General features: G+C 33.6%; 43 protein-coding genes. 25 read left to right on the top strand and 18 right to left on the bottom strand.

Annotated features, from left to right (window positions below; genetic code table 11):
* Positions 1-44: 44 nt before the first annotated feature.
* From CN514_RS05055 to CN514_RS05110, 12 genes are all read left to right on the top strand, one after another.
* Positions 45-1742 (top strand): long-chain fatty acid--CoA ligase, encoded by a 1698-nt coding sequence (locus CN514_RS05055; RefSeq protein WP_098231664.1) that lies wholly within the window; start codon positions 45-47, stop codon positions 1740-1742.
* Positions 1743-2054: 312 nt separating this feature from the next.
* Entirely contained in the window at positions 2055-3731 is a 1677-nt protein-coding gene (locus CN514_RS05060; RefSeq protein ID WP_098231701.1) for a sensor histidine kinase, read from the top strand.
* A gap of 1 nt (position 3732) precedes the next feature.
* Entirely contained in the window at positions 3733-4527 is a 795-nt protein-coding gene (locus tag CN514_RS05065; protein ID WP_098231665.1) for a response regulator transcription factor, read from the top strand.
* 94 nt (positions 4528-4621) lie between these two features.
* Positions 4622-5929, top strand: a complete 1308-nt coding sequence (locus CN514_RS05070) for an extracellular solute-binding protein (RefSeq protein ID WP_098231666.1) — start codon at positions 4622-4624, stop codon at positions 5927-5929.
* A gap of 85 nt (positions 5930-6014) precedes the next feature.
* Positions 6015-6890 (top strand): carbohydrate ABC transporter permease, encoded by an 876-nt coding sequence (locus CN514_RS05075; RefSeq protein ID WP_098231667.1) that lies wholly within the window; start codon positions 6015-6017, stop codon positions 6888-6890.
* A gap of 90 nt (positions 6891-6980) precedes the next feature.
* The gene (locus CN514_RS05080) at positions 6981-7808 is read left to right on the top strand and encodes a carbohydrate ABC transporter permease (RefSeq protein ID WP_286141575.1); all 828 of its coding nucleotides are present in this window, start codon (positions 6981-6983) and stop codon (positions 7806-7808) included.
* Between the two features lie 46 nt (positions 7809-7854).
* Positions 7855-8490, top strand: a complete 636-nt coding sequence (locus tag CN514_RS05085) for a YesL family protein (protein WP_098231668.1) — start codon at positions 7855-7857, stop codon at positions 8488-8490.
* A gap of 32 nt (positions 8491-8522) precedes the next feature.
* Positions 8523-9494, top strand: coding sequence for an aldose 1-epimerase (locus CN514_RS05090; protein ID WP_098231669.1), 972 nt, complete (start codon positions 8523-8525; stop codon positions 9492-9494).
* A gap of 33 nt (positions 9495-9527) precedes the next feature.
* Positions 9528-10862 carry a xylose isomerase gene (gene xylA, locus CN514_RS05095; RefSeq protein WP_098231670.1) on the top strand — a complete coding sequence of 445 codons (1335 nt, stop codon included), beginning with the start codon at positions 9528-9530 and terminating at the stop codon, positions 10860-10862.
* Between the two features lie 95 nt (positions 10863-10957).
* Entirely contained in the window at positions 10958-12457 is a 1500-nt protein-coding gene (gene xylB / locus CN514_RS05100) for a xylulokinase (protein WP_098231671.1), read from the top strand.
* A 39-nt stretch (positions 12458-12496) separates the two neighbouring features.
* Positions 12497-13480 (top strand): aldo/keto reductase, encoded by a 984-nt coding sequence (locus CN514_RS05105; protein WP_098231672.1) that lies wholly within the window; start codon positions 12497-12499, stop codon positions 13478-13480.
* Positions 13481-13526: 46 nt separating this feature from the next.
* Positions 13527-15131, top strand: a complete 1605-nt coding sequence (locus CN514_RS05110; protein ID WP_098231673.1) for a glycoside hydrolase family 43 protein — start codon at positions 13527-13529, stop codon at positions 15129-15131.
* A gap of 55 nt (positions 15132-15186) precedes the next feature.
* Here the strand turns inward: CN514_RS05110 and CN514_RS05115 are convergent, their stop codons facing one another.
* On the bottom strand, positions 15187-16722 hold the full coding sequence (locus CN514_RS05115; protein WP_098231674.1) for a DHA2 family efflux MFS transporter permease subunit: 1536 nt from the start codon (positions 16720-16722) through the stop codon (positions 15187-15189).
* A 211-nt stretch (positions 16723-16933) separates the two neighbouring features.
* Between CN514_RS05115 and CN514_RS05120 the strand changes: the two genes are divergently transcribed.
* From CN514_RS05120 to CN514_RS05130, 3 genes are all read left to right on the top strand, one after another.
* Complete coding sequence (locus CN514_RS05120) at positions 16934-17824, top strand: TetR/AcrR family transcriptional regulator (protein WP_098231675.1); 891 nt, start codon at positions 16934-16936, stop codon at positions 17822-17824.
* Between the two features lie 303 nt (positions 17825-18127).
* Complete coding sequence (locus tag CN514_RS05125) at positions 18128-20188, top strand: carbon starvation CstA family protein (RefSeq protein WP_286141576.1); 2061 nt, start codon at positions 18128-18130, stop codon at positions 20186-20188.
* A gap of 1 nt (position 20189) precedes the next feature.
* Positions 20190-20381 (top strand): YbdD/YjiX family protein, encoded by a 192-nt coding sequence (locus tag CN514_RS05130; protein WP_483295000.1) that lies wholly within the window; start codon positions 20190-20192, stop codon positions 20379-20381.
* 67 nt (positions 20382-20448) lie between these two features.
* On the opposite strand, the gene CN514_RS05135 is transcribed toward CN514_RS05130, so the two are convergent.
* From CN514_RS05135 to queC, 9 genes are all read right to left on the bottom strand, one after another.
* Positions 20449-21114: a YdeI/OmpD-associated family protein gene (locus CN514_RS05135; protein ID WP_098231678.1), complete on the bottom strand. Its 666-nt coding sequence runs from the start codon at positions 21112-21114 to the stop codon at positions 20449-20451.
* 112 nt (positions 21115-21226) lie between these two features.
* A complete protein-coding gene (locus tag CN514_RS05140) occupies positions 21227-23170 on the bottom strand; it encodes an FtsX-like permease family protein (protein WP_098231679.1) in 1944 nt (647 codons plus the stop codon).
* A complete protein-coding gene (locus CN514_RS05145; protein ID WP_098231680.1) occupies positions 23160-23921 on the bottom strand; it encodes an ABC transporter ATP-binding protein in 762 nt (253 codons plus the stop codon). The genes CN514_RS05140 and CN514_RS05145 overlap by 11 nt, the downstream gene beginning before the upstream one ends.
* A gap of 104 nt (positions 23922-24025) precedes the next feature.
* Positions 24026-25030, bottom strand: a complete 1005-nt coding sequence (locus tag CN514_RS05150) for a sensor histidine kinase (protein ID WP_098231681.1) — start codon at positions 25028-25030, stop codon at positions 24026-24028.
* The gene (locus CN514_RS05155; protein ID WP_098231682.1) at positions 25027-25716 is read right to left on the bottom strand and encodes a response regulator transcription factor; all 690 of its coding nucleotides are present in this window, start codon (positions 25714-25716) and stop codon (positions 25027-25029) included. The genes CN514_RS05150 and CN514_RS05155 overlap by 4 nt, the downstream gene beginning before the upstream one ends.
* 131 nt (positions 25717-25847) lie before the next feature.
* Complete coding sequence (gene queF / locus CN514_RS05160; protein WP_088012612.1) at positions 25848-26345, bottom strand: preQ(1) synthase; 498 nt, start codon at positions 26343-26345, stop codon at positions 25848-25850.
* A 5-nt stretch (positions 26346-26350) separates the two neighbouring features.
* Positions 26351-27067 (bottom strand): 7-carboxy-7-deazaguanine synthase QueE, encoded by a 717-nt coding sequence (gene queE, locus CN514_RS05165; protein ID WP_098231683.1) that lies wholly within the window; start codon positions 27065-27067, stop codon positions 26351-26353.
* Positions 27060-27536 carry a 6-carboxytetrahydropterin synthase QueD gene (gene queD / locus CN514_RS05170; protein ID WP_098231684.1) on the bottom strand — a complete coding sequence of 159 codons (477 nt, stop codon included), beginning with the start codon at positions 27534-27536 and terminating at the stop codon, positions 27060-27062. The genes queE and queD overlap by 8 nt, the downstream gene beginning before the upstream one ends.
* Positions 27529-28266 (bottom strand): 7-cyano-7-deazaguanine synthase QueC, encoded by a 738-nt coding sequence (queC, locus tag CN514_RS05175; RefSeq protein ID WP_435817627.1) that lies wholly within the window; start codon positions 28264-28266, stop codon positions 27529-27531. The genes queD and queC overlap by 8 nt, the downstream gene beginning before the upstream one ends.
* A 289-nt stretch (positions 28267-28555) precedes the next feature.
* On the opposite strand from queC, the gene pgaC reads away from it, so the two are divergent.
* The 4 genes from pgaC to CN514_RS05195 all read left to right on the top strand — a co-directional run bounded on the left by pgaC (position 28556) and on the right by CN514_RS05195 (position 32508).
* Complete coding sequence (gene pgaC, locus CN514_RS05180) at positions 28556-29791, top strand: poly-beta-1,6-N-acetyl-D-glucosamine synthase (RefSeq protein ID WP_098231686.1); 1236 nt, start codon at positions 28556-28558, stop codon at positions 29789-29791.
* Positions 29752-30213, top strand: a complete 462-nt coding sequence (locus CN514_RS05185) for a hypothetical protein (protein WP_098231687.1) — start codon at positions 29752-29754, stop codon at positions 30211-30213. The genes pgaC and CN514_RS05185 overlap by 40 nt, the downstream gene beginning before the upstream one ends.
* A 483-nt stretch (positions 30214-30696) precedes the next feature.
* On the top strand, positions 30697-31896 hold the full coding sequence (locus CN514_RS05190; protein WP_098231688.1) for a ParM/StbA family protein: 1200 nt from the start codon (positions 30697-30699) through the stop codon (positions 31894-31896).
* A gap of 9 nt (positions 31897-31905) precedes the next feature.
* Positions 31906-32508 carry a hypothetical protein gene (locus CN514_RS05195; RefSeq protein WP_098231689.1) on the top strand — a complete coding sequence of 201 codons (603 nt, stop codon included), beginning with the start codon at positions 31906-31908 and terminating at the stop codon, positions 32506-32508.
* A gap of 50 nt (positions 32509-32558) precedes the next feature.
* On the opposite strand, the gene CN514_RS05200 is transcribed toward CN514_RS05195, so the two are convergent.
* The 3 genes from CN514_RS05200 to CN514_RS05210 form a co-directional block, all read right to left on the bottom strand.
* Entirely contained in the window at positions 32559-32972 is a 414-nt protein-coding gene (locus CN514_RS05200) for a CBS domain-containing protein (RefSeq protein WP_286141574.1), read from the bottom strand.
* A 204-nt stretch (positions 32973-33176) separates the two neighbouring features.
* A complete protein-coding gene (locus tag CN514_RS05205; protein WP_098231690.1) occupies positions 33177-34085 on the bottom strand; it encodes an EamA family transporter in 909 nt (302 codons plus the stop codon).
* 334 nt (positions 34086-34419) lie between these two features.
* Entirely contained in the window at positions 34420-35238 is an 819-nt protein-coding gene (locus tag CN514_RS05210) for a purine-nucleoside phosphorylase (protein ID WP_098231691.1), read from the bottom strand.
* 243 nt (positions 35239-35481) lie between these two features.
* Here CN514_RS05210 and CN514_RS05215 point away from each other — a divergent pair, with 243 nt between their 5' ends.
* The 4 genes from CN514_RS05215 (at position 35482) to treR (ending at position 41162) form a co-directional block, all read left to right on the top strand.
* Positions 35482-36693 (top strand): ROK family transcriptional regulator, encoded by a 1212-nt coding sequence (locus CN514_RS05215; protein WP_098231692.1) that lies wholly within the window; start codon positions 35482-35484, stop codon positions 36691-36693.
* Between the two features lie 555 nt (positions 36694-37248).
* The gene (gene treP / locus CN514_RS05220) at positions 37249-38667 is read left to right on the top strand and encodes a PTS system trehalose-specific EIIBC component (RefSeq protein ID WP_098231693.1); all 1419 of its coding nucleotides are present in this window, start codon (positions 37249-37251) and stop codon (positions 38665-38667) included.
* A 69-nt stretch (positions 38668-38736) separates the two neighbouring features.
* A complete protein-coding gene (gene treC / locus CN514_RS05225) occupies positions 38737-40413 on the top strand; it encodes an alpha,alpha-phosphotrehalase (RefSeq protein ID WP_098231694.1) in 1677 nt (558 codons plus the stop codon).
* Positions 40414-40436: 23 nt separating this feature from the next.
* Positions 40437-41162, top strand: coding sequence for a trehalose operon repressor (gene treR, locus CN514_RS05230; RefSeq protein ID WP_098231695.1), 726 nt, complete (start codon positions 40437-40439; stop codon positions 41160-41162).
* Positions 41163-41444: 282 nt separating this feature from the next.
* Here treR and CN514_RS05235 read toward each other — a convergent pair whose 3' ends face one another.
* The gene (locus CN514_RS05235) at positions 41445-42329 is read right to left on the bottom strand and encodes an acyltransferase (RefSeq protein ID WP_098231696.1); all 885 of its coding nucleotides are present in this window, start codon (positions 42327-42329) and stop codon (positions 41445-41447) included.
* A gap of 402 nt (positions 42330-42731) precedes the next feature.
* Here CN514_RS05235 and CN514_RS05240 point away from each other — a divergent pair, with 402 nt between their 5' ends.
* Positions 42732-43928 carry a class I SAM-dependent rRNA methyltransferase gene (locus CN514_RS05240; protein WP_098231704.1) on the top strand — a complete coding sequence of 399 codons (1197 nt, stop codon included), beginning with the start codon at positions 42732-42734 and terminating at the stop codon, positions 43926-43928.
* Positions 43929-43965: 37 nt separating this feature from the next.
* Here CN514_RS05240 and pepT read toward each other — a convergent pair whose 3' ends face one another.
* The 3 genes from pepT to CN514_RS25540 form a co-directional block, all read right to left on the bottom strand.
* Positions 43966-45207 carry a peptidase T gene (gene pepT / locus CN514_RS05245; RefSeq protein WP_098231697.1) on the bottom strand — a complete coding sequence of 414 codons (1242 nt, stop codon included), beginning with the start codon at positions 45205-45207 and terminating at the stop codon, positions 43966-43968.
* 117 nt (positions 45208-45324) lie between these two features.
* Positions 45325-45960, bottom strand: a complete 636-nt coding sequence (locus CN514_RS05250) for a lysoplasmalogenase (protein WP_098231698.1) — start codon at positions 45958-45960, stop codon at positions 45325-45327.
* Between the two features lie 132 nt (positions 45961-46092).
* Positions 46093-47676, bottom strand: a complete 1584-nt coding sequence (locus CN514_RS25540) for a L,D-transpeptidase (RefSeq protein WP_176525802.1) — start codon at positions 47674-47676, stop codon at positions 46093-46095.
* Positions 47677-48022: 346 nt separating this feature from the next.
* On the opposite strand from CN514_RS25540, the gene CN514_RS05260 reads away from it, so the two are divergent.
* Positions 48023-50203, top strand: a complete 2181-nt coding sequence (locus tag CN514_RS05260; RefSeq protein ID WP_098231699.1) for a DNA topoisomerase III — start codon at positions 48023-48025, stop codon at positions 50201-50203.
* A gap of 37 nt (positions 50204-50240) precedes the next feature.
* On the opposite strand, the gene CN514_RS05265 is transcribed toward CN514_RS05260, so the two are convergent.
* Positions 50241-50738, bottom strand: coding sequence for a precorrin-2 dehydrogenase/sirohydrochlorin ferrochelatase family protein (locus CN514_RS05265; protein ID WP_098231700.1), 498 nt, complete (start codon positions 50736-50738; stop codon positions 50241-50243).
* Between the last annotated feature and the right edge of the window lie 259 nt (positions 50739-50997).

The following is a 50997-nucleotide window of genomic DNA, read 5'->3' on the forward strand; positions in this document are numbered from 1 at the left end:
TTAAAACTTAATATAAAAAAGGTTCATAAGCGGAGGGTAAAATTATGAGTACTTCACATTTTGCGTATTGGCCAAAAAGGGTTTCTAAATCTTTAACTATACCTGAGACAACACTTTATGATAATTTAGTCGTTTCGGCAAAAAGGTATCCAAATAAAACTGCAATAGAGTATTATGGTGCTTCAAAAACGTACAAGCAGCTTCTTGAAGAGGTTGATCATTTAGCAGGTTATCTTGAGCATAGATTAGAAATATCCCCTGGTGAACGTGTAATGCTTTATATGCAAAACTCACCCCAATATGTCATCGCCTTTTATGCAATATTAAGAGTAAGAGGAATTGTCGTACCAATTAACCCGATGAACACCACAGATGAACTTGAATTTTACATAAATGATTGTGAAATTAAAACTGCAATCATTGGCCAAGAACTATCCCCTCATATTGAACCTTTACAAGCTACAACTGGATTAGAGAATTTAGTAGTTGCAGTTTACTCTGAATACTTACCGACCATTCCTTTAGTATCCGATTTAACGGCTGAAATAACTGAATCAAAGAAAATCTATCAAAACGAAAATTTATTTTATTGGGAGGATGCAATACAAACACAGCTTACCCCGTCACTATATGAAGGTAATTCAGAAGATGTTGCAGTCCTTCCATATACTTCAGGAACAACCGGTTTACCAAAAGGCTGTATACACACACATAAAACGGTACAAGCAAATGTAGTAGGATCTGCCGTTTGGATGAATATTTCTGCAAATGCCGTTAGCTTTTCAACTTTACCTCTATTCCATGTAACAGGAATGGTTCATGGCATGCATACACCGATTCTTACCGGTTCAAGTATGGTATTGCTAACAAGATGGAATCGAAACCATGCATGCAAACTGATTGAAAACTATCAATGTACCCATTGGGTAAATATTAGTACAATGCTGATCGACTTTTTAGCAAATCCAAATTTAAATACAGATGACATCAAGTCTCTTGTAAATATTGCAGGTGGTGGAGCTCCTCTTCCAGAAGCAGTAGGAGAGCAGCTATTCCAATTAACAGGCTTAAAGTTCGTAGAAGGGTATGGATTATCAGAAACAATTGCTCAGACACATTTTAATCCGCCAGATCGACCAAAACTTCAATGTCTTGGAATTCCATCATTTGACGTAGACGCCAGAATTATCGAGCCGGTAACAATGAAACAGTTAGGTGTTGGTGAGGTTGGTGAGATAGTTGTTAGTGGACCACAAGTATTTAAAGGCTACTTTAACCGACGAGAAGAAACAAATGATGCCTTTATTGAAATAGACGGAAACCTATTTTTTCGTACAGGAGATATCGGTCGGTTTGATGATGAAGGGTACTATTTTATCGTTGATCGTGTTAAAAGGATGATCAACGCGTCAGGCTTTAAAGTGTGGCCAACTGAAGTGGAAAACCTACTTTATAAACATCCGGCCATTCAACAAGCTTGTGTTGTTAGTAAACCTGATGAAAAAAGGGGCGAAACAGTAAAGGCATATGTGATCCTAAATCCTATTTATTCAGGCAAAGTAAGTGAGGATGACATTATCGATTGGTCAAAAGAGCATATGGCTAACTATAAATATCCGAGATACGTCGAATTTATTGATAAATTACCAACTACTGCAAGTGGGAAAATTTTATGGAGGACTCTTCAGGAAGCGGAATGGAGTAAAGTTGAACAAGTTATGAGTGAGAAAAGTGAAAAATAAGGGGAAGGGATAAATAGTAAATAAATGAAAAGAGGAGTCTCAACATCATATGTTTAGGTTCCTCTTTTTCGTGTTGATTTTTATTTAAACTAATTACAATTATCCTGATATTGCCCTCAAGCTACCTGGTAGTTATTACTAGATAGGTGTTTTTAATATTCAGACTAATAATAAATATAGTATGATAATTCTTAAAGAAAGCCCTTACACTAACTTACTACTGAAAAGGTGATTACAATCGTCAAATTTAGATTACGGTTAAGAAAATTAAACACTTTACGAAATCAAATATTGGGTGTCTTCTTGATTGTTATGGTGATTGTTTTATCCATTGTATCCATTATGGTATATAACCAAGTTGGAACTTTAATGAAAGATACAACAGAGAAACAAATCAAACAAACGGCTGTTGAAGCAAATGGAAGAATGGAAACCTTGTATAAGCAAATTGACACTTTATCAAACCAATTAATGACCAATGAGACGGTTCAACAAATATTACTCGGATTGAAAAACGGAGAAAGTGTTGATTTTGCAAAAAGACAATCACTAATTAGAGTCATAAATAACTTTTTAGCTTACTCTAATGGAATCTCTTCTTTTGAGCTATATTCTTCGGAGGGTAATCGTATTTTTCCATTCGGTGAAAAAAATTTATCTAGTGTAATCGATGAAAAATGGGTAAAGGAAGCAGAAGCCGAGAAAGGAAGGTTAGTGTGGGTAGGGAAAGATCCTAAAAATAGTAACTATTCTTATGCAATAAGAAGGGTTAGTTTAATGGATCGATGGTTTTCAAATGGAGGATATTTAGTCGTAAGAATTCTTAATAGTTATTTTCAGGTTGAAGAAAGTAATTTATCTCCTAGAGAAAAGGATTATATGATGCTGCTTGATAGGGATTTAACGCCAATAACGGATAATTACGGCATTGATATTCAAAAGTTTTTATTAGAAGGATACGAATCGATAAAAGTAAATAATAAACAATATATGATTATTACGCAACCATCTACAAAAACGGGCTGGACACTTGTTATTTTAAAACCTACAAGCTTTTTAAATGAGGGGGTAACACCGGTAAGAAAAGCGACCCTTTTATCTGGTGCAATTGGATTTATCATTTTTGTCATATCATCAATTATTCTAGCAACAATGATCACAAGACCGATAAAGAAACTTACAAATACAATGAAGAATGCGAAAATGGACGAGTTGAAAATTAACAAGGAAAGCGCAGCCTCATTAGAAATTATTGAATTAAATAGAACATATAACCAAATGGTAGAAAATACTAATCACTTAATACAGGTCGTTTATGAAAAAGAATTGCTTCGTAGTCAAACTGAGTTGAAGGCACTACAAGCCCAAATTGATCCGCACTTCCTTTATAATACGCTAAATGCACTTTACTGGTCTTTAGATGATAGAGGTGAGGAGGATTTAGCAGAAATAGTGATTGCAATGTCGGGATTATTTCGCTATACAATTGGCAATGCAAACAGTAGTGAATGGGTAACTATACAGGCTGCTCTCGACCAAATTGAACGTTATTTACAGATTATGAAAATGAGATTAGGAGAACGGTTGTTATGGGAGGTATCTGTTGAGCCAAATCTATTAGCTATTAAAATACCTAAACTGCTAATCCAACCTTTAGTTGAGAACGCCATAATGCATGGTATTGAAAGTAGTCGAGAACAAGGGATTGTTTTAGTGAAGATTAAACGGATTAATGACTCATCTAATTTATTAGTGACTGTTAAGGACAATGGACCGGGGATTAATAGAGAAGCTCTTAATACCCTTAATCTAGCAATTAAAAATGATAATGTATCATCCTTTAAAGGGATGGGGATGGCTCTTACGAATGTAAATAAAAGAATCAAATTATATTACGAAGGATATGACTTAGGTGGCCTTCGTTTAGAAAGTGAGATCGGTAAAGGTACAACTGTATTATTCGAAATTCCGGACAAAGGTGGAGAATAATTTGGATACAAAAACGATTCTAATTGTTGATGATGAACAAGCGACTAGACAAGGATTAAAAAAAACATTAGAGAAATGGTCAAATGGCAAATTTGAAATTCTCAGTGCGGTAAATGGTCAAGAAACATTTGAACAAATGAGCAGAACAAAAATTCATCTATTAGTAACTGATATTTGTATGCCTGAAATGAGTGGTTTAGAGCTTTTAAAGAACCTAAAGGATAAAGGACATAAGTTTGTTTCAATTATTATTTCTGGACACCCTGACTTTGAATATGCCCAGGAGGCTATTCGTCTAGGAGTTGTAAACTACTTATTAAAACCGGTAAGTAAACAGAAATTAATTGAGGCTATTGAGCAAGCACTTGAAAAGGAAGCAAATATTGAACGGATTGAATATATGGAAAAAGTGACTGATCAGAAATTATTAAAATTAGATCAAGTTAATAACCGCTCTAATTCAATTAACAGAGCAAAGACCTTTATTAATGAAAATATAAGCAATCAAATTTCATTAAAGGAGGTAGCAGAAGCAGTACATCTAAATGCGAGCTATTTTAGTGTGTTATTTAAAGAGCAAGTGGGACTAACATTTAGTGAGTATTTGACTAGAAAGAGATTACAAATTGCAAAAAATCGTCTACTGACAACAGACTTGCAAATTGAAGAAATTGCCCTAGAAGTAGGCTATCAGACAGCTAAATATTTCATTAAGATCTTTAAGGATTACGAGGGTATTACACCTAGTAAATTTAGAAAAGTGTCGGAACTTGATGATTCACTAATCCAAAAATAGTGGAATTTTATCCAATCGTGGTTACCTTACCGCGTTTTTTTTTTAGTGCTAGAATTTACTTGTGACGAAAAATTCAAAAAAATGGGGGTTAGACATGTTTAAGAAAGCGTCTTCATTAATGTTAGCACTAGTTCTTATTCTAATGGTTGCTTTAACTGGCTGTGGTAAATCTAATAACGCGTCAACTGAAAGCGGTTCCAAAAAAGTGGTCAAGTTTATGCATCTTTGGCCAGCTGGAAGTTCTAAGCAACAAAACTTAATTGTATCAGACATTATTAAACAATATGAGGCTGAACATAAGGATGTAAAAATCGAAGTAGAAGTTCTTGAAAATGAGCAGTACAAGAATAAGATTAAAGTTCTTTCTTCTTCTAATGAACTTCCTGATGTTGGGTTTACATGGGCAGCAGGATATATGAAACCATTTGTAAAAGGTGGCCTTTTTGCTGATTTAGATGATGTGTTAAATAACGGATTAAAAGATTCTTTTGTAAGCGGAACAACAGAAGCATATGCAATTGATGGAAAAACATATGGGTTACCTCTAGAACTAAACATCGCTCCAATTTATTACAATAAAGCAATTTTTGAAAAATATAACCTTCAAGTACCACAAACTTATAGCGAATTCCAAAACGTTGTTAAAACACTTGCTAAAAATGGGGTTGCTCCAATCGCTTTAGGAAATAAAGATCGTTGGACAGGTTCACTTTGGTATATGTATTTGGCAGACAGAATTGGTGGTGCTGATGTACTAAATAAAGCAATTAACCGTACAGGAACATTCGAAGATCCTGCACTAGTTTCAGCGGCATCAGAGGTTCAAAACCTAGTTAAAGAAAATGCATTTAATAAAGGTTTTAATGGATTATCGAATGATGAGGGTAAATCTGAATTCTTAAATGGAAATGCAGCTATGTACTTAATGGGAACATGGGAGCTTCCAAACTTTACGACAAATGAAGAAATTCCAAAAGATTTCCGTGACAATGTAGGTTTCTTTAAATTCCCTACTTATGAAGGCGGAAAAGGAAATATTAACAGCTGGGTTGGTGGCCCTGGAGTAGGTTTATTCGTAGCAGAGCATTCAAAAGTTAAAGCTGAAGCGAAAGACTTTGTTAAATTCTTTGTAGAGAAGTGGGGAGAGCAATCTGTTGAAAAAGCTGGTGTAATTCCAGCGACTAAGGTTGATACTTCAAAAGTAAATTTACCACCGTTATATATTGATGTGTTAAATGAATTAAATAAAGCTAGCAATTTAACACTATTTGCTGACGTTCAAATGAGTGCTTCTGTAGCAGAAACTCACTTAAACTTAATCCAATCTTTATTTGGAAATGAAGTAAAACCAAAAGACTTTGCTAAACAACATGAAGAAGCTTTAAAGGCAGAAGACAAATAAATTCTAATGTACTAAAGAAAAGGGCATATAGATTCATTGTAATATGCCCTTGATTTTTAAATATAAGGGAAGGAGTAGAATCGAAGTGAATAAAGCTATGTCAAATAAAAAAATAATCGCCCTGTATATTACACCAGCTCTTTTTCTGATCCTTGCTTTGATTTACGTTCCAATCGTACAAACTGGATACTTTGGCTTAATGAAATGGAATGGAATTGGGGAAAAGGAGTTTATAGGTTTAAAGAATTACTCCCACTTATTACATGATCCTCTATTTTGGAAAAGTGCTTTCCACTCCTTTTTATTAGCAGTATTTTCGGCAGTTAGTTTAATTGGTTACTTGTTCATCTCATTTATACTTGCCGGAAAAATTAAAGGTGCAGACCTTCTTAGAAAGATATATCTTATTCCGATGCTGCTTGCTTCTGTTGCAATAGCTCAGCTTTGGCTTAAAATTTATCATCCTACTAACGGTATTCTAAATAGCTTACTTGTTTCTCTAGGAGTTCATAATCCACCAGCCTGGTTAGCAGAAACAAACTTAGCATTATATGCGATTATTATTCCAATTATTTGGCAGTACGCCGGTTTTTATATTCTGATTTACTATGCAGCTCTTAAAAATATTCCAGACTCTCTAATCGAGGCTGCAAGAATTGACGGGGCAACACCAATTCAAATTGCATTAAAAATAAAACTACCATTAATCATGAATGTTGTGAAAGTAACGATTGTTCTTGCCGTCGTTGGATCACTTAAATATTTTGACTTAATTTATGTTATGACAGGTGGGGGGCCTAATGGATCAAGTGAAGTAATGGCTTCCTATATGTATCAAAAAGCATTCAAAGGTTTTGACTTTGGATATGCAAGTGCAATTGGATTTTTCTTATTAGTTATTTGTTTAGTAGTTACATGGATTATTCGTAAGTTTACTGAAGCAAATAATGACATTTACTAAAAGAAAGGGGGATTTTAAGTGGATACGGTAAGAGCTACAGGATCTCAAGCCATTGTAACTGAAAAGAAAACTGACCGTAGCAAAAATAGTATTTTTAGTAAAATTGCTTACGGATTTATGTATCTTTTCCTTATAATCGTAGCGATTTTTCAACTATTTCCGATCATATGGTTATTTCTTTTTTCATTAAAAAATAACCAAGAAGTTTTCAATATGTCACCTTTTTCTTTACCTGAAAGCCCAAAGTGGGAGAATTATACGAAAGTTTGGACTGAGGGAAACATTAGTCAGTATTTCTTTAACAGTGTAACTTATACAATCGCTGCCGTTATTTTAACGGTTGTATTAGCAAGTATGGTAACCTTCGCAATTACAAGAATGAATTGGAAAGCAAGTAAATGGGTATTGGGATTATTTATGGTAGGTTTAATGATTCCAGTCCATTCTACATTGATTCCTTTATTTAATACTTTTACAAAAATTAATTTAATTGATAATCCACTCTCGGTAATCCTTACTTATACAGCTTTTAACTTGCCAATTACGATTATGATTTTAATTGGTTTTTACGAAGCTCTCCCTAGAGAGGTAGAAGAAGCAGCGATTATGGACGGGGCATCAATTAACCATATCTTTTTTAAAATTACTTTACCGATGACATCACCAGTAATTGCTACAGCTGCAATTATTAATATGATTTACAACTGGAATGAGTTTGTCTTCGTTAATACATTTATTAGTTCAGATCAATTTAAAACACTCACAGTTGGTATTCAAAACTTTATTGGGCAGTATACGACTGATTGGGGAGCAATTGGAGCTACGTTAGTTATTAGTATTCTACCAATCCTAATTGCCTTCCTTATATTAAGTAATCGAATTGTAGAAGGAATTGCTTCTGGGTCAGTAAAAGGTTAACTACATTAGATAAGCTTTAGATGAATTTGTAAAGGAGGGTGATTAAATGATACTCAGAAAAACGATGGGTAAATTGTTTACGCTATGTGAGTGGGTTATGAAATTCGCATATGTCAATCTACTATGGTTCCTCTTTACAATTGTAGGACTATTCATATTTGGTTGTTTCCCAGCTACAGTAGCCCTTTTTACAATCGTTCGTAAATGGATAGGAAAAGAAACGGATCTTCCGATTTGGAGAACATTTCTAACTGTTTTCCTGAAGGAATTTAAACGCTCCAATAAACTTGGTTTGGTATTCATTTGTAGTGGAATCTTCCTAGCGTTTGATGCATTTTACATTCGAACGATTGAAGGGATGCTCCAATTTATTTTAATCATTCCTTTATTAATCATTGCGGCAGTTTATTTAATGGTTTTCCTTTATATTTTCCCACTATATGTACATTACGAGTTTAAACTAAAAGACTATTTTAAAAATGCATTCTTTTTAAGTGTTTTTCATTTTCACATTACTTTACTAATGCTGATTAGTCTAATCGCTATACTATTTCTGTTGCTGTATCAGCCAGGGCTAATTCCATTCTTTAGTGTCGTGTCAATTGCTTGGATTTTCATGTTCTGTGGTATGTATAGCTTTAATCGAATAGACCAAAGACAGGGTAAGATTAGTAAAGTCTAAGTGTAGAAATTATGACAGAACGGGGAATCTAGATGAATACTTATGCTGAGGAAATCTCTTTTTTAAACGAACCAGCGATTAAAGCAGGTAATAGCGAATTGGAGATTATCATTATACCCGGATGGGGATCAAACTTGATTTCCATGGTTCATAAAAAATCAAATACTGAGCTTTTAAGAGTCCCTAACTCAACCGAGGAGTATTTGAATAACCCAGTTCTTTACGGTACTCCAATCCTATTCCCTCCAAATCGAATCGATCAAGGTAAGTTTCGATTTGGCAAAAGAACGTATCAATTTGAAATTAATGAATTGGACAAGCAGAACCACATTCATGGTTTTGTTCACACAAGGGAGTGGAATATATCGAGTGTAGAAGTTAATGAGCAAACGGTGAAAATTATTACTGAGTTTGATTCAAGTAAGCATGAAGATGTAATTGCTCAATTCCCGCATCACTTTGTAATAAGGATGAGCTTTATTCTGAATGATAATTTATTCGCTAAAAAAGCAGAAATTATTAATAAAAGTCATGAAGTTTTACCGTTTGGCTTTGGATATCATACTAGTTTTGTATTCCCAGAAGAAACTTCAATCTTCAAGCTTCCAGTCGATAGGCGTTGGAAACTAAATGATAGATTTTTACCAACAGGGGAATTAGAAGAGATTCAATACAAATATGAGTTGAGTGAAGGAATGAGCTTATACGGGCTAGAATTAGATGACGTTTTTCTATCTAATCCTAATAACAGTGGCCTACAGACGGCACAAATAATGAACAAATCAACAGGAATTGAGATTAATTATACCGTTGACCAAAGTTTTAAGCATTGGGTTGTTTATAACAAAGATGGGAGAAGTGGCTTTTTATGCCCTGAGCCCTATACATGGGTAACTAACGCTCCTAATCTTCAAGTAAATGGAGAATTAACTGGCTTACAAGGAATTGAGCCAGATGATATGAAAGTATTGCGCACTTGGATTGTTATTTCACACAAGTCATAAAATACAAAACTACTATTTTAGGAGGAATTAAACATGAGTTACTTTACTAATATTAACAAAATTAAATTCGAAGGTCCTAAATCAAAAAATCAATTTTCATTTAAATATTATGATCCTCAAAGAATAATTAATGGCCAAAAAATGGAGGATTTACTTCGTTTTTCAGTTGCTTACTGGCATACATTTACTGCAGATGGTTCGGATCCATTTGGAGCAGGTACAATGCAACGTCCTTGGAACCACTTAACGGGAATGGATCTTGCTAAAGCACGTGTAGAAGCATCATTTGAGTTTTATGAAAAGTTGGATGTTCCTTTCTTCTGTTTCCATGATTCAGATGTTGCCCCTGAAGGAAATACATTAGGTGAAACGTATAAAAACTTGGATGTCATTGTAGAAATGATAAAAGAATATATGAAAACAAGTAAAACAAAATTGCTTTGGAATACGGCAAATATGTTTACTCATCCTCGCTATGTAAATGGAGCTGCTACTTCTAATAACGCGGACGTATTTGCATATTCAGCTGCAAAAGTGAAAAAAGGATTAGAAATTGCAAAAGAGCTTGGTGCAATTAACTATGTATTCTGGGGTGGGCGTGAAGGGTATGACACGCTTATGAATACAGATATGAAGCTTGAACAAGACAATCTTGCGCGTTTCTTCCATATGGCTGTGGATTACGCAAAAGAAATCGGATTCGATGGTCAGTTCTTAATCGAACCAAAACCAAAAGAACCAACGAAGCATCAATATGACTTTGACGTGGCAACTGGACTAGCTTTCTTACAAGCTAATGGTTTAGAGAAACAGTTTAAATTCAATATTGAAGCAAATCATGCAACACTTGCTGGCCATACATTTGAGCATGAATTACGCGTTGCAAGAATTAATGGAATGCTTGGTTCAGTTGATGCAAATCAAGGTGATAAGTTAATTGGATGGGATACAGATGAGTTCCCTACAGATCTTTACTCTACTACATTAGCAATGTATGAAATATTAAAAAATGGTGGCTTAGGAAAAGGCGGCCTAAACTTTGATGCAAAAGTAAGAAGAGGATCATTTGATGTAGAAGATTTATTCCATGCACATATAGCTGGAATGGATAGCTTTGCAATTGGCACATTAGTAGCTAATAAACTAATTGAAGATAAAGTATTTGAAAGCTTTATTGAAGATCGTTATAGCAGCTTCACTTATGGTATTGGTAAAGAAATCGTAGAGAATAAAGCAAGTTTCCATACACTTGAAGCATATGCATTAAATTTAGGTGATATCCAAAATAAATCTGGTCGTGAAGAACGTCTTAAATCAGTGCTAAACCAATATTTATTAGAAGCGATTGCTGAATTCGCAACAGTTTAAAAATCTTTTGACCATAAAATGTGCTGGAAAATTCATTATTTCCAGCACATTTTTCTCATACAATACGCTCAAAAAACAATAAAAGGATGATTGTTATGAAATATGTAGTAGGAATTGACCTTGGTACAAGTGCCGTAAAAATTTTGTTAGTTAATCAGTCCGGAGAGGTATGCCAAGAAGTATCTCGTGCCTACCAATTAATACAAGAGAAATCCGGATATAGTGAACAAAATCCAGAAGAATGGGTTGAAAAAACAATCGAAGGTCTCGCCGAACTAGTTAGAGACTTTAATGGTCATCCGAATGATATACAAGGAATTAGCTTCTCAGGTCAAATGCATGGTCTAGTGCTATTGAATAAAGAAAATGAAAGCCTTCGTAATGCAATTTTATGGAATGACACAAGAACGACTAAGCAATGTGAAAAGATCATTGAAATAGTAGGCAAAGAACGTTTACTTGAAATAACGAAAAATCCAGCACTTGAAGGATTTACTTTACCAAAGATTTTATGGGTAAAGGAATTTGAACCGGAGATCTTTAATCAGGCAGCAGTATTTTTATTGCCTAAAGACTATCTTCGTTATCGTTTGACTGGAGAAATTCATACTGAATACTCGGATGCTGCTGGAACATTACTTTTAAACGTAAAAGATAAGCAGTGGAGTGAAGAATTATGTACGAAATTCGATATTCCTTTACATCTTTGCCCACCAATTGTCGAGTCTCATGATTATGTTGGAACTATTACAAAAGAGGTTTCTAATTTGACAGGACTTAGTCGTGAAGTGAAAGTATTTGCAGGTGGAGCGGATAATGCATGTGGCGCAATTGGCTCAGGTATTTTAAAAGAAGGCAATACGCTATGTAGTATTGGTACTTCAGGAGTTGTTCTTTCTTATGAAGAGCATGGAGAGCACGACTTCAAAGGTAAAGTTCATTATTTTAATCATAGTAAAGAAGATGCTTTCTATTCAATGGGTGTAACGCTTGCCGCAGGATTTTCATTAAGCTGGTTTAAAGATACATTTGCTGAGGGTGTGAATTTCGAACAACTATTAGATGATGTTGATCGCGTTTCAATTGGATCAAATGGTTTAATGTTTACTCCGTATTTGGTTGGTGAAAGAACACCACATGCGGATTCAGTTATTAGAGGATGTTTTATCGGCATGGATGCAGCACATAAGAGAAGTGATTTTGCGAGGGCTGTCATGGAAGGCATTACTTTTTCATTGAATGAGTCAATTGAAATTTTCCGAAATAACGGTAAAAAGATTGATTCAATTATTTCAATTGGTGGCGGTGCTAAAAACCCTATTTGGCTTCAAATGCAAGCAGATATTTTTAATGCGACAATTATTAAGCTTTCAAGTGAGCAAGGTCCTGGGATGGGTGCGGCGATGCTTGCTGCCTATGGATGTAATTGGTTTGAATCATTAGAGGCTTGTGCAGAAGAGTTCATAAAGCCGATCATGTCATTTAAACCAGTTAGTGAAAATGGTAAACAATATGAGAAGCTTTATTCTATTTATAAGCAAGTTTATTCCAATACGAAGGAACTAAATAGAATGTTATCTGAATTTAGAAAGTAGTATAAGACGCTAAAAATAGCACTAGAGGGGGAGTTTTACTTGAATTATCGAGAACTTGGTAATACAGGTTTAATGATTAGTGAGGTAAGTTTTGGAACTTGGGCAATTGGTGGAGCATGGGGAAAAACAAATGATACTGAAGCTTTAAAATCATTACAACACGCAATCGACCAAGGTGTAAATTTTTTTGATACTGCAGATGTTTATGGTGATGGTCATAGCGAAGAACTATTGGCTAAAGCCACAAAAGGACTTGAAGATAAAATTTATATAGGAACAAAATTTTGCCGAAAAGGTGATATCTTTTCACCAGAAAACTACTCATATGAAGCGGTTAAGTCTTATTGCGAGGATAGTCTAAAACGCTTAAATCGAGATGTGATTGATTTATATCAAGTACATTGCCCAGCAACTGAAATTTTAAAGGATGGACAAGTATTTGATGTACTTGACCGTTTAAAAAGTGAAGGGAAAATCCGCCATTACGGGGTTAGCGTTGAAACGGTTGAAGAAGGAATGATTTGTCTAGAAAACCCAAATGTGAAAAGCTTACAGATTATCTTTAATATTTTTAGACAAAAGCCATTAGCAGAATTACTTCCCGAGGCTTATAAGCGTGGGGTTGGAGTTCTTGTAAGATTACCGTTAGCTAGTGGGCTCTTATCTGGAAAATATAAGGCTGATCATACTTTTGAGGAAGATGATCACCGAAACTTTAATGAAAATGGAGCGGCCTTTAATATCGGGGAAACATTTGCAGGCTTGGGCTTTAAAAAAGGAGTAGAATTAGCAAATCGAATTAACTGGATTGCTGAAGGAAGGTCATCGATGGCAAGTGCAGCACTTAGATGGATTTTAGATCAAAAGGAAATTACATGTGTAATTCCTGGATTTAGAAACCAAAGCCAAGTGGATGACAACTTAGAAGCAATGAATATACAATCTTTTTCGAAAGCGGAATTAGATCAATTAGAGCTTTTCTATCAAAAAAATGTTTCTGACTTTATCAAAGGTGCTTACTAAAAAAGTAATGGATTGAACTATATAGATGCTTATGGAGGAGAATAAAATGGTTAAAATCAGTAATCCAATTTTACCGGGATTTAATCCGGATCCAAGTATTTGCCGAGTTGGGGAAGATTATTACATTGCAGTTTCAACTTTTGAATGGTTTCCAGGAGTAGGAATCTATCATTCAAAGGATTTAAAGAACTGGCGCTTAGCATCAAGACCTTTGAAACGTTTAAGTCAATTAAACATGACAGGTAATCCAGATTCGGGCGGAATATGGGCTCCCACATTATCTTATCGTGACGGACAGTTTTGGTTAATTTACACTGATGTAAAGGTAGTTGAAGGTCAATGGAAAGATTGTCACAACTATCTCGCAACATGTGAAACGATTGACGGAGAATGGTCAGACCCAGTTTATTTAAATAGTACTGGATTTGATCCGTCGCTATTCCATGATGAGGATGGAAAAAAATATTTAGTGAATATGGTTTGGGATCATCGCGTAGGAAATCATCATTTTTATGGCATTTCATTACAAGAATACAGTGTAGAAGAACAGAAACTGATCGGAAAAGCAGAGGTTATCTTTAAAGGAACCGATATTAAACTGACGGAAGCACCACATTTATATAAAATAAATGAATACTATTACTTATTAACGGCAGAAGGTGGTACGAAATATGATCACCAAGCTACTATTGCTAGGTCAAAACAGTTAAAGGGTCCATATGAAGTACACCCAGAAAACCCGTTAATTTCGTCATTCCATGCACCAAGAATTCCCCTTCAAAAAGCAGGACATGCATCAATTGTTCAAACGCACACAGATGAATGGTTCCTTGTGCATTTAACAGGAAGACCATTACCAAGAGAAGGTCAACCGTTGTTAGACCCAAGAGGTTTCTGTCCATTAGGAAGAGAAACTGCTATTCAAAGGCTTGAGTGGAAAAATGGTTGGCCGTATGTCGTAGGAGGGAATAGTCCATCACTTGAAATAGAGGGTCCAAAAATAGATGAAGTAAAATGGGAAAGTGACTACCCTGAGATGGATGACTTTAACTCAGAAATCCTAAATCCTCACTTTCAAAACTTGAGAATTCCATTAGGAGAGAATATCGTATCATTAAAAGACAATCCAGGACATCTACGTCTTTACGGAAGAGAATCCCTAACATCTAAATTTACTCAGTCATTTATAGCAAGACGCTGGCAACAGTTTAACTTTACTGCAGAAACAAAAATAGCATTTAATCCAAAGACATTCCATCAATCAGCTGGTTTAGTAAATTATTACAACACTCAAAACTGGACTTCATGTCAAATTACTTGGAATGAAGAAAAGGGCAGAATTCTTGAATTAGTAACATGTGATAATTTTAAGTTCGATCAACCCCTTCAAGGGAACGAAATTATCATTCCAGAACATGTTGAATATGTGTATCTTCGAGTAGATGTGAAAACGAATATTTATGAATACTCTTATTCATTTGATGGAGAGAGTTGGATTGCAATACCTGTGACACTTTATTCATATAAACTGTCTGATGATTATATTCAAGGTGGTGGATTCTTTACAGGTGCATTCGTTGGAATGCAATGTCAGGATACGACTGGTCAAGGGCTACATGCGGATTTTGATTATTTTATTTATAAGAGATAATAAAAAAAGTTCAACCATTGATTGGTTGAACTTTTTAGTCTGAGGCTTATTTTTATTAATTCTCTGCTAACTTTTTCTTAAAGTTAGTACTAGTATTAGTATTTTCTTTTACTACAGGTTCCTCTGCAGCTGTTGAACGTTTGATAAAGAATGCAAGAACTAGTGCAACTGCGGCAACGAATACCGTCACATAAAATGAGAAGTTAATTCCTTCTAACATTGCCTTCATTGTGATCTCTTGCTTAATTTGAGCAAGCATTTCAGGTGTAGGTTTACTAGTCACATGCTTCATTGCTTCAGCAGCAAGTTCTTTAGCTTTTGATTCTGTACGATTCGACATTACTGTTACGAGTAAAGCAGTACCAATCGCCCCAGATACTTGCTGTAAAGTATTATTCATCGCAGTACCGTGTGGATAGAAGCGTTTTGGTAATTGATTTAACCCATTTGTCGATACCGGCATCATTACCATCGACATACCGAACATACGTAATGAGTATAAAATAATAATATGCGTATAAGTTGTATCCATTGTTAATTTACTTAAAAAATAAGTAGTAACAGTCATAATTGCTAAACCAGTTACTGCAAGTATTCTTCCGCCAATTTTATCAAATAATTTTCCCGTAATTGGCGACATAATTGCCATTAATAATGCACCTGGTAACAGCATTAAGCCTGCATCAAAAGGTTTAATGCCTCGTAGCGTTTGAGTGTAAATCGGTAAAAGCATCATTGCTGAGAACATAGCCATTGTAACTACAATTGAAATCGCTGATGATAAAGCAAACATTGGATAGCGATAAATTCTAAAGTTTAACATTGGCGTATCAAGTTTTAATTGACGTAAGATAAATAGTACTAATGAAATAACCCCTACAATTAAAGTAACGTAAGCTTCTGGACTATCCCATCCTTTTGTTCCTGCAGTACTAAAACCATACAATAACCCACCAAAACCTATACTTGATAAAAGAACTGAGAAAAGGTCGATCGTACTGTTTGATTTCTCTTTTTTATCTTTAAGTAAGAAAAAGCCGATAATTAAAATCGTTAATGCAATCGGGGAAACAACATGGAAAAGCATTCTCCAGTCATAATGTTCAATAATCCAACCTGATAATGTTGGTCCGATTGCTGGTGCACCCATCATTACTAAACCAAAGAAGCCCATTGCAGTTCCTCGTTTTTCAACAGGGAAGCTAGTCAGCATAACATTCATTAATAATGGCATTAAAATAGCCGAACCGGAAGCTTGAATCATACGGCCCGCTAATAATAAAGGAAATACATGTGCAAATCCTGCTGTTAATGTACCGATATTAAATAAAAGTAGTGCTGTTAAAAATAAATGTCTAACAGAATATTTTTGGATTAAGAAAGCAGTAGTTGGAATTAAAATTCCATTTACTAGCATATATCCAGTAGAAAGCCATTGAACTGTCGAAGGCTCAACGTCCAAATCCTTCATAATAGAAGGTAAAGCAATATTAAGTAAAGTATTGTTTAAGAAAGCAATAAAAGCACCAATCATTAGGATTGTAATAATCCCATATGGCGGATTAACTGATTTATTCATGGAATGATCCATGATTTCCCCTCCTTTGTACATCTAGTTCAATTTTTTGAACTCCGTTTCCATCTTCTATATAAGATAATATGATATACCATTCATTCATTAGATGCAATTATAATAACCATTAGAAATCTTTAATAATCTAATCAGATATTTACTAGTTAAAAATGTTAAAATAATGTACTATGTTTTTTAAGCAGTAATTAACTAGAACCAAGGTGATTATATGAATGATCGTAAACAGCATGTTGTAAAAATAGCTCATGAATTGTTTATTGAAAAAGGATTTCAAGCAACGTCAATTCAAGACATATTAGACTATAGTGGAATTTCTAAAGGTACATTTTATAATTATTTTTCGTCTAAAAGTGATTTAGTAGTCGCGTTATTTAATATGATTTATAAAAAACTTGAACATGAAAGAAATGAGTTGTTGATCGGACAGAGCCCTTCAAATATTGAAATTTTCATTAAACAAATAACTTTATTAATGGAGGCAAATAGAGATAATAAATTGATTTCTCTATTTGAAGAAGTAATTTATATAAATGACTTAGATATTAAACAGTTCATAAGAGAAGGTAATTTTAAGACATTAAATTGGGTGTATACACGATTCTTAGACATTTTTGGTAGCGAGAAGAAAGATTTTTTATTAGATAGTGCCATTATGTTTTTAGGAATTATTCACCATAATGTGAGATACTATGACCTTGCAAAAGATATGAATATTAGTATGGATCAAGTCGTCCGATATAGTGTAAAACGTATGATTAAGATTGTTGAGGATGTTGAGGAATCTGGTGAGCAATTATTCAATTTGGAACTATTAGATAGATGGTTACCAATAAGAAAGACCGAAGAAAATCTTCAACAAAAGCTTTGTAGTATTATTTGTACAATGAAAAAATCAGCATTAAATAGTAATGAACAACAAAAGTATAATGAGTTACTAGATTTTTTACAAAACGAATTGTTGCAGTCAAAAACACCGCGAAAATATTTAATTGAGAGTGCTCTAGTATCCTTAAACGAAGGGAAAACGTTACTAGGAGAAAAAGAACTACAAAGACTGAATGAGCTAATCGACATTAATTTTATACAACATGTAAAATAACTTATTTAATATGAAAGAAAACCATCCTTTTGCTTTTAATGCTTAGGATGGTTTTCTTTTGTTTAAAAATGATTAGTTCAAATGTTGCGATAGCTAAAGTTGTTTTTTCCCTTGAAACTATTCAATTAGACAAGTTCAATACAACTTTCGTCTACTTTTATGAAGAAAAATTCGCTTAAAATCAGTATAAATGTCGTTATTATACTTTTTTTACCATTAATTGACAAAAAATTCTGAATTGGTGATATACTTGCTTTTATAAATGAAAAAGGAGGTATCTTTGTTGTGAAATCTTTAAAATCAATGGTAGTTTGGGGATTAATTTCAATACTTGGAGCTTTCTGTTTTTCGGTATTAGCTTTAAAAAGAGGGGAAACAATAAATGCAATTTGGCTCCTCACAGCGGCAGTTTGTACATATGCAGTGGCTTATCGTTTTTATAGTAAGTTTATTGCAGAAAAAGTATTTAAACTGGACGAAGATCGTAAAACACCTGCTGAAATTAATAATGATGGTAAAGACTTTGTACCAACGAATAAGTGGGTATTATTTGGTCACCATTTTGCAGCGATCGCAGGGGCTGGCCCACTGGTTGGACCAATTTTAGCTGCACAAATGGGTTATTTACCCGGAACGATTTGGATTATTGTAGGAGTTGTATTTGCTGGCGCAGTACAGGATTTTGTCATATTAGCTGCTTCGACACGTAGAAATGGTAAATCACTAGGTGAAATGATTAAAGAAGAGATAGGTCCTATAACAGGGATTATCGCTTTAATTGGTATTTTAGGAATTATGGTAATTTTATTAGCTGTTTTAGCACTTGTTGTAGTTAAAGCGCTTGCTGGAAGTCCTTGGGGAATGTTTACGATTGCGGCAACAATTCCAATCGCACTTTTCATGGGGATTTATATGCGATACATACGTCCAGGCCGAGTAGGAGAAGGGTCTTTTATTGGTGTGATTTTATTACTACTTTCTTTATATGCGGGACAATATGTAGCAGAAAGTCCAACATTAGCAGCAATGTTTACGTTTAAGGGAGAAACGATTGCTCTTATGTTAATTGGTTATGGTTTTATAGCATCAGTACTTCCAGTTTGGCTACTATTAGCTCCACGTGATTATTTAAGCACATTTTTAAAGGTTGGTACGATTTTAGCTTTAGCAATTGGCATTATTATTGTAGCACCAGATTTACAAATGCCGGCCGTTACAAAATTTATTGACGGTACAGGACCTGTATTTGCCGGAAATCTATTTCCATTTTTATTTATAACAATTGCTTGTGGATCTGTTTCTGGATTCCATGCATTAGTTGCTTCTGGCACTACCCCTAAAATGATTGAACGTGAAACGCATGCACGTTCAATTGGTTATGGTGCTATGTTAACGGAGTCTTTTGTAGCAGTAATGGCTATGATTGCTGCATGTTTATTAACTCCAGGAGCATATTTTGCGATAAATAGCCCACCTGCCATAATAGGAACTGACGTTAATCAAGTAGCTCAAGTCGTTTCAAGCTGGGGCTTTACAATAGCTCCTAATGATTTGACCACGTTAGCCAAAGACGTAGGGGAACAAACAATTCTTTCTCGTACTGGTGGGGCACCAACTTTAGCAATCGGCATGGCGGCACTTTTCTCTAAAGTAATCGGTGGTAAAGCATTAATGGCTTTTTGGTATCATTTTGCTATTTTATTTGAAGCATTATTTATTTTAACAACAATTGATGCTGGAACTAGGATTGGACGTTATATGACTCAGGATATTTTAGGCAATGTGTATAAGCCATTTGGAAAGACGGATTCACTTCCTGCAAATTTAATTGCGACAGCTATTTGCGTTTTCGGCTGGGGCTATTTCCTTTATCAAGGGGTTATTGATCCGCTTGGGGGCATTAATACTTTATGGCCGTTATTCGGTATCGCAAATCAAATGCTTGCAGCCATTGCATTATTGCTAGGCACGACTATCTTGCTAAAAATGGGGAAAAAGGCATATGCGTGGATTACACTAGTGCCAACAATCTGGATCTTAATCGTTACAATGACTGCCGGTTGGCAAAAGCTATTTCATGCATTACCAAAAATAGGTTTTTTAGCGCATGCTAAAATTTTTAAAGATGGTTTAGATGCTGGCAAAATCCTTGCACCAGCAGCTAGTAAAGCACAAATGAATCAAATTATTTTAAATGACTATATTGACGCAACAATTTGTGGATTGTTTATGGTGATTGTACTTTTAGTTCTAATTGCTTCGATTCGAAATTGCATAAATATATTGTCTAATAAACCGATAAAATTACATGAAACTCCGTACATTAAACGCGAAGAAAGTGAACCGAAAAATTATGCACTATAAAATGAAGGAGTTTAAAAAATATTATAAACAGTTTATTAGTTTATTAGTAGGTGTACCAAGCTATGAGAAATATGTTGAACATATGAAAACACAACACCCTGATCAACCAATTCAAACTAGAAAAGAGTTCTTTATCGAAGCGCAAGAGTCACGTTTTAATTCTAAAGGTGGTAAAGTTACTCGTTGTTGTTGAGGCTGCACATCTAAAAAATCTAATAAATGAAAAAATCCACAAGAAAAATCTTGTGGATTTTTTGTTTCTATTTTTTATCTCTACGATATAAATCCAGTGTTTTATATCCAGCACCTAAGACCATTTTCATTTCTTCACGTCTTTTTGCTTTCGTTGCTTCTTGCTTAGCGCTATAGACGTGTCGTGCCCAATCTTTACGATACCCAGGAGTTAGAGACTTATAGATTGTAAGTAATTCAGGAGATTCTTCTAAATCCTTTTCAACATTTGGAATCATATCGACATAATCATCTACACATTGACTTGCTTTCGACGAATTCGCAGCTTTTGTTTCGTCTTTTAATCCAACAACTGTAAAGACATCATCCAACCCAACCATACGAGCAAATTTAATTGTACTTGAACCAATATAGCCGCTCTCATCTGCGCCTAACCCTTCGAATAAATCATCACGATGAATATAAGTCGGATATACTTTGTTTCCTTTTTTAGGATAGGCAATAAAAATATAGCCATTTTTATCTAAATAATGATTCTGGATAATCTTTGTGACTAGTTCTTTTAGTGAGTCCATATCAAGTACAAAAGCAAAAATTAGATCGTAAGGATAGTTTTGTAGATCCGTATCAAAATGTGGTAGATCTGCAAAAAAATTTGCATCACTTGGTTGATTTAAAACAGTAGCTTTTTTATATTTTTTTAAGTTTAGCTTTTCAACAATGGTTTTAGTCATCCCAATCCACCTTTAAAGTAGTATGTATAAGGCTATTATAAATCAAAATAAGTAAAAAAATAATAGAAGCTAAAGGGAGAGCTTCTATTAATTATTAGGTAGTAGTGCTAGTCTAAAGGGCTTCTTTAATTACCTTTTTATAATAAAGAACGGATAAAAGACCAAAGACTGAGTATAAAACAGCATATAAAACCATGACGATAATCATTGGTGTCCAGACTTCAGTACCGAATAAGAACCATCCAGATTGGACGGCAAAATAGCTATGAACTAGTCCTACTACTAATGGGATACCGAAATTAAACAATTGTTTAGAACGTATGCCTCTTAATAAGTCTCTACGGGAGAAACCTAGTTTACGTAAAATAGTATAGTTTGGTTTTTCGTCAACACTTTCATCCATCTGTTTAAAGTATAAAATACATCCAGATGTCATTAAGAACGTTAGTCCTAAAAATCCGACGATGAACATAATAAGGCCCATATTTGCTTTCTGACTTTTAACGATTTCAAGTCGAGAAGCATTAGGATAATTCTTATCAAATTGATGGTTCATATAAATCTTATTTGCTTTTTCAATTTGTTTTTCATCAATTATATTAATGCCATTGTAGACAGTTGAATCTTTTTGAATTGATGAATCAAGATTCTGCTTTAATGTTTTAAATACTTGATCGTCTACAATAGCAGTAGGAAATCCTCCATTTGTAAAGTAGGAAGGTATAATCTTTTCACGTTTTAATCCTAAATAGTTTAGGTTAAATTTTTTCTTGCTGCTAGTTAATGCAATATGCCCTGATTCCTTTAAGGTCATAAATTTTTGAAGCATATCATCATATCCAGTAAATAAGGCTTCACTTGAAGCAAGGTTTACTTTAACTGACTTTTCGCTTACTACCGCTAGTGGGAATTTGTCAGCATCCTTCATCATGCCTTTTAACTCTGTATCTAGTATATTCTTTATATTTGTATTAACTTGAATAACCTCGATCTGTTTTTCGTTATATTTAATACCATTTTCATTTAGAGCAGTTGTGAAAGTTTGTAAATCCTTATTCTTATTTAAGAAAAAGTTAGCAGGGACATGGCTCTCTGCAGTTTTTTCAGCAGAATAATAAGATATATAGCTTAATGATAATAATCCAATCGCTAGTGCTGAAACGGTTGTAATAATTGTTAGAATCAAGGCATTAGACTTCATTCTAAACATAATTGAAGATAAAGATAGGACATCATTAATATTTAAATAGCCATTTTTCTTTTTACGAACGATATTTAAAATAAAACGAACCGAACTTTTATACACTAAATAAGTTCCAATAATGACTGACCCTAAAATATAGATCATTACCGAAAAAAGTGCAGTCATAGTAGTAAAATCGCCATCAAATAATTTTGATGAAAGAAAATAACCTGAGATTATTAATAAAATACCTAAAATTCCAATAGAAATCTCGAAAACAGACATTTTTTTAAGCTTTCCTTCAGTCGATGAGACTACTCGGAACAAAGATAAAATAGTTTGTCTTTTAATAAAAGCATAATTCATTAACATAATGAACGCGTAAATTACGATAAATACAATTAATGTTTGCACTAATGCTTGTGAAGAAAAATGTAAAGTAGCAATCGCTTTTACTCCGACGATTTTATATAAAATCATAATGATCAGCCTTGAAATCGAAAAACCTACTAAAATCCCAAGAACCAATGAACTAAAATATAGAATACAATTTTCAACTGTTAAAATACCGAAAATCCTGTTTTTAGTCATTCCAATTAATTGAAACAAACCAATTTCTTTACTTCTTCTTTTTATAAAAATCATATTTGCATATAAAAGGAAAATCGATACGATTGCGACAAGTAAAATCGACGCTGAGCGAATTGCTGCTGCTCCTTTAATCGAACCCTTTGTCGCTTCCATTGATGGATCATACTGCAATGTAACAAATGAGAAGTATAAGGCAGCACTAAAAATTAATGCAAAAACATATAGATAATAGTTTTTTAAATTCTTTTTTAAATTTCGGAATATCAAATGATTAATGCTCATGATGAACACCACCTAATACACCTTGGGTTTTCATAATATCTTTAAAGAAATTCTGTCTCGTTTCATCGCCTTTGTGAAGTTGTGAATAGATTTGTCCATCTTTAATAAAGACAACGCGATTGCAAAAGCTTGCTGCTACTGGATCATGTGTAACCATTACAATTGTCGCGTTTCTTTTCTCATTTAGGTCACTTAGTTTATTTAATAAATCTGAAGCAGATTTTGAATCCAATGCGCCTGTAGGTTCATCCGCGAAAATAATACTAGGTTCATGAATAAACGCTCTAGCGGCTGAAGTACGCTGTTTTTGTCCCCCAGAGATTTCGTTAGGATACTTATCTTTTAATTCATAAATACCAAGCTCTTTCGCAATAACATCAAATTTTTGATTGGCTTCACTTGGTGACGTTTTTGTTATTGATAAAGGTAGAAGTATATTTTCCTTTACTGTTAATGTATCTAGTAAGTTGTATTCCTGGAAAATAAAGCCCAAATAGTATTTACGAAATTCTGCTAATTGTTTTTCTTTCATATCCGTAATATCTTTACCTTCAATTGCAATCGTTCCACTATTAATCTTATCTATCGAGGAAAGAACGTTTAGTAAAGTAGTTTTACCAGATCCAGACGGACCCATGATACTAACAAATTCACCTTTTTCGATGTTTATATTAATGCCACTTAAAACTTCTTGTTTATTAAATTTATTTCCGTAACTTTTATGAATTTTATTTGCTTCTAAAATATTCATTTCATACACTCCTTTATTTTCATTCGATAAAATTAGTATAAATGGTTACCAAGACCGTTTCCTTTGATTAACCGAACAATAAACAAAAGCATGTGACAATTTTGTCACATGCCTGTTATTTTTACAAATTCATTTCGTTTAGGGAAGATTAGTGTGAAAGTTGAACCTTTATCTAACTCAGACTTTACTTGGAACGTAATATGTAGGGACTGGGCAGCTTTCTTTGCTAAATATAACCCCATCCCTGTAGAGGCATTGTCTTGATGCTGAATCGTAGAAGTAAATCCTTTTTCGAAAATTCGCGGCAAATCTTTTGAATGAATACCACGACCGAAGTCTTCAATTTCAAGAATCACTTGCTCATTTTTTTGCTTACTTATTATCCGAATGTCTGAAGATGGACTATATTTCACGGCATTTGTTAATAACTGTCGCAGTATATATGATAGCCATTTAGCATCACTGAATACTTCTAGCTCCTCTAATTCAATATCAAATCCAATCCCTTTATGTATACACCATGATTGCAAAGTTTTAATCTCTGGATAAATGACATCTTCAAGCTGAATCTTTTCGATATAAAGATCATTCTCAATAAAAGGTATTCTTTTTTGGTGAAGTTGTTGATCTAGTAATAGGTGAATACGTAGCCATTCATATGTTAAATTTGATTTTAACTTTTCATCCTTCATACGATCAATCATTAAATGCATTGCTGTTAAAGGTGTTTTTACTTCATGGATCCATGATAGGAGCTCATCTTTTTCTTGCTCTAAATAAGTTTGATTTTGAATAGCTATTTTTTTCAATAAGCTTGTTTGATTGGTTAAGCTGTTTTCAACAATTTCTTCAAATGGACTATTTGATTCTTCAACTCCAGTCAAATCAAGGTTATCTTCACGTTCAACAAGACTTTTATAAAATTTTATTTCTTTAGGATATCGAATGACTAAAAAAATGATAAACAATAATAGTGATAGAAAGACTATGTAAAGTAGTGATTTTAAAGGAATTGACGAATCAATAAATGAAACAAATACAACGAGTACTTGTGTTAGTAGAAAAAAAAGTATCCAGCTAAATCGCTCAATTAGGAATGTTTTAATCATTTGATAACCTCTTCTAAAGCAATATATCCTTGACCAACCTTTGTTTCAATAAATTGACCTAATCCTACTTCATCTAGTCTTTTCCGCAATCGATTTACGTTTACTGTTAAGGTGTTATCACTAATAAATCGCTTGTCATCCCAAAGGGCATTTATTAATTCCTCACGACTTACGATTTTATTTTTTTGTTCAATTAGCAGTTTTAAAATATAGATCTCATTCTTTGTAAGTTCAATTGCACCAGTTTCATTCGATACAGTATTTTTTTCATAATCGACGGTTGCACCACACCAAGTTTTAAGAGCAATTTTTTCGGTATTGTAATTATAAACGCGTCTAAGAGTGGCCTGGATTTTCGCAATTAGTACATCAAAATGAAATGGCTTTTGTATAAAATCATCTGCTCCAAGCTGCATCGACATGACCATATCCGAGGGGTGATCTCTTGAAGATAGAAAGATAATTGGTACATTTGAATGGGAACGGATCATACGACACCAATGGAAACCATCGTATTTTGGTAGTTGTATATCAATGATGACTAAATCTGGTTTTATCTCTGTAAACTCTTGAATTACCTTATTAAAATCTGTTATTCCAAATACCTCGTAAGACCATCCAGATAAGCGATCTTTAATCTCAGTGAATAAAGAAGAATCATCTTCAATGAGTAATAGTTTAAACAAATGGTTTCACCACACTTTTTATTTACTTTCCATTAATTGTAAAATAAAAACAAATTAAGTGCTATAAACGAATATAGTATTTACTTGATTAAAAAAAGTACACTGTATTTTATACAGTGCACTTTTAGTTCTTATCGATTATCAATCTTCTCAGGGTATAAATCATGGTTCATCATACGATGTTCAGCCATTTTTTCGTATTTTGTACCTGGTCGACCATAGTTACAATATGGGTCAATTGAAATTCCGCCACGTGGAGTGAATTTCCCCCAAACCTCAATATAACGAGGGTCCATTAATTTGATTAAGTCATCCATGATAATATTCATGCAATCCTCATGGAAGTCACCATGATTACGGAAGCTAAAGAAGTATAATTTTAATGATTTACTTTCTACCATTTTTTTCTCAGGAATATAGCTTATATAAATTGTCGCAAAATCAGGTTGACCTGTTTTTGGACAAAGTGAAGTAAATTCAGGGAAATTAAATTTTACGAAATAATCACGATCTGGGTGAGTATTATCAAATGTTTCTAATATTCCTGGATCGTATTCAAATAAATATTTTGTGTTGTTGCTGCCAAGTAATGATACATCTTCTAGTGAACCTTTTGATCTTCCTACCATTTTGGTTAAACTCCTCTCTTATTTCCCCAAACAAATGCATGTAGTTGAGGTAAAACTTTTACATTTTTAAAGACTTTTGATTTCATTGCTTCATCTATAAGCCATTCGTAACGATTTAACATGTATTGTAATAAAGTGCTATCATCCGCATTTAGCCAACTATTTCCGACTTGTAAAAAGAACGGAACATGTGGGAATTTTTGATGAACAGTTTCCGCATAAGCTAAATCTTTTTCATCAAAAATAACAACTTTTAAGCAAAACTTTGGATGATTTTCTAATTTTTGAATAATGCTTCCTAGCATATCAAAATCAGTGTTCATACCACTGCTAGGCGGTTTAGGCGATAAAGTAACTTCATCAATAGAAGGTAACCATGGTTGCCACTTACTACCTTGAGTTTCAAGAGCTAAAGTCATATTCTTTTCCTTTAAAAACTCAACTACAGGGCCTAAAGATGGAAGTAAGGCAGGGTTTCCACCAGAAATCGTAATATGAGAGAATGTATCGCCGCCTAAGTTGGTTAAATTCTTCCAAACTTCTTCCGCGGTCATCCATTTTATATTTTCTTTTTCACTACCATCCCAAGTGAACGAAGAATCGCACCAACTACAAGAGTAATCACAACCCGCAGTACGAATAAACATCGTTTTTTGACCGATTGCCATTCCTTCACCTTGTACAGTAGGTCCGAATATTTCAAGTACTGGAATTTTACTCATTGATCATCCACTCCCTACGAGCTTCTGCGTAGCAAGTAGGCGTTTCAAATAAACGAACAAACTCTACTCGAATATCTTGCGTAGGATTTGTGTGATCCTTAAGTGCATTTTCCATTTGCTCATAAATCCAAACAACCATATTTTCGGCTGTTGTATTCATCGGGGGTAGCATCTCATTTAAATAACGGTGATCTAAATAGATTTCAATTTTTTCCTTCCAAATCTGTTTAATATCACCAAAATCGATCACTAAGCCAATTTCGTCAACAAAACCACTAATTCCAAAAATAACTTTATATGTGTGTCCATGTAAATTTTTACATTTACCTTCGTAGCAATGTAAGTGATGTGCAGCATCAAAGGTAAATTCTTTATTAACAAGAACTCGTTTATGATGATATTTTAAGTCTTCTTTTTTTATATGCTCATCAATCTTATGAAGTCTTTCTACGATGCGAAAATCAAACATGCTTTGTGGCTCCCTTCGATTGTAGGTAACGATCTAAACCAGCCTGACGAAGCTCACATGCCGGACATTCTCCACAACCATCAGAAATAATGCCGTTATAGCAAGTTAATGTTTTATTTTTTACGTATTCAAATGCACCTAATTCATCAGCTAATTTCCATGTGTCAGCCTTATCGATCCACATAAGTGGAGTATGAATAACAAATGGATAATCCATAGATAGATTAAGAGTTACATTTAATGATTTAACAAAGATATCTCGGCAGTCAGGGTATCCGCTAAAGTCAGTCTCACAAACACCAGTAATAATGTTCTTTGCTCCTTTTTGTTTAGCAAGTACTGCTGCAAAAGATAGGAATAACAAGTTACGTCCATCGACGAATGTAGAAGGAAGTTCGCCTTCTTCGTGAGTTATGTCAATATCTGATCTTGTTAAAGCATTTGGTGCAAGCTGATTTAACAAGGACATATCAAGGATATGGTGAGGAATATTTAATTCCTTACAAATATCTGCAGCTACATCTAATTCTAGTTTATGGCGCTGATTGTAATTAAACGTAACAGCTTCAACCTCACCAAATTGTTGCATAGCCCAGAATAAACAAGTAGTACTGTCTTGGCCACCGCTAAATACAACGATTGCTTTTTCATTTTTCATATTTTTTCTCTCCTTTACATGATTAAAAAGAAGAGGGCATCCCGAATAACAAAAATAAAAACAATACGACAATTATTGTTTTTCGCCTTATTTTTTTGTAGAGGGGAGTTTGCGACCTCTACCATAAGCAATAGAGCTTATGGATTTTTCTATTAAATTTTCTATCTATTAAATTGTACTAGAGAAGTACAATCATCATTCCCATTATAATCGTTTCATGTTAAAAGAACAAAAACTTTTGTAAGAAAGTAAAAAATTACATATTTGGGTTTGAAAAACACTGTTAATTTATTTGTATTTGCTGATACTAGTTTTTATATGGAAGTTACATTTTTGAATTTAGTAAATTAGGTGATTAAAATTGAACAAATTCATAAGTTTTTTGTCGGAGTTTGTATTTTGGTATCCATTGGTTATGTCTTTATTTTGGGTAGCCGGATCCAGTCTATTTTTCCGATACAGAGAAAAAGGAAAAGATGTGAATTTTGAAGGGATTGAGTGGCCATTAATTAGCATCTTAATTCCTTGTTATAACGAAGAAGAAACAATTGAAGAGACAATTAAATATTTAGTGGAATTAGATTATCCATTAAAAGAAATCATTGCTGTAAACGATGGCAGTAAGGATTCAACCTTTATAATTTTAGAAAAAATGGCAAATAAACATCGTGAGGTAAAAGCAATTGATTGTAGAGAAAATAGGGGGAAAGCAAATGCCTTACATATTGCTTGCCATGCATCAAAAGGGGAGTTTTTAGTTTGCATTGATTCGGATGCCATTTTAGCGCCTAAAGCTGCACAGTATCTCATTTATCATTTTCTACATAGTGGGGAAAGATTAGGTGCTGTAACGGGAAATCCAAGAATTCGAAATCGTGATACGCTACTGAGTAAATTACAAATAGTAGAATATTCTTCTATTATTGGGGCCATAAAAAGAACCCAAAGAATGCTAGGTAAAATAATGACTGTATCAGGCGTAGTCGTTGCATTTCGAAAAAAAGCACTTGTAGATGTAGGATTATGGGACCGCGATATGATTACAGAAGATATCGCAGTATCCTGGAAGCTACAAGAAAGATTTTGGGATATTCGCTATGAACCTCGTGCTCTTTGCTGGATGTTAGTTCCAGAAACATTAAAAGGAATTTGGAATCAAAGAATTCGTTGGGCACAGGGTGGACAAGAGGTAATTATGCGGTATTGGCGTTTATTATTGGACTTTCGGCATAGAAGGATCTGGCCAATCTATCTTGAACAATGGGTTAGTTTAATATGGTCATTTTCTTGGGTATTCGTGACAATTTACTATTTATTAACTGCTAACAGTGTACAACAGTTAATAATATGGATGACTTTTTCTTCTTTCTCACTTGTTTTCATGAGTCTTATACAGCTTTGGATGTCGATAAGAGTGGACTCCACATACGATAACATAAAAAAATATTACTTGTGGGCTGCGTGGTATCCAGTTATTTATTGGGTTTTAAATGCAATGATTGTAATGTTTGCATTACCTAAAGCAATTAAATCAAGAATAAAAGGTGGTTATGCAACATGGACAAGTCCAGACAGGGGAAACAGGAAACTGGAGTAATCGTTCATTCAAAGAAAATTTGGCTAAGTGAAGTGATGATTACGATCACAACATTGGTGGTTTGGATCTATTGCATAATTGTAATTGCTTTTTTCATTAGTTCGCTAATAAATTACAATAATCGATATATAAATATAGTAAAGTCCTATTTTAAAATGACAAATCATGACATACGTTTTTTTATTTTATTTACAATCCTTTTGTGGATCGTTTTTTATTTTGGTCTTTTAGGTTGGAAATTTTATAATTTAAAAAGATTTGGGTCATTACGGAGAAGGTCATATCCGAAATTTACAACAAAGGAGGACCTATTAAATTTAAAGCTTATGTCTGAAGAGGATTACAATAAATTACAGGATTCAAAAATTATAATCTTTGAAAATAATCCTATTCAAGAGTTAGTTAGTCATAATAAGAAATAAGTAGTCCACATGTGGATATTTTTAATAAGGGACTTATACACATATTGACAGGTAGAAGCCATCTACCTTTTTTTTAATTTTTAGAGAAAAACCAATCTAAGGGAGTTGTACACATATTTGTACACAAGAATACGTTTTGTAAACAGTTGTATACGATAAAGTATACTTGTACACAAAACGTAAACTTATTATCCATAGGTAGGAGACAGTTGTACCGAAATTAATTCTAGAATGAAAAAAGGGGATGTATACACTTTTGTATACAAGTACACGTTTTTGTAAACATTTGTATACATTTTTGTACACATGTACACAGATATGTATACAAGTTTATGTGTTTACAATTTTGTATACAAGATGACAATTCAGTTACATTTTTATAATAGTTCAGCATGGGACATTGACCGGATGGCTAAAGTTAGATAATCTAATATCAGAATTATCTATTAATATGTAAACCTATTAGCGAAAGGGATGATTTAAGTGGTAAATGCTCGTATAGCTGCTATTGATGTAGGAAACGATTCACTCAAAGGAATTTTTGGGAAGATGGAATCTGAGATTAATATTCCTAATATTATTGCAAGGGATACAGAAGATCGTCCAATCATTGGGATAGAAGAATTAGACAACCAAGATCCAGTTGATGGAATACATATTCGCGTTCACTCTCCTACCTTAAAAGAGAATAATACTGTTTATCGTGTGGGAAATTTAGCAACTAAAAGTGGTAATGCAACAGAACTAGATCCTGGAAGTAATAAGTCTGAAGAGGATCAAACGCTGATTATGTTATTTGCAGCTTTAGCGTTAGATGCAGCAAGAGAAGATAATAAACAGATTGTAAAGAACAATAATAATGTAATTGAGGCAACATACGTATTAGGAACTGGTCTTCCGCTAAGAGAAGTAAAGGAAGGAAAGGACGTTGGTTATCGTTCGCGATTACTAGGATCAGTTCACCAAGTAGAGTTTTTAGTAACACCAAGACATCAAGGATTAAAAGTTAATATTAAGTTTGAAGAAGTTAAAGTCTATCCTGAAGGATTTGCAGCTTTTATTAACTTAGTTATGGACAATCATTTAAACATAATTAATAAAGACCTTATAGATAAAAAAATCCTTATTCAAGACATCGGAGGGTTATCAACTGATATTGCGGTCATTAGGAATCGAAAGGTAGATGACGATAAAGCTCAAGGTTTTAATCTTGGCGTGGCAGAGTCCCTAGAAGCAATTCGTGAAGAGATTCGTTCTAGACATGGAGTTGAGCTTGATAGCCGAAGAGATGTTGTAGAGATCATTACTAAGAAAAGTGATCGAAATCATATTATGGTTAAGGGTAGTCGGACAAGCGTTCATGATATTGTAGACCGAATTCTACTAGAATTAGCAAAAAAACAATATCGCCATTTAAGAAATATTTGGCAGAAGAACTCACAAACTGAAATATGCTATTTCATTGGTGGAGGATCGCTAATCTTAAAAGAGTATCTTAAAACTCTTAATAATAACCTAGATGGTTATAATATTGATTTCTTTGAGGATGAGAAGGAAAGTATATGGATGATGGCGAATGCTTATTATAAGCTAATCGCTGATTATGAAATAAAAAGAGTAAGAGAATCTAGAAGAGAACAACAAGCTGAAAAAGAAGAACAAAAAATGTCTAAAGCAAAATAAGGTGATTCCATGAAGGAAAAAGAATTGACGAGGGGACAACCAATTACATTTCGTATCCCTTCTGATACGCCTGATCAGATAATTAAACATTTGCAGCAGCTTAAACAAAGCGAAAGACGGAACTTTTCAAGTAAGATTGCTGAGTACGTAATAAGCGGAGTTAATGACTCATTATCAAAGCAAAGGCAAACAATAACAATTCCACTACCAAAAAGCCTAGATAAAGCTCAAAGAGATTGGTTAAAACATGAACATTCTGAGGCACTATTAGGTAGTATTGTGTACCAGCTATTATCTAACCCAATTCGAACTGCTTCTCTTATTACTTCGCTAAATAGTAATAGTCTAGCAATTGAAGAAGCTCTATATCTTCAAGAAGCAATGAATGAGCTAGAGCCAGAATTGGAACCCGTTCAATCAAAAATTCGCACAAGCGAACCGAATGTAACGAATTTAGATAGTATTGGAAGAAAATCCGATCGTATTGATGATTTAGATAACTTTAATTGGGAAGCTGCAAGCAAAAGCGAAATCTCTGCAGCCAAAGAAGAAATTGAAGAGGAAGATATGGATAGTCTACTCGGAGATTTTCTTGCACAAATGAATAAATAAAAAATAAAAATGGGACCGAATACCATATAGATCGGTCCCATTTTTCTTAATTATTGAATATCGTTCTGAGAGATTTGAGACAATGCTTCGCCAGCACTTTCATCTGACTGCTCTTGTACTGCTAAGTCACCCAGTGAAAGTATTCCTACAAGGTTTCCATTTTCTACGACTGGTAATCTTCTTATTTGATGCTGTGCCATTAAATTTGATGCTTCTTGAAGACTTGCGTTACAATCAATCGTCACAATATTATTAGACATTACTTGGGAAGCATTCGCGTTTCCACCTTGATTAATACCACGTAAAGCTAAATCTCGATCTGTTATCATTCCAACTACTTGTCCATTTTCAACAACTGGAATTGCTCCAACATTTAAGGTTTCCATTTTACTTGCTACTGATTGTAAAGAATCCTGATTTGAACAACATTCAACCTTACTTGACATGACGTCTTTTACTCTCATAAAAACACCTCCAAAAAATATCAAAGATATTACTTTGAATATCTTTGTTTTTAAACAAAGTCCAAAAAAATTGATTTTTAGACTGATTGCTAACGCTCTGATTGCAATCTAATATATTATTTGGAATATCTATTTAATTATTCGGAGTATTAGCAGATTTATATTGCATAATGTTGTTTACGAGTTTAAAGTAAGAAACTATTTTTATGCTGTTTGAAGTGACTTTCTTTTAAGGAATTCAGGTAAAACGATACCGATTAATATTAAAGTGATGCCAAAATATTTCGGAGCTCCAACCGTTTCCTTTAATACAATCGCTGACATTAACGTAGCTGTCGGTAACTCTGCTGCCCCTAAAATAGAGGCAAGACCGGAACCTGTTAAAGGAACACCTTTTGAAAACATTAAAGTAGAGAAAAATGGACCTAGAAAGCCAAGGATGAGCCCGTACTTTAATGAAAGTTCTGCAAATAAGTGCCAATTTGTGAAAAATGTAGGTGGGAGGAAGATCGCACAAATTAGAAAACCACCTGTAATCATTAATGCCGTTTTTGTTATTGGGTTTGCTTTTAAAGCGATTCTACCGCTAAGTAATATAAAAGTACTGTACGAAACCGCGGACAACGCCCCAAATAAAACTCCTAACCAATTCAATGAACCAATACCATCGGTTAAAACATTTGTCGCAAAGATCGTGCCGATAACGAGTGGAATCAATGAGAGCAATTTACTTTTTTCAGGAAGTTTTCGATTGACTACTGATTCTAATAAAACGCCAATCCAAGTGAATTGGAACAACAACACAATTGCTAAAGATGCAGTAATATATTGTAAAGCCAAATAATAAAACATCCCTGTTAAGCCAGTAGTAGACCCTAATGTAACAAGTAATAAAACATCCTTCTTTGTAGGCTTTAAATATTTTTCATTATTTGATTTAGCGGATTTACTTTTATTAAAAAGTACGATGGACCATAACAATATAGCCCCAACAAACATTTGCATACCGACTACATCATTTACAATAAAACCATCACCATAAGCCAATTTTACAAAGGTAGACAAAACGCCATAACAAACAGAACCGATAAGAATATATAGTATACCTTTCAAAATAACACCCCGTTTAATAAAAAGAAGTAAAGAGGCAGAGCCTCTTTACTTCAGACTGTTGACAAACGCTCGCTTTCTTCGTTGCTTCGCCTGTCTGCGGTGCTCATTACCGTCTAGGTAACTCCGCTCCTCACCAGGCTTCGCGCCTCGAAAGACAAGCGCTTGCAATCAGTCTGAAACCTCAAGTTTTTTGTAATTTATCTACACAATGAAGTAAAGAGGGAAAACCTCTTTACTTATCTCTAATTTCATATTTTGTTACTGTCTAGTTGAGCGAGATATTTCTCCGGTAATACTCCCTCCAGAGCCAATCAAACGCCTTCCGCATTTCGAATTACATTTCTCCTAAAATGCCCTTAACTAAGTTAACGAATTTCGTTCTAACCATGCTTGCTACTTCAATTACTTCTTCGTGGTTTAATGGTTGGTCTAGGATGCCACAAGCCATGTTTGTTAGGCAAGAGATACCTAAAACTTTCATACTTCCGTGAACAGCTACGATTGCTTCAGGAACCGTTGACATCCCAACAGAATCAGCACCAAGTGTACGGATCATACGGATTTCAGCAGGTGTTTCGTATGAAGGGCCACTCCACCAAGCATATACACCTTGTTGTAATTTAAGATCTTGTTTCGCAGCAACATTTAATGCAAGGCTACGTAATTCTTTATTATATACTTCAGAAACGTCAGGGAAGCGAGTTCCTAGTTCTGGGTTATTTGGTCCAATTAAAGGATTTGTACCAACTAAATTAATATGATCAGTAATTAACATTAAATCGCCTGGATTAAAACTAGTGTTAACTGCGCCACAAGCATTTGTTACGATTAATTTTTCTACTCCAAGTGCTTTCATTACACGCACAGGGAATGTTACTTCATCTAAAGTAAAGCCTTCATAATAATGGAAACGGCCTTTCATTGCTACAACAGCTTGGCCATTTAATTCACCGATTACTAATTCATTTGCGTGTCCGACTGCTTCAGACTTTGCAAAATGAGGGATTTCACTGTAAGGAATTACAACAGAGTTTTCGATTTCATCTGCAAGAGTACCTAAGCCAGAACCTAATATTAATCCAACCGTTGGACGGTAGGTTGTTTTACTTAATATAAAATCTCTTGTTTCTAAAATATGTTCAGTTTTATGCATTTATTTTTCCTCCTAATATGAGCGATAGGGATTTAATAAGAATTCTAATAAATAATTATGCTTTCACCATAAGTCTAATGGATAATTCCTTACTTGTAAACAGACTAAAAATCATTTTGGTAAAAAGTCTGTGTTTTTTTATCAAAAAAAGCTGTAAATATAGTGTATAAATAGCTATACTTAATTCATAAAATATAAAAAGTTGAGTGAAAGTAAAATAAGATTAGCGTTTTGGAGGAGTCAATGATCAGGCAATTTATAGGCTTTCAGTCGCCTAAAATCAAAAGTTTAAAGCTTTTATATAGCTTAATACGAAAATTAGGGCCAATTAAAGTTAGTACATTAACTGAAATGACAGGGTATAAGCATACTACTTGTGTTCGGTTATTAGATGAATTAGTACAGGAAGGACTTATATACGACAGTGGTTTAGGGGTTTCTAGCGGTGGAAGGAGACCAGCAATGTATGTGATTAACCCAACTACATTCTACTTAATCGGTGTCGAAATCACGAATTTATTTACAACAGTACTACTGCTTGACTTAAATCTAACAATTGTCGAATCAAAAAAGTTAAAAATGAGCAACGCGAGTACTGGAGAATATACTTTAAATTTTGTAACCAAAAGTGTAAGTGAATTATTAGATCAAAATAAGATTAATAAAGAACAATTATTAGGTATTGGTATTGGAGTGTTGGACCCAATTGATCAAGAGAAGGGCGTAATAAAATCGGGATCATTTTTAGCAGATGGCTGGGACGATTTAAATATTGTTAGGCAGTTAGAAGAAGCTAATAATTGCCCTGTATTACTAAATAACGGTACAAATTTAGCTGCTCTAGCAGAGTATAGACTAAATTTCAGTAAAGAAAACGAAAGTATTGTTTTTGTTTCGAGTGATATGGGAATACGTTGTGGAATTATTCAACAAGGTAAATTAATAAGTAATAAGAACGAAATGAACGATGCTTTTGGACATATGATCGTTGATATTCATGGAAAACTTTGTTCATGTGGTTCATATGGTTGTCTACAAGCGTACAGTAGTTTACCTGCGATTCGAGAAGAGGTGATCAAACGTGTTAAGCGCGGCGAGATTAGTTCTTTGATGTGTGAAGTAAACGATGTCGAAAATATTAGCTATCATCAAATTCTTGAAGCTTTAGAGAAGGAAGACCCACTTTGTTTAGAGGTCATAAAAAAGGCGGCTAATTACTTTGGAATTGGACTAACTAATCTTATTTATATCGTACGCCCTGATATTGTAATTTGTGGAGGTACATTAGTTCCAAAGCCATTATTCTTTGATGTAGCATGCGAAACAGCACAAGGAAGATTGAAAAGTTATCCAAACAGTCCTGTTCAAATCATAAAATCATCAACAGCGTATAACATCGTTGCACAAGGAGCTGGATGTATCGTATTTGATCACTTTACAGAGGAAACTATGTAATAAAAGCTAAAAACCGTTAATGCTCTACCTGGGAACAGATAGAGCATTAACGGTTTTTTTATATGTTTAAATAAATGAAATCTTGATAAATATGGGTTAGCAATCATACCGTTTTCATCGTGGTAAAACTTTTATGGCAATCATTAATTTACTGATTAATTCCTCAATATGATTTATGGCACATTCAAAAATAAATAGCATAAACCCTTCCTGATTTCTTATAGTACCTTTTCGGTATGTCTTAAATCGCGAAATAAAGTATAGTCTGCTATTACTTGGTTATAGTAATTTTCACTTAGTTGAAGGCAGTAGTTTTAAATTGAGGCCAAGCACTTAGGTTTGAGACATTAAACTGCTTATTCGGAAGATATGCGCTATTAGTCTAATAAAGTTTATTAGTAATAATTTGACTATCGATTTCCATGGAAATTAATAAGGAGTGAGAACGTTTACAAAAAAACGCTTGCAATCCTGTACGTACAAGAATATACTAATCTTGTACGTACAGGATGGATTTATAAAATATATATATAGATTGCTCGAGGAGGGGATATCATGAGCCGATTTAGTGATGAAGCAAAACAATTACTTCAGTACATTGGTGGTAAAGAAAACATCGCTACAGTAACTCATTGTGCAACACGAATGCGTTTTGTGCTGAAAGACGTTAAAAAAGCTGATGAAAAAATGATTCAAGAAATTAAAATAGTTAAAGGAACTTTTACGCAAGCCGGGCAATTTCAAGTAATTATCGGTAATGAAGTATCTATTTTTTATAATGAATTTGTAAAATTAGCTGGGGTAGAGGAAACGTCAAAAGATGAAGCTAAAATAGCTGCAAGGCAAAATATGACATGGATTCAAAGAATACTTGCTCACTTAGCGGAAATCTTTTCACCATTAATTCCAGCTATTGTTGTAGGGGGTCTAATCTTAGGATTCCGTAACATAATTGGGGATATTAAACTATTAGATCATGGTACTAAAACACTTGTCGAAACCTCTCAATTTTGGGCAGGTACACATTCCTTTTTATGGTTGATTGGTGAAGCCATTTTTCATTTCTTACCAGTTGGTATAACATGGTCAATTACAAAGAAAATGGGTACGACTCAAATTCTAGGGATTGTTTTAGGTATTACACTTGTTTCACCACAACTACTAAATGCATACGCAGTAGCAGGCGGGGCTGTGCCGCCAGTTTGGGACTTTGGTTTTGCTAAAATCGATATGATTGGTTATCAAGCGCAAGTTATTCCAGCTATTTTAGCCGGTTTCACTTTAGCGATTTTAGAGACAAATATTCGAAAAATCGTTCCAAGTGCAATTTCCATGATTGTGGTACCGTTCTTTGCACTAGTACCAACAGTGTTAATTGCACATATAGTATTAGGTCCGATTGGTTGGAAAATCGGTTCAGTTATCTCACATTTAGTTTATTCAGGATTAACGTCTTCATTTGGATGGTTATTTGCCTTAGTTTTTGGATTCTTCTATGCACCACTAGTTATAACTGGATTGCATCATATGACAAACGCAATCGATCTTCAACTAATGAGTCAGCTTCACGGAACGAATCTGTGGCCGATGATCGCTTTATCAAATATCGCACAAGGCTCAGCTGTTTTAGCAATCATTTATTTAAATAGAAAGAATGAAGAAGAAAAACAAGTATCAATTCCTGCCGCTATCTCTTGTTTCTTAGGGGTAACAGAGCCAGCAATGTTTGGTATTAACTTAAAGTATGCATATCCATTCTTAGCTGCTATGATCGGCTCTGGTATAGCTGCTATTGTTTCAGTTGGTACAGGTGTAATGGCGAATTCAATTGGTGTTGGAGGTCTTCCAGCAATTTTATCTATTCAGCCTAAACATATTGGAATGTTTTCAATCGCTATGCTAGTTGCAGTTGTTGTCCCATTCATTTTAACGATTATCTTTAACAAGAAAAAACTGCTAGTGAAAAACTCATAATTATTTAAGGGGAAGGAAATTTATTTTCCTTCCTTTCGAATTTATTTATAAATCAAGGAGATTATCAAAATGAAGGATTTTAAGAACAGTGTCGTATACCAAATTTATCCTAAGTCTTTTTATGATTCAAATGGAGATGGTTTTGGAGACTTAAGAGGAGTTACAAAAAAGCTTGATTATTTAAAAGAATTAGGTGTTGACTACATTTGGCTTACTCCATTTTATGTATCTCCTCAAAATGATAATGGTTATGATGTCGCGGACTATCGAAATATTGATCCAGCATACGGAACAATGGAAGATATTGATGAATTGGTGAAGGCTGCGAAACGTTGTGATATAGAAATAATGCTGGATATGGTATTTAATCATACTTCATCAGAACATGAGTGGTTTAAGAAAGCCCTTGATGGTGATAAAAAATATAAAAATTATTATATTTTTAGAGAAGAAAAGGACGGAAAAGAGCCAACGAATTGGATCTCCAAATTTGGTGGTTCAACTTGGGAAAAAGTTGAGAATTCAAATGAGTATTATCTGCATCTCTTTGATAAAACCCAACCAGATTTAAACTGGGAAAATGATGAGGTACAAAACGAAATATTCGATATCGTTAATTTCTGGATTGATAAAGGAGTAAAAGGATTTCGTTTGGATGTTATTAATCTGATTTCTAAGCCAGAAGTTATGGTTGATGACGAAACAGGTGACGGCAGAAAATACTATACAGACGGACCTCGAATTCATGAGTATTTAAAGAAATTAAATAATGAGACGTTTGGTAAGAACGAAGAAATCATTACTGTCGGTGAAATGTCTTCAACTTCAATCGACCATTGTATTCGATATTCAAATCCGTCTGAGAATGAGTTATCGATGGTTTTTAGCTTTCATCATTTAAAAATTGACTATAAAGATGGGCAAAAATGGTCATTAATGGATTTTGATTTTATGTCACTTAAGTCAATTCTGGATCAGTGGCAAAAAGGTATGCAATCTGGAAATGGATGGAACGCCTTATTTTGGTGTAACCATGACCAACCGCGTATTGTTTCACGAATTGGAAACGATCAAAAGTATCATAAAGAATCAGCCAAAATGCTTGCTACTTCAATGCATTTATTAAGGGGAACTCCATATATTTACCAAGGTGAAGAAATTGGAATGCCTAATCCTAGATTTGATTCAATTGAAGACTATCGAGATGTAGAAAGCTTAAATTATTATAAAATATTAAAAGAAAATGGGGTTCCCGAAAGAGAAATATTAGCCATTTTAAAGAGCAAATCAAGGGATAATTCACGTACGCCAATGCAATGGAATGATTCAATACATGCAGGATTTACAACTGGGACACCTTGGATTTCAACAGGAAAAGATTACGAACAAATAAATGTCGAAAAGTCTCTAGTTGATGAAGATTCAGTGTTTCATCATTATAAAAAACTAATTAAATTAAGAAAAGAATTCGACATTATTTCAAAAGGTACGTATGATTCTTTATTGCTAAATCATGAACAAATCTTTGCATACACTCGTAAGTTAGGTAATCAAATGTTGTTAGTCGTTAATAATTTTTATGGCGAAGATACACTTTTTAAATTACCAGAAGATATTGCTATTGGGGAGTACAACAAACAGGTATTAATTTCAAATTATAATGATTTTAGTCAGGATTTAACCGAATTTACGTTGCGCCCATATGAGTCTATTTGTTACCTTCTTGAGAAAAATGTGAGAATATAATAAAATTTTTCTAGGTGATGAAAATGAACGCAAAGTATATTTCGATCTATCATAAGTTAATTGAACAGATTGAAAAAGGGGCTTTTACTGTTGGTAGTAAAATACCTTCTGAAAAGTCATTAATGGAGCAATTTGATGTTTCTAGAGATACAATTAGAAAATCATTACAAATGCTTGAGCAAAACGGTTATATAAATAAAGTCAAAGGTAAAGGTTCGTTTATTTTAGACACTGCAAAATTAAATTTCCCGGTAACAGGTTTAATTAGTTTTAAAGAATTATCAAACCAAATCGGTAGAGAAGCAGAAACGATTGTAGAAATTCTTGAAAAGAAGTTGCCTAGTAAGTTTATAAGAGAACAACTAGAAATAGATGACCAAACAGCGATTTGGAAAGTAGTTAGAGCTCGAAAAATCGATGGAAAAAAAATAATTTTAGACAAAGAGTATTACAATAGTGCATATGTCGAAAAACTTTCAAGGTCAATTTGCGAAGGGTCAATATTTGACTATATAGAAAATACTCTACACTTAAATATTGGCTTTGCAAAAAAAGAAATTGTAGTACAAGCTTGCACAGAAGATGACCAAAAATATTTAGATTTAGATGGCTATGATATGGTAGTAGTTGTAAATACTTTCGTCTATTTAGACGATGGTTCTCTATTACAATACGGTCAATCTAGACATCGCCCTGATAAGTTCAAATTTGTTGACTTTGCTCGAAGAATTCAACAGGTTAATGAATGAAGTTAAAGCCTTATTCAATTTAGACTGCACCCCTTAAAGTTGATGTAGAAGAAACCCTGTGTTTTGGAAACATCACCTTTAAGGGGTGTTTTTTAAGGCAAAAATTTTACGTGGTTAGTTCCATCTAATTATGTAAAAAGAAATATAGAAAAATGGCTTAATAGGACAACATGAAAAAAAGAGCTATTTCCAAGAAAATAACTCAGCCTTTTACATTTCTATTTTAAGGTTCGTGACTATTGTGGGCTTTACTTTTCTCTTATTAAACCAAAGTGTGCGACTTTACTTCTTTAACAGTAAATACTTATATACATTCTTTTTAATTCTCTCTACAAGACTCTGCTTAACAATAGTTTTTCCTATGAAAAAACGGTTCTTGTTTCGGTTCATCTGCAAGTTCTCTAATAGAAAATCAAGTTTTTCTGAAACCAACTTAAATTCTGTTAATGATTTTTCAATTGAAGAAAATGGGAGCGCCTCATTCTGATTATATGAATAAATAAATTCGTCACTCTCAAAAACATCATGACTTTGTGTTTCTGATTCTGTAAACGCATGTACGCTGTCACTAGTATAAAAAATCGATTCTCCAATTTTTCTTGCTGGATTGCCCGCATATGAAGAATTAGATTCAATTTTTTTCCCACTAACTAATGACATGCCTCCGATAATACTACCTGAACCAATTTGAGTTCCTTTTAAAATGAACGCATGTTGACCAATCCAAACATGATCGCCAATATAAATGCTTTTACTTGGGTTAACTCTTTTCTTCGTGAAAGAATCATAAATTAGATGAGGGTCCGCTGTTCTAAACCAACAGTCAAATGAAAATAAACAACCTTCTCCTAAAATAACATTTTTTTGTTCTGAAATAATTATATTTAACTTGTTGTTAAAATAATTATCTCTTCCAAAAAATAATACGGAATTATTGTAAACAATTGCATTGAGTATATAATTAAACCTATTTTTACAAAGAAAAATAATTGTGTCATTTCCATTAAACTCAATATTACTATTTACTAAATGAACATTTTCATTATCACAATATAAAAGATTTCCTTTTCCTCTAAATATTATTTTTGAATTTGTTAGTTTAGGGTTCCCTATTATATTATTCTCTTTTAAGTCCTCTATTTGTGTTGTTTCATTAATAATTTCCATAATGTATTCCCTTTCACTTTGAACAAGATTTGTTCTGACCTAAATCATTTGGCGCTTACTTTAGTATTGCCACTTATACAACAACATCAAAAGGTATTCAAGATAGTAATATTAAAATAACTAGCAGAGTAAATCACTAAGACTTTAAATGAAAGAGATGATTTTATGCATCAAATTTAAAGACTACTATCATTCTTGCTAAGAAAAAGAGAGATTAAGTTATTTGCTTGTTTGTCATGTTATAATAAAAGACTTGATAGCAGTTGTGCGTGAAATGGCTTTAGCGGTTATTTCATAGAAAAGATTTTATATTACCACAATCTGCAGTTTTGTCTAACAGGTCACACTATAATAATTGATTATGGAAATAATGAGTAAAAAAGAGAATGAATGGATGGGCTTATGGATAAAGAAATGAATCTAAAAATTAAACAAAAGTTTGTAAAAGATTATAAAAACGGGTATCCACTAATTTCAAAAGAATCGATCGTGAATAGTAAAGATTTCATTAATGAAGGAACAATAATTAATCTAGTAGATGAACGTAATGGTTTTATTGGAAAGGGTTATTACGGAAAGCAAAATAAAGGTTTAGGGTGGATTCTTAGCCTGAAGGAGCATGAAAAGATTGGTCCTAAGTTCTTTGAAGATAAAATTAAACAAGCAATCGAAGACCGAAAACATTTTTATAATAGCTCTGATACGACAGCGTTTAGAGTATTTAATGGAGAAGGCGATGGGATCGGTGGATTAACAATCGATTTTTTTGATGGATTTTATTTGATTAGTTGGTATAGCGAAGGAATCTATCAATTCAAAGATTGGGTTATTCAAGCAATAAAGAATATTGTCGAATTCAAAGGGATTTATCAGAAAAAGCGCTTTGATACAAAAGGTCAGTACATTGAAGACGATGACTTTGTGATGGGGGAAAGAGGTCAATTTCCTATTATCGTAAAGGAAAATGGAGTTAATTTCGCAATTTATTTAAATGATGGCGCAATGGTAGGCGTATTTTTGGATCAGCGTGAAGTTAGAAAACTAATTCGAGATAAATATGCTTACGAAAAAACAGTTTTAAATACCTTCTCCTATACAGGGGCATTCTCAGTCTTTGCAGCAGCTGGAGGGGCAAGTAAGACTACTAGTGTTGACTTAGCAAATAGGAGTTTAGAAAAAACAAAAGAACAATTTAAAATTAATGGAATCGATCCTGCTACCGAGAGTATAGTCGTTGAGGATGTATTTCATTACTTTAAATATGCAGTTAAAAAGAACCTTTCATTTGATATGGTTATTTTAGATCCACCAAGCTTTGCAAGATCTAAAAAACATACTTTTAGTGCCGAAAAGGATTATAAGAACCTGCTGAAAGAAGCGATTACGATTACAGAAAATGATGGTGTAATTGTTGCTTCAACGAACTGTAGTACTTTTGGAATGAATAAATTTAAAGGGTTTATTGACACAGCGTTTAAAGAATTAGGCGGGCAATATAAATTAATGGAGGAATTCAGCCTACCTAATGATTTTAAAACAACTAAACAGTTTAAAGAAGGTAACTATTTAAAGGTCGTATTTATTCGTAAAATTAAGTAAAAAAATGGACTGACAGAAAGATGTCAGTCCTACTTTTTTACTTTGAAGTCTCTTTTTGTTCATATAATTTGATTACTTCAATCATAACATTCGTTGCTTTAACCATATTGTCAATTGAGATGTATTCAAATTTACCGTGGTAGTTTTCTCCGCCTGTAAAAATATTTGGAGTAGGTAGTCCCATATATGAAAGCTGTGAGCCATCTGTACCCCCACGAATTGGTTCTACAATTGGTGTAATTTCTAGGTTTGTCATTGCCTCGTGAGCAATATCAACAACCTCTTTAACAGGTAAGATTTTCTCACCCATATTATAGTACTGGTCTTTTAACTCTAAAATAATACTGTTTTCACCATGTTTTTCTTTTATTTGATTCACAATATTCGACAATGTCTCTTTTCGATTAGCAAATTTTGTTTTATCATGATCTCTAATAATGTAATGCATTTTTGTTAACTCTACATCACCTTCAATTGATACTAGATGATAAAAGCCTTCGTAACCTTCAGTTGATTCTGGCGCTTCTTCTACAGGTAATAAATTATTTATTTCCATGGCAATTTTCATAGAATTTATCATTTTACCTTTAGCAGTACCTGGGTGCACATTTTTACCTTTTACTGTAATCATTGCACCTGCAGCATTAAAGCTCTCGTATTGAAGCTCTCCTAGTGGACCACCGTCCATTGTGTAAGCATATTTAGCATCAAATGCTTTTACATCAAATTTATGTGGGCCTCTACCGATCTCTTCATCTGGTGTAAATGCGACTCTTATTTTGCCGTGTTTGATTTCAGGATGTTGAACTAAATACTCCATCGCAGTCATAATTTCAGCAATACCAGCCTTATTATCTGCACCAAGTAATGTTGTTCCATCAGTTGTCATTAATGTATGACCTACATATTTACTTAACTCTGGTGAATGACTTGGAGATAATACAACATTTAAACTTTCATTTAAAACGATGTCGTTTCCATCATAGTTTTCAACTAGCTGAGGGTTAACGTTTTTTCCTGTAAAGTCTGTCGCTGTGTCTAAATGTGCTAAAAATCCAATTGTCGGAATATCTTTGTCGGAATTTGCCGGAAGTGTAGCCATTACATAACCATTGTCATCCATTGTTACGTCAACTAATCCAATTTTGTTTAACTCTTCCACTAGCATGCGGCCCAAAATTAATTGGCCAGGTGTAGAAGGGCATGTTTCACTACTTGCATTTGATTGTGTATCAACTTTTGCATAACTAATTAAACGATTAATTAATTCATTTTTCATATGAAAATCTCCTTTTTTACATTTCATAATCCGTATGTAATGCGCTTTCATTTTTTGTTTTTAATGAAGAGAGGCTATATTTACATTGTAGTTCTTTCTTTATTTGAAAGTAAAATATTACGCAACTCTATTTCTATTTAAAATGCTTTTAGCGATTAAAAACTGTGCGGAGTAGTAGGTGATCATGATTAATTCGTGACCAAATTTAACGCTTTCTACAAATAGGTCCCACGATAAGATCGAATCTGAAATGATAAATAATAGGCTCCCCAAAATTGCCCATTTGTTTCCAGTCATTATGGCAGTAAACACCATCATTGAAATTGCTACTGAATAGGCTATTACCGGAATAACTAAATTTTCCTGACCACTTTCGTTTAAAGAGCTTACTAAATTAGAGCATAGAAAATACGCATAAACTGCAATTGGAATAATCGATAGTACGCGATAAATTGAAAATTTCCATCCTGATATAAAACCGGTAGCGTAAAACAAATGCCCAATTAGAAAAGCACTTAAACCGATAACAAACCATATTAACGTTCCGTCACCAATCATACAAAAAATAAGACCTAAAAGTATAAGAGCGCGATATTTAGTTGATTGATAAGGGATTTGTGAAAAGGCATAAGTGATAATCAACACCATTGGAATTAGCTTAAATAATATTTTTATGCTTACAGGCTCTGAAGGAATAAAAAAGATATAGAGAATACCAAAAAACAAAATAAGTATAGGTAGATACCTCTTCAAAATAAAATTACCCCTTTCTAACTATTTCCTTTTTACTAAATATTATCAGTGAAAAGTGAAAAGAATGCTTTTAGAAAAACGAAAGAACAATCTATTAAACTATAAAAAAAGCAAACCGAGAAGGTTTGCTTTTTACGCGATCGCTATTCCATATGAGTGAGCAATCTGCCCATTAGTACTAGAAGATTTTGCAATTATAACTGTCGTTCCAACATTTATTTGATCGAATAACCATTCAATCTCACTGTTATGCATTCGAATACAGCCGTGACTAACTGATTTACCAATTGAGCTCTCATTAGCATTTCCGTGTATTCCATATGAGTTTCCAGGGGAACTACCCATACTTAAGCCCATCCATCTTTTACCTAGTGGATTATTTGGAGCTCCGCCAGGAATATTTTCCTTATACCAAGGTCTATTTTTAATTTTGTTTAAGATTTTAAACTTTCCAGTAGGGGTAGGAGAGGAGGCTTTTCCTGTTGCTACACTAAATGTTTTTACTAGTTTTCCCTTGTTGTAATATGAAAGTTTATTTGTTTTTGTATTAACAATAATTAGCTGCCCATTCGAAAGAGGTTGGGAGCTCTTTGCCTCAGTAAATGAAGGCTTACTTTGGTTTCCAGCAGTGTCAATTGACTGTACTTTTATAGGAGTAAATACTTTTAATTTACTGACCTTAAAACTATAACTACCATTCTTTGTTGCAGCCGTTTTAGCTGTATATTTACCGTTTAGATACAGTTTAACAGAAGCATTTGGTTCGGTTTTTCCACTAATGATAGTGGCATTTTCTTTAACTGTTTGGATTGTAGGTGCAGCAGGTGCAGTACGATCTAACACACGAATTGAAACAGGTTTACTTTGATTTTTACTCTTATCAACTGCAACGACTTGAAGTACTGTGTTTGCCTTTTGCTTCGCCATTTTAATAGTAAACTTACCTGCCGAGTTAACTTTACCTTTTGCTAATACTTTCTTATTTAAGTAAATGAGAACATCAGCGTTCGGTTCCGATTTACCTGATATGCTTTGTGATTGATCTGATATTGAAGGTATGGAAGTGATAGAAGGTGCGATTACATCTGAAACATATGATGTAGCAGTTTTACTTTTTAATCCAATTGAAACACCAACTGCATTTATTTTAGTAAATTCTTTTAGAGGTTTAGTATTGAATTTAAAATTGCCTTTTGTATCCGTTTGTACAGTGCTTACAAGTTTATTATTGTTGAATAGTTGAAGGCTACTGTTTGCTAAAAAGGTTCCTGTAATGGATGTAGATTTATTTGTAATTGGGTTAATTTTTGGAGTTGGTAAATCTTTAATCATAAATTTAATAGTCTGGTCTGAAACGGCTAGAGTTTGGTCATCTAGTGTAACTGAACTTAGTTGATAAGTACCTTTTATAAAAGAAGCTGTAACACCTATTTTTCCAGCATAGTAAAGATCAGAAGACGATGGGTTTTTTAGTAATACTTCCGTTAAATTAGTCCCGTTTTTAAATGTGAGAGTTACATTGTTGAAATGTTCTTTAGTCGTTAATCCAACTTCAATAGATTGTCCAAATGTGGCTTCAGTAGTGTTTAAATTTAGATTATCTATATAATTTGATAACTCATCATCACTAAAACTTTGCGAAAAAGAAGTCGCGTTGGCTGTGGGTAATAGGAATAAAAATACCCCTAAAATTACAGATACAATCTTATTAATCATTGTCTCTCTCCTTATATATGGAATTAATTACTAAATTTGCCATATAGAGAGTGAATTCCTTTGTTTTCTTAGTAAAATAAAACGTCAATTTTCAGCAAAAAAAGAACATTTGTTGAAAAAACAGGAAGAACAGGGAATATAGTAAAATTAGGTAGAATAAAAGAGAAAATAGAAATTTTGTAGAATTAATGTATTTTTTAAAATGTTATATTCATATAACTTGTTCTCGATCTCTAATCCTGTAATTTAAGTTTTCCTTGATTATATTCCGTTCACTTCCCTTTCCCCTGTTCTTAGTGTTAAAGTTAGTAAATAAGAAAATTGTAAATAAACTAAGGAGTATGATATGAGCAAAACAGTAGTATTAGCGGAAAAGCCTTCAGTTGCTAGAGATATAGCTAAAGTGCTAGGGTGCAATCAAAAAGGTAATGGTTTTTTAGAAGGTAAAAAGTATATTGTGACCTGGGCATTAGGGCATCTTGTAACTTTGGCTGATCCTGAAGGATATGATAATAAATATAAGTCATGGAATTTAGAAGATTTACCAATGATTCCAGATAAATTAAAGCTTGTTGTTATTAAAAAGACAGGCAAGCAGTTCCAAGCTGTAAAAACTCAATTATTAAGAAAAGATGTTTCAGATATCGTTATTGCAACGGATGCAGGGCGAGAAGGTGAGCTTGTTGCAAGATGGATACTTCAATTGGCAAAGGTTAATAAACCAATTAAAAGACTGTGGATTTCTTCTGCAACAGATCAGGCAGTAAAAAAGGGTTTTGAAAATTTACGTAATGGTAAGGAATATGAAAATTTATATCTTTCTGCTGTAGCAAGAGCTGAGGCAGATTGGATCGTGGGGATTAATGCAACAAGAGCACTTACTTGTAAGCATAATGCTCAACTTTCATGTGGTAGGGTTCAAACTCCGACACTTTCGATGATTCTAGAGCGTGAAAAGGAAATAAAAGAATTTAAGCAACAAACTTATTACGGTTTACAAGTATTAGCAAATAATGTAACCTTTACGTGGCAAAATCGTAAGTCGAATGACCAAAAAATTAAAACGTCCGATGAATTACAAAAAATTATTGGAGCGATAAAAGGAAAACAGCTAAAGATTAAGGAAGTTTCGACTGCTGAAAAAAAATCTTTTGCTCCGCAACTTTATGATTTAACTGAGCTCCAAAGAGAGGCGAATAAACGATTTAACTTTTCACCTAAAGAAACCTTATCCATCATGCAAAAGCTATATGAGCACCATAAAGTTGTTACGTATCCGCGAACTGATTCTAGATACTTATCATCAGATTTAGTTGATACATTAAAGGAACGTTTATTAGCATGTAACATCAAACCTTATGGAAAAATCATTATGAAGTTAACGAATCAACCGATTAAAGTAAATAAATCATTTGTAGATGATAATAAGGTTTCAGATCACCATGCGATTATACCAACAGAGCAGGCACCTATAATAAGTGAACTTTCTTCAAAAGAATTTAAAATATATGATTTAATCGTAAGAAGATTTTTAGCAGTTTTACTACCTCCGTATGTATATGAACAAGAAAAAGTTATCGCAGAAATTGAGAATGAGATGTTTGTTGCGAAAGGTAAAAGGGTCATATCACTGGGATGGAAAGAAGTCTTTAAAGACGAAGACGATCTTGATAGTACAGAGGATCAACGATTACCAGTTATTAATGAGAATGAGCGTATTGAAGTAGCTAAAGTTATTGAAACTAAAGGGCATACGAAACCACCAGCATACTTTAATGAAGCCACACTTTTAAGTGCGATGGAAAATCCAGTCCATTTTATGTCTGGTAATAGTAATGATTTGAAGAAGACAATAGGCGAAACAGGTGGATTGGGAACAGTTGCAACAAGAGCGGATATTATTGAAAAACTTTTCAGTAGCTTTTTAATAGAAAAAAAGGGAAAAGATATTTTCATCACAAATAAAGGCAAGCAATTATTAAACCTTGTTCCAGAAGCCTTGAAGTCACCTGCCTTAACAGCCGAGTGGGAGCAGAAGCTTCAAGCCATCTCCAAAGGTAAATTAGCTAAATCAAAATTTATGAGTGAAATGATTAGTTTTTCTTCAGATGCTGTGAAAGAAATAAAACAAACTGAACAAAAATTTAAGCATGATAACATGACTAGCACTAAATGTCCCGACTGCGGAAAGCTTATGTTAGAAGTAAATGGTAAACGTGGAAAAATGTTAGTTTGTCAGGACAGGGAATGTGGTCATCGTAAAACAATTTCACAGTCAACTAACACGAGATGTCCTAACTGTTTCAAACGTTTAGAGCTAAGAGGCGAAGGAGAAGGTCAAATTTTTGTATGTGCATGTGGGCATAGAGAAAAACTTTCTACTTTTAAAGATCGACGTTCGAAAGAAAAAAATAGTAAAGTTTCTAAACGAGATGTTCAAAAATATTTAAAGCAACAGAACAAACAAGAGGATGAACCATTTAATAACCCATTTGCAGAAGCCTTAGCTAAGTTGAAAAAACAATAAAGGCAGACACTCTGTACTTCTAACCAGTCATATGAGTTTACTCTATGACTGGTTTTTTTCGTTCAATTGCATATTCATCCACGACTTCACTATAATGATCGTCAAAATAAGTATCTAGTTCCTTTTTTATCTTTTTTGATAGGACTGGACTTTTACCTGAAGTTGAGACTGATACAATAAGGTCTCCTCTACGAACCACTGCCGGTGTATGGAAATCACTATTATTTTGATCACTTACATCATTAAACCATTGGAAATCTGATGTACAATCTTTGACGAATTTATTTATATTTTTATCGTCTGTAGCAGCAATAACAATGTGAGCTCCAGTTAGATCAGCCTTTTCAAAATACTTTTTTATCCATTTTATTGTAGGTAACTGTTTAAATTCAACACATAGTTGAGGGCTAATAATCGTAATTTGTGCACCACTTTTTATAAATGCTTTTGCTTTTCGAAAAGCGATTTTTCCTCCACCGATGATTGTAATCTTTTTGTTTTGAAGTGAGAAAACTAATGGAATCATTTCAGTCATCTAATCGCTCCTATCTATAAATTGTTTATGGACAAATATTTATGCATCTTCATTTTATCATATGTATTGCCACTTTTTAGAACTAGCTAATTAATGATTCATTAGAGGTTTTTCATGTCTTTTATTGTAAAAATGATACAGTTTTGTTAATAATTCAATAAAAGTTCATCTTTTCTTTCGCATAAAAGTATTTTTTCTGTTAGGATAATTAGTATTATTTTTTCTGAAAAGATAATGATAAGACTGGAATCTAAATTAA

This window comes from Bacillus sp. AFS001701 (assembly GCF_002559405.1).
Classification (GTDB): domain Bacteria; phylum Bacillota; class Bacilli; order Bacillales; family Bacillaceae_G; genus Gottfriedia.

Bases quoted from the DNA above. Each gene is read 5' to 3' on its own strand.
- CN514_RS05085 (WP_098231668.1), top strand. From the start codon at position 7,855: ATGATACTCAGAAAAACGATGGGTAAATTGTTTACGCTATGTGAGTGG.
- CN514_RS05140 (WP_098231679.1), bottom strand. From the start codon at position 23,170: ATGAGCATTAATCATTTGATATTCCGAAATTTAAAAAAGAATTTAAAA.
- CN514_RS05240 (WP_098231704.1), top strand. From the start codon at position 42,732: ATGGATAAAGAAATGAATCTAAAAATTAAACAAAAGTTTGTAAAAGAT.
- treP (WP_098231693.1), top strand. From the start codon at position 37,249: ATGAGCCGATTTAGTGATGAAGCAAAACAATTACTTCAGTACATTGGT.
- CN514_RS05115 (WP_098231674.1), bottom strand. From the start codon at position 16,722: ATGGATCATTCCATGAATAAATCAGTTAATCCGCCATATGGGATTATT.
- CN514_RS05110 (WP_098231673.1), top strand. From the start codon at position 13,527: ATGGTTAAAATCAGTAATCCAATTTTACCGGGATTTAATCCGGATCCA.
- CN514_RS05215 (WP_098231692.1), top strand. From the start codon at position 35,482: ATGATCAGGCAATTTATAGGCTTTCAGTCGCCTAAAATCAAAAGTTTA.
- CN514_RS05060 (WP_098231701.1), top strand. From the start codon at position 2,055: ATGGTGATTGTTTTATCCATTGTATCCATTATGGTATATAACCAAGTT.
- CN514_RS05070 (WP_098231666.1), top strand. From the start codon at position 4,622: ATGTTTAAGAAAGCGTCTTCATTAATGTTAGCACTAGTTCTTATTCTA.
- xylB (WP_098231671.1), top strand. From the start codon at position 10,958: ATGAAATATGTAGTAGGAATTGACCTTGGTACAAGTGCCGTAAAAATT.
- CN514_RS05210 (WP_098231691.1), bottom strand. From the start codon at position 35,238: ATGCATAAAACTGAACATATTTTAGAAACAAGAGATTTTATATTAAGT.
- CN514_RS05145 (WP_098231680.1), bottom strand. From the start codon at position 23,921: ATGAATATTTTAGAAGCAAATAAAATTCATAAAAGTTACGGAAATAAA.
- queF (WP_088012612.1), bottom strand. From the start codon at position 26,345: ATGGTAGGAAGATCAAAAGGTTCACTAGAAGATGTATCATTACTTGGC.
- queE (WP_098231683.1), bottom strand. From the start codon at position 27,067: ATGAGTAAAATTCCAGTACTTGAAATATTCGGACCTACTGTACAAGGT.
- CN514_RS05120 (WP_098231675.1), top strand. From the start codon at position 16,934: ATGAATGATCGTAAACAGCATGTTGTAAAAATAGCTCATGAATTGTTT.
- CN514_RS05260 (WP_098231699.1), top strand. From the start codon at position 48,023: ATGAGCAAAACAGTAGTATTAGCGGAAAAGCCTTCAGTTGCTAGAGAT.
- CN514_RS05200 (WP_286141574.1), bottom strand. From the start codon at position 32,972: ATGAGAGTAAAAGACGTCATGTCAAGTAAGGTTGAATGTTGTTCAAAT.
- CN514_RS05265 (WP_098231700.1), bottom strand. From the start codon at position 50,738: ATGACTGAAATGATTCCATTAGTTTTCTCACTTCAAAACAAAAAGATT.
- queD (WP_098231684.1), bottom strand. From the start codon at position 27,536: ATGTTTGATTTTCGCATCGTAGAAAGACTTCATAAGATTGATGAGCAT.
- CN514_RS05125 (WP_286141576.1), top strand. From the start codon at position 18,128: ATGGTAGTTTGGGGATTAATTTCAATACTTGGAGCTTTCTGTTTTTCG.
- CN514_RS05235 (WP_098231696.1), bottom strand. From the start codon at position 42,329: ATGGAAATTATTAATGAAACAACACAAATAGAGGACTTAAAAGAGAAT.
- treR (WP_098231695.1), top strand. From the start codon at position 40,437: ATGAACGCAAAGTATATTTCGATCTATCATAAGTTAATTGAACAGATT.
- treC (WP_098231694.1), top strand. From the start codon at position 38,737: ATGAAGGATTTTAAGAACAGTGTCGTATACCAAATTTATCCTAAGTCT.
- CN514_RS05195 (WP_098231689.1), top strand. From the start codon at position 31,906: ATGAAGGAAAAAGAATTGACGAGGGGACAACCAATTACATTTCGTATC.
- CN514_RS25540 (WP_176525802.1), bottom strand. From the start codon at position 47,676: ATGATTAATAAGATTGTATCTGTAATTTTAGGGGTATTTTTATTCCTA.
- CN514_RS05055 (WP_098231664.1), top strand. From the start codon at position 45: ATGAGTACTTCACATTTTGCGTATTGGCCAAAAAGGGTTTCTAAATCT.
- CN514_RS05150 (WP_098231681.1), bottom strand. From the start codon at position 25,030: ATGATTAAAACATTCCTAATTGAGCGATTTAGCTGGATACTTTTTTTT.
- CN514_RS05130 (WP_483295000.1), top strand. From the start codon at position 20,190: ATGAAGGAGTTTAAAAAATATTATAAACAGTTTATTAGTTTATTAGTA.
- CN514_RS05135 (WP_098231678.1), bottom strand. From the start codon at position 21,114: ATGACTAAAACCATTGTTGAAAAGCTAAACTTAAAAAAATATAAAAAA.
- xylA (WP_098231670.1), top strand. From the start codon at position 9,528: ATGAGTTACTTTACTAATATTAACAAAATTAAATTCGAAGGTCCTAAA.
- CN514_RS05090 (WP_098231669.1), top strand. From the start codon at position 8,523: ATGAATACTTATGCTGAGGAAATCTCTTTTTTAAACGAACCAGCGATT.
- pepT (WP_098231697.1), bottom strand. From the start codon at position 45,207: ATGAAAAATGAATTAATTAATCGTTTAATTAGTTATGCAAAAGTTGAT.
- CN514_RS05185 (WP_098231687.1), top strand. From the start codon at position 29,752: ATGGACAAGTCCAGACAGGGGAAACAGGAAACTGGAGTAATCGTTCAT.